Origin of the sequence: Sphingopyxis fribergensis, from assembly GCF_000803645.1 — a bacterium.
Classification (GTDB): domain Bacteria; phylum Pseudomonadota; class Alphaproteobacteria; order Sphingomonadales; family Sphingomonadaceae; genus Sphingopyxis; species Sphingopyxis fribergensis.
On sequence record NZ_CP009122.1, the window covers coordinates 4,172,693 to 4,229,185 of the forward strand.

55 protein-coding genes and 1 pseudogene (1 of these 56 running past the window's edge) are annotated in these 56,493 nt (G+C 65.1%); 40 read left to right on the forward strand and 16 right to left on the reverse strand.

Annotated elements, in window-relative coordinates:
• The 5 genes from SKP52_RS19535 to manD form a co-directional block, all read right to left on the reverse strand.
• Positions 1-159, reverse strand: the 5' portion of a protein-coding gene (locus SKP52_RS19535; protein ID WP_039577774.1) for a hypothetical protein. Its footprint begins 216 nt before the window's first position; only the first 159 of its 375 coding nucleotides appear in the window; the start codon lies at positions 157-159; the stop codon falls past the left edge of the window.
• A 58-nt stretch (positions 160-217) separates the two neighbouring features.
• Complete coding sequence (locus tag SKP52_RS24800) at positions 218-697, reverse strand: response regulator transcription factor (protein ID WP_228383705.1); 480 nt, start codon at positions 695-697, stop codon at positions 218-220.
• Between the two features lie 105 nt (positions 698-802).
• The gene (locus SKP52_RS19545; RefSeq protein WP_039577777.1) at positions 803-1,510 is read right to left on the reverse strand and encodes a FadR/GntR family transcriptional regulator; all 708 of its coding nucleotides are present in this window, start codon (positions 1,508-1,510) and stop codon (positions 803-805) included.
• A gap of 33 nt (positions 1,511-1,543) precedes the next feature.
• Entirely contained in the window at positions 1,544-2,449 is a 906-nt protein-coding gene (locus tag SKP52_RS19550) for a DUF4861 family protein (RefSeq protein ID WP_039577780.1), read from the reverse strand.
• Positions 2,449-3,660, reverse strand: a complete 1,212-nt coding sequence (gene manD / locus SKP52_RS19555; RefSeq protein ID WP_039577782.1) for a D-mannonate dehydratase ManD — start codon at positions 3,658-3,660, stop codon at positions 2,449-2,451. Before manD ends, SKP52_RS19550 begins: the two co-directional genes overlap by 1 nt.
• Before the next feature lie 153 nt (positions 3,661-3,813).
• Between manD and SKP52_RS19560 the strand changes: the two genes are divergently transcribed.
• The 5 genes from SKP52_RS19560 to SKP52_RS19580 all read left to right on the forward strand — a co-directional run bounded on the left by SKP52_RS19560 (position 3,814) and on the right by SKP52_RS19580 (position 12,904).
• Positions 3,814-6,240 carry a glycoside hydrolase family 3 protein gene (locus tag SKP52_RS19560; RefSeq protein WP_228383706.1) on the forward strand — a complete coding sequence of 809 codons (2,427 nt, stop codon included), beginning with the start codon at positions 3,814-3,816 and terminating at the stop codon, positions 6,238-6,240.
• A complete protein-coding gene (locus SKP52_RS19565) occupies positions 6,231-7,382 on the forward strand; it encodes a glycoside hydrolase family 88/105 protein (RefSeq protein ID WP_039577787.1) in 1,152 nt (383 codons plus the stop codon). Before SKP52_RS19560 ends, SKP52_RS19565 begins: the two co-directional genes overlap by 10 nt.
• Positions 7,383-7,552: 170 nt before the next feature.
• Complete coding sequence (locus SKP52_RS19570) at positions 7,553-10,495, forward strand: TonB-dependent receptor (RefSeq protein WP_160292447.1); 2,943 nt, start codon at positions 7,553-7,555, stop codon at positions 10,493-10,495.
• Positions 10,495-11,733 (forward strand): alginate lyase family protein, encoded by a 1,239-nt coding sequence (locus tag SKP52_RS19575; RefSeq protein ID WP_081997448.1) that lies wholly within the window; start codon positions 10,495-10,497, stop codon positions 11,731-11,733. Before SKP52_RS19570 ends, SKP52_RS19575 begins: the two co-directional genes overlap by 1 nt.
• Positions 11,734-11,743: 10 nt before the next feature.
• Positions 11,744-12,904, forward strand: a complete 1,161-nt coding sequence (locus tag SKP52_RS19580) for an alginate lyase family protein (protein WP_039581698.1) — start codon at positions 11,744-11,746, stop codon at positions 12,902-12,904.
• Here the strand turns inward: SKP52_RS19580 and SKP52_RS19585 are convergent.
• The 3 genes from SKP52_RS19585 to SKP52_RS19595 are packed head-to-tail and all read right to left on the reverse strand — an operon-like array spanning position 12,901 to position 16,924.
• Complete coding sequence (locus SKP52_RS19585) at positions 12,901-14,493, reverse strand: acyl-CoA dehydrogenase family protein (protein WP_039577793.1); 1,593 nt, start codon at positions 14,491-14,493, stop codon at positions 12,901-12,903. The genes SKP52_RS19580 and SKP52_RS19585 overlap by 4 nt on opposite strands.
• A gap of 2 nt (positions 14,494-14,495) precedes the next feature.
• Positions 14,496-15,704, reverse strand: a complete 1,209-nt coding sequence (locus SKP52_RS19590) for an acetyl-CoA C-acetyltransferase (protein WP_187337268.1) — start codon at positions 15,702-15,704, stop codon at positions 14,496-14,498.
• Between the two features lie 2 nt (positions 15,705-15,706).
• Complete coding sequence (locus SKP52_RS19595; protein ID WP_039577798.1) at positions 15,707-16,924, reverse strand: CoA transferase; 1,218 nt, start codon at positions 16,922-16,924, stop codon at positions 15,707-15,709.
• Between the two features lie 289 nt (positions 16,925-17,213).
• Here SKP52_RS19595 and SKP52_RS19600 point away from each other — a divergent pair, with 289 nt between their 5' ends.
• Positions 17,214-18,581: a tyrosine-type recombinase/integrase gene (locus SKP52_RS19600; RefSeq protein WP_039577801.1), complete on the forward strand. Its 1,368-nt coding sequence runs from the start codon at positions 17,214-17,216 to the stop codon at positions 18,579-18,581.
• A 91-nt stretch (positions 18,582-18,672) separates the two neighbouring features.
• The gene (locus SKP52_RS19605; protein ID WP_039577805.1) at positions 18,673-18,966 is read left to right on the forward strand and encodes a hypothetical protein; all 294 of its coding nucleotides are present in this window, start codon (positions 18,673-18,675) and stop codon (positions 18,964-18,966) included.
• A gap of 133 nt (positions 18,967-19,099) precedes the next feature.
• Here the strand turns inward: SKP52_RS19605 and SKP52_RS19610 are convergent, their stop codons facing one another.
• Positions 19,100-20,485 (reverse strand): aminotransferase-like domain-containing protein, encoded by a 1,386-nt coding sequence (locus SKP52_RS19610; RefSeq protein WP_039577808.1) that lies wholly within the window; start codon positions 20,483-20,485, stop codon positions 19,100-19,102.
• 107 nt (positions 20,486-20,592) lie between these two features.
• Between SKP52_RS19610 and SKP52_RS19615 the strand changes: the two genes are divergently transcribed.
• Genes SKP52_RS19615 through SKP52_RS19630 form a run of 4 tightly spaced genes read left to right on the forward strand, consistent with a single transcriptional unit; the run spans position 20,593 to position 23,195 of the window.
• Positions 20,593-21,435, forward strand: a complete 843-nt coding sequence (locus SKP52_RS19615; protein ID WP_039577811.1) for a PhzF family phenazine biosynthesis protein — start codon at positions 20,593-20,595, stop codon at positions 21,433-21,435.
• Complete coding sequence (locus SKP52_RS19620; protein WP_081997449.1) at positions 21,435-22,118, forward strand: DJ-1/PfpI family protein; 684 nt, start codon at positions 21,435-21,437, stop codon at positions 22,116-22,118. Before SKP52_RS19615 ends, SKP52_RS19620 begins: the two co-directional genes overlap by 1 nt.
• Positions 22,112-22,537, forward strand: coding sequence for a GFA family protein (locus tag SKP52_RS24805; RefSeq protein ID WP_052208597.1), 426 nt, complete (start codon positions 22,112-22,114; stop codon positions 22,535-22,537). Before SKP52_RS19620 ends, SKP52_RS24805 begins: the two co-directional genes overlap by 7 nt.
• Before the next feature lie 49 nt (positions 22,538-22,586).
• Positions 22,587-23,195: a DUF1993 domain-containing protein gene (locus SKP52_RS19630; protein ID WP_052208599.1), complete on the forward strand. Its 609-nt coding sequence runs from the start codon at positions 22,587-22,589 to the stop codon at positions 23,193-23,195.
• 3 nt (positions 23,196-23,198) lie between these two features.
• On the opposite strand, the gene SKP52_RS19635 is transcribed toward SKP52_RS19630, so the two are convergent.
• The 3 genes from SKP52_RS19635 to SKP52_RS19650 form a co-directional block, all read right to left on the reverse strand.
• Positions 23,199-24,550 (reverse strand): IS3 family transposase gene (locus SKP52_RS19635; protein WP_148309194.1). Its coding sequence is split into 2 segments (ribosomal slippage): positions 23,199-24,212 and positions 24,215-24,550, totalling 1,350 coding nucleotides; the frame shifts between segments, so codons are not numbered across the junction.
• Between the two features lie 16 nt (positions 24,551-24,566).
• Positions 24,567-24,881, reverse strand: coding sequence for a hypothetical protein (locus SKP52_RS27090; RefSeq protein ID WP_039577814.1), 315 nt, complete (start codon positions 24,879-24,881; stop codon positions 24,567-24,569).
• Positions 24,878-25,555, reverse strand: coding sequence for an SOS response-associated peptidase (locus tag SKP52_RS19650; protein ID WP_228383707.1), 678 nt, complete (start codon positions 25,553-25,555; stop codon positions 24,878-24,880). The genes SKP52_RS27090 and SKP52_RS19650 overlap by 4 nt, the downstream gene beginning before the upstream one ends.
• A 232-nt stretch (positions 25,556-25,787) precedes the next feature.
• Here SKP52_RS19650 and SKP52_RS19655 point away from each other — a divergent pair, with 232 nt between their 5' ends.
• The 5 genes from SKP52_RS19655 to SKP52_RS19675 all read left to right on the forward strand — a co-directional run bounded on the left by SKP52_RS19655 (position 25,788) and on the right by SKP52_RS19675 (position 33,048).
• On the forward strand, positions 25,788-26,558 hold the full coding sequence (locus tag SKP52_RS19655) for an ArdC family protein (protein WP_052208601.1): 771 nt from the start codon (positions 25,788-25,790) through the stop codon (positions 26,556-26,558).
• 157 nt (positions 26,559-26,715) lie between these two features.
• Positions 26,716-28,065, forward strand: a complete 1,350-nt coding sequence (locus tag SKP52_RS19660) for a tyrosine-type recombinase/integrase (RefSeq protein WP_039577820.1) — start codon at positions 26,716-26,718, stop codon at positions 28,063-28,065.
• On the forward strand, positions 28,062-29,849 hold the full coding sequence (locus SKP52_RS19665) for a hypothetical protein (RefSeq protein WP_039574907.1): 1,788 nt from the start codon (positions 28,062-28,064) through the stop codon (positions 29,847-29,849). Before SKP52_RS19660 ends, SKP52_RS19665 begins: the two co-directional genes overlap by 4 nt.
• On the forward strand, positions 29,846-32,023 hold the full coding sequence (locus tag SKP52_RS19670; RefSeq protein WP_039574906.1) for a hypothetical protein: 2,178 nt from the start codon (positions 29,846-29,848) through the stop codon (positions 32,021-32,023). The genes SKP52_RS19665 and SKP52_RS19670 overlap by 4 nt, the downstream gene beginning before the upstream one ends.
• A 155-nt stretch (positions 32,024-32,178) precedes the next feature.
• Entirely contained in the window at positions 32,179-33,048 is an 870-nt protein-coding gene (locus tag SKP52_RS19675) for an ArdC family protein (RefSeq protein ID WP_017184391.1), read from the forward strand.
• A gap of 3 nt (positions 33,049-33,051) precedes the next feature.
• Here the strand turns inward: SKP52_RS19675 and SKP52_RS19680 are convergent, their stop codons facing one another.
• Complete coding sequence (locus tag SKP52_RS19680) at positions 33,052-33,468, reverse strand: MerR family transcriptional regulator (protein WP_017184392.1); 417 nt, start codon at positions 33,466-33,468, stop codon at positions 33,052-33,054.
• Positions 33,469-33,542: 74 nt separating this feature from the next.
• On the opposite strand from SKP52_RS19680, the gene SKP52_RS19685 reads away from it, so the two are divergent.
• The 9 genes and pseudogenes from SKP52_RS19685 (at position 33,543) to SKP52_RS19725 (ending at position 39,190) form a co-directional block, all read left to right on the forward strand.
• Positions 33,543-33,902, forward strand: a complete 360-nt coding sequence (locus SKP52_RS19685) for a hypothetical protein (RefSeq protein WP_017184393.1) — start codon at positions 33,543-33,545, stop codon at positions 33,900-33,902.
• Entirely contained in the window at positions 33,895-34,122 is a 228-nt protein-coding gene (locus tag SKP52_RS19690; RefSeq protein WP_025549113.1) for a GDCCVxC domain-containing (seleno)protein, read from the forward strand. Before SKP52_RS19685 ends, SKP52_RS19690 begins: the two co-directional genes overlap by 8 nt.
• Before the next feature lie 9 nt (positions 34,123-34,131).
• Entirely contained in the window at positions 34,132-34,911 is a 780-nt protein-coding gene (gene merB / locus SKP52_RS19695) for a mercuric reductase (RefSeq protein ID WP_025549114.1), read from the forward strand.
• Positions 34,893-36,239 (forward strand): dihydrolipoyl dehydrogenase family protein, encoded by a 1,347-nt coding sequence (locus SKP52_RS19700; RefSeq protein ID WP_039574902.1) that lies wholly within the window; start codon positions 34,893-34,895, stop codon positions 36,237-36,239. The genes merB and SKP52_RS19700 overlap by 19 nt, the downstream gene beginning before the upstream one ends.
• A 386-nt stretch (positions 36,240-36,625) precedes the next feature.
• Positions 36,626-36,847: pseudogene (locus SKP52_RS19705) on the forward strand (zincin-like metallopeptidase domain-containing protein); the annotation flags it as partial.
• 32 nt (positions 36,848-36,879) lie between these two features.
• Positions 36,880-37,209 carry a DUF2958 domain-containing protein gene (locus SKP52_RS19710; RefSeq protein ID WP_245836975.1) on the forward strand — a complete coding sequence of 110 codons (330 nt, stop codon included), beginning with the start codon at positions 36,880-36,882 and terminating at the stop codon, positions 37,207-37,209.
• Between the two features lie 3 nt (positions 37,210-37,212).
• Positions 37,213-38,454, forward strand: coding sequence for a hypothetical protein (locus SKP52_RS19715; protein ID WP_039577828.1), 1,242 nt, complete (start codon positions 37,213-37,215; stop codon positions 38,452-38,454).
• Entirely contained in the window at positions 38,451-38,834 is a 384-nt protein-coding gene (locus SKP52_RS19720) for a hypothetical protein (protein WP_039577830.1), read from the forward strand. The genes SKP52_RS19715 and SKP52_RS19720 overlap by 4 nt, the downstream gene beginning before the upstream one ends.
• A 56-nt stretch (positions 38,835-38,890) precedes the next feature.
• Positions 38,891-39,190 (forward strand): hypothetical protein, encoded by a 300-nt coding sequence (locus SKP52_RS19725; RefSeq protein ID WP_039577833.1) that lies wholly within the window; start codon positions 38,891-38,893, stop codon positions 39,188-39,190.
• Between the two features lie 93 nt (positions 39,191-39,283).
• Here SKP52_RS19725 and SKP52_RS24810 read toward each other — a convergent pair whose 3' ends face one another.
• Positions 39,284-39,964, reverse strand: coding sequence for an SOS response-associated peptidase family protein (locus SKP52_RS24810; protein ID WP_081997450.1), 681 nt, complete (start codon positions 39,962-39,964; stop codon positions 39,284-39,286).
• 141 nt (positions 39,965-40,105) lie between these two features.
• Here SKP52_RS24810 and SKP52_RS19735 point away from each other — a divergent pair, with 141 nt between their 5' ends.
• The 7 genes from SKP52_RS19735 (at position 40,106) to SKP52_RS19765 (ending at position 45,767) form a co-directional block, all read left to right on the forward strand.
• Positions 40,106-42,238: a ParB N-terminal domain-containing protein gene (locus SKP52_RS19735; RefSeq protein WP_039577836.1), complete on the forward strand. Its 2,133-nt coding sequence runs from the start codon at positions 40,106-40,108 to the stop codon at positions 42,236-42,238.
• Positions 42,239-42,353: 115 nt separating this feature from the next.
• Positions 42,354-42,824: a DUF6878 family protein gene (locus tag SKP52_RS19740; protein WP_039577839.1), complete on the forward strand. Its 471-nt coding sequence runs from the start codon at positions 42,354-42,356 to the stop codon at positions 42,822-42,824.
• A 10-nt stretch (positions 42,825-42,834) separates the two neighbouring features.
• Positions 42,835-43,209: a DUF6915 family protein gene (locus tag SKP52_RS19745; RefSeq protein ID WP_039577842.1), complete on the forward strand. Its 375-nt coding sequence runs from the start codon at positions 42,835-42,837 to the stop codon at positions 43,207-43,209.
• A 68-nt stretch (positions 43,210-43,277) separates the two neighbouring features.
• On the forward strand, positions 43,278-44,033 hold the full coding sequence (locus tag SKP52_RS19750) for a hypothetical protein (protein WP_039577844.1): 756 nt from the start codon (positions 43,278-43,280) through the stop codon (positions 44,031-44,033).
• A gap of 86 nt (positions 44,034-44,119) precedes the next feature.
• A complete protein-coding gene (locus SKP52_RS19755) occupies positions 44,120-44,314 on the forward strand; it encodes a hypothetical protein (protein WP_039577847.1) in 195 nt (64 codons plus the stop codon).
• Between the two features lie 131 nt (positions 44,315-44,445).
• Complete coding sequence (locus tag SKP52_RS19760) at positions 44,446-44,964, forward strand: hypothetical protein (RefSeq protein ID WP_052208607.1); 519 nt, start codon at positions 44,446-44,448, stop codon at positions 44,962-44,964.
• A complete protein-coding gene (locus tag SKP52_RS19765; protein WP_039577850.1) occupies positions 44,961-45,767 on the forward strand; it encodes a DUF7007 domain-containing protein in 807 nt (268 codons plus the stop codon). The genes SKP52_RS19760 and SKP52_RS19765 overlap by 4 nt, the downstream gene beginning before the upstream one ends.
• A gap of 74 nt (positions 45,768-45,841) precedes the next feature.
• Here SKP52_RS19765 and SKP52_RS19770 read toward each other — a convergent pair whose 3' ends face one another.
• Both SKP52_RS19770 and SKP52_RS27095 read right to left on the reverse strand, forming a co-directional pair.
• Positions 45,842-46,264, reverse strand: coding sequence for a type II toxin-antitoxin system VapC family toxin (locus SKP52_RS19770; RefSeq protein WP_039577852.1), 423 nt, complete (start codon positions 46,262-46,264; stop codon positions 45,842-45,844).
• Positions 46,264-46,728, reverse strand: a complete 465-nt coding sequence (locus SKP52_RS27095; RefSeq protein ID WP_228383708.1) for a type II toxin-antitoxin system Phd/YefM family antitoxin — start codon at positions 46,726-46,728, stop codon at positions 46,264-46,266. The genes SKP52_RS19770 and SKP52_RS27095 overlap by 1 nt, the downstream gene beginning before the upstream one ends.
• Between SKP52_RS27095 and SKP52_RS19780 the strand changes: the two genes are divergently transcribed.
• The 8 genes from SKP52_RS19780 to SKP52_RS26685 all read left to right on the forward strand — a co-directional run bounded on the left by SKP52_RS19780 (position 46,709) and on the right by SKP52_RS26685 (position 56,435).
• Positions 46,709-51,043, forward strand: coding sequence for a strawberry notch-like NTP hydrolase domain-containing protein (locus SKP52_RS19780; RefSeq protein WP_039577857.1), 4,335 nt, complete (start codon positions 46,709-46,711; stop codon positions 51,041-51,043). The two genes, SKP52_RS27095 and SKP52_RS19780, sit on opposite strands and share 20 nt — an antisense overlap.
• A 14-nt stretch (positions 51,044-51,057) precedes the next feature.
• The gene (locus SKP52_RS19785; RefSeq protein WP_039577859.1) at positions 51,058-52,110 is read left to right on the forward strand and encodes a DUF7146 domain-containing protein; all 1,053 of its coding nucleotides are present in this window, start codon (positions 51,058-51,060) and stop codon (positions 52,108-52,110) included.
• Between the two features lie 359 nt (positions 52,111-52,469).
• Positions 52,470-53,408, forward strand: a complete 939-nt coding sequence (locus SKP52_RS19790) for a DUF2493 domain-containing protein (RefSeq protein WP_039577860.1) — start codon at positions 52,470-52,472, stop codon at positions 53,406-53,408.
• 83 nt (positions 53,409-53,491) lie between these two features.
• Positions 53,492-53,773: a type II toxin-antitoxin system RelE/ParE family toxin gene (locus SKP52_RS19795; protein WP_039577863.1), complete on the forward strand. Its 282-nt coding sequence runs from the start codon at positions 53,492-53,494 to the stop codon at positions 53,771-53,773.
• Positions 53,773-54,075: a HigA family addiction module antitoxin gene (locus SKP52_RS19800; protein ID WP_039577865.1), complete on the forward strand. Its 303-nt coding sequence runs from the start codon at positions 53,773-53,775 to the stop codon at positions 54,073-54,075. The genes SKP52_RS19795 and SKP52_RS19800 overlap by 1 nt, the downstream gene beginning before the upstream one ends.
• Before the next feature lie 6 nt (positions 54,076-54,081).
• The gene (locus SKP52_RS19805) at positions 54,082-54,720 is read left to right on the forward strand and encodes a plasmid pRiA4b ORF-3 family protein (RefSeq protein ID WP_039577866.1); all 639 of its coding nucleotides are present in this window, start codon (positions 54,082-54,084) and stop codon (positions 54,718-54,720) included.
• A gap of 689 nt (positions 54,721-55,409) precedes the next feature.
• Positions 55,410-55,823: a single-stranded DNA-binding protein gene (locus tag SKP52_RS19810; protein ID WP_039581728.1), complete on the forward strand. Its 414-nt coding sequence runs from the start codon at positions 55,410-55,412 to the stop codon at positions 55,821-55,823.
• A 438-nt stretch (positions 55,824-56,261) separates the two neighbouring features.
• Positions 56,262-56,435: a hypothetical protein gene (locus SKP52_RS26685; RefSeq protein WP_167702736.1), complete on the forward strand. Its 174-nt coding sequence runs from the start codon at positions 56,262-56,264 to the stop codon at positions 56,433-56,435.
• Positions 56,436-56,493 lie beyond the last annotated feature (58 nt).

Sequence of the window (56,493 nt, forward strand, 5' to 3'; positions counted from 1 at the left end):
ATCCTGGCCGACGATCGCCGACATGTTGGTTTCGCGGCGCGCGGTGGGCAGCGTCGCGGCGAGCTGGGCGATGCGGATCATCGCTTCGTCGATGGCGTCTTCGGCCATGTGCAGGTCGGAAGCTATCTTCTTCGCCGCAGAAACTCGTTGATTCAGCATTTTCTTTTTCCTTGAAAAAGAATGCTACCGGTTCCCCCCCGCAGCATTCGTTCGAACATCAGGTCAGAACACGACCGAGTCCGACAAGGATCGAATAGAGGGCGGAGAAAGCCAATATTGTCGCAAAAGCGATCAAAATCGGCCAGATAATCCTTTCCATCAACCCATGCCGGTTGGCCGGCTGGGACGCGGTAGGAAATGGCGAACCTATATCGAAAAATCGCCGAAACGAACTGCGCCCCGGCTCGGCATCGGCGGGCGGCGTAACGTCGCCTAGGTCGATCAATTGATATGTCAAAGGCTGATAAGGGGTAACATGATCGAAGACACCGTTAACTGCCAGTATCCGCGCAGCCTCTATCCTGTTAGAAACATTAAGTTTTTTCAACACACGCCGTACACGTTCGTCGACGGTGTGCGGAGAGACGTTCATCAGCCGCGCAATCTGCTTGGAATTTTTATGCTCATAAACATGCCGCAACGTTTCGATCTGCGCGGCAGACAGCAGGCTGATGTAATTGTCGGGATCGCCTTGCACGGCCGTTGGAATAGAGCATCGCGAGTCGAAATCAAGGTCGGTAGATGGCGAATCTCCCCTTTGACCCATTCTCGGCCACCGTCGCGACGTCGATTGGGCGCCCGGTTACCGGCTCTCCTTGAGCGTGCGATAGCGGAGGATTGATTTTTCAATGTGCCGGCGCGCAGCGCGGCGCGCCGCGACAGGATCGCCCGCTTCGATCGCGGCCACGATCGCCTCATGGTCGCGATTGATCGTCCGGGCATAGCGCTGGTGCCGCACCGGATCATCGCCCTGCAGATATAACCGCCGGGACGGAACCAGCCGCACGCCAAGAAACTGCGTAAAGCGCAGAAAATAAGGGTTGCCTGTCGCGCTCGCGATCGCGGCGTGAAAAGCCGCGTCGGCGTCGACCGAAGCGTCGACGTCGCTGCTTTCCTCCATCGCCGCGAGCGTGCGGCGTAGCGCCGCCAGATCGGCGTCGGTGCGGCGCCGCGCCGCAAGGTCCGCCATCTCGGTCTCGAAACCCATGCGCATTTCCAGCAGCTTCAGCACATCATCGATCTCGCCGATCTCTTCGGCGGTGACCTGAAAAGCGCGATATTGAGCGCCATCGGGCACATAAGCCCCCGACCCACGCCGCGATTCAAGCAATCCGCGCGCGGACAACCGCGAATAGGCCTCGCGCACGACGGTGCGGCTCACGCCGAACGTCTCGGTGATCTCTTTTTCGGTCGGGAAACGCGATCCGACGGGCATCTCGCCCGTCTCGATCTGTTCCTCGAAGCGCTGGACCAGATCATCCGCCAGCGATGCCGCCTTGGTTATCGCCATGGACGATGCGTTATCATCGCGTCGCGAGACTGGCTAGGGCCGGAAATCGGGCCGCTGGCCATCGACATAGCTATCCCAAGCCTCGCGCATCGCAAAATCCCCGCCGCGATCCCACGCCGCGCCGCTGTAATAGACAAACGGCCGACCGGGTTGGACACGCACAAGGATCAGATAATTGTCGGAGTCCTCGGTAAAACCGGCAAAACGCGCCGGATCGACGATCACCGCCGCCGCCATCCGTCCCTTGCCGCTATTGCCTTCGCCGTCCGCCGGTCCCCACCAGCTTATCCGTGCGCCCGCTTCGTCTTTCCGAACCTCGCCGAGCTTGCTACCGTCCACCGGCCGTTTCGAGATGCCGATGCCGACGATCATCTCTGCATCGCTGCTCGACGCGATGGTCGAGGTCATTCGCGTGAAGTTGGTTCCCGCGGGCAGCGTGAAACGCCGATTCTCGCGCACCGTGCGGAGCGTATCGACCGGCCAGGGATCATATTCCACCGAGAAATCGGCGACCTCGGGGCCAGAGTGTAGGATTTTCGGCCGCACATAGTTGCGCGAGGTCCACAGTTTGTTGTCGTGCCAGATGCCGAGCCCCCCGGTCCCGCGCCCGGTGCCGACATTGTAGAAATCGATCCCCTCGCCATGGTCGGCATGCTGGTCGCCGGTACGCAATTGCCGGTCCATGAAGGGCCAGCGCACGCGCTTGCCCCACGCATCGATCCCCGACGACGACGGCGGCTCGGCCGCCTCGAGCGCGCGGCCATAGATACGAAACGCGATCCGGTCGTTTTCCCAAAGCAGGTCGTCGAAGCGATAATCGGCGATCACCGCGGCGGCGCGCACCTTTTGCTCGTCGGCCGTCGCGGGGCGCATCGGCTTATGCTCCTGCCCCGTCACGGGGACGGCGAGCAACGCCAGCGCAAGTATGATTTTTCGCATCACCAACTCCACATCGTTCCGTCCTCGAGCCGGTTTACCGGCAGATAGGCACGGGCATAAGGAAAGGTTTCGGCCAGCGCCTCGTCAATATCGACGCCAAGGCCCGGCGCATCGCCCGGATGCAGCATGCCGTCCGCAAAGCGATAGGCGTGCGGGAAGACCGCGTCGGTCTCGACCGTGTGGCGCATATATTCCTGAATGCCGAAATTGGGGATCGCGAGCCCCAGATGCAGCGCGGCGGCCATCGTCACTGGCGACAGGTCCGTCGCGCCATGGCAGCCGGTGCGGACCTGATACAGATCGGCGAGCGAGGCGATCTGCCGCATATGGGTAATGCCGCCGGCATGGAGCACGGTCGCGCGAATATAGTCGATCAGCCGGTTTTCGATCAGCGCCTTGCAATCCCATACCGACGAAAAGATTTCGCCGACCGCGAGCGGGGTCGTCGTGTGCTGACGGATCAGGCGAAATGCCTCCTGATCCTCGGCTGGGGTCGCGTCCTCGATCCAGAAGGGACGATAGGGCTCCAAATCCTTGCCGAGCCGCGCCGCCTCGATGGGGGTCAGGCGGTGGTGGACGTCGTGGAGCAGGTGGACGTCCCAGCCGAGCGCCTCGCGCGCCGCGGCGAACAGCTCGGGCACGACGCGCAGATATTTGCTCGTCGACCAGACATTCTCGGTCGGCAGGTCATTATCAGCGGGCTCGTAGAAATAGCGATCCTGGCTGACGCCATAGGTCGACGCCATTCCCGGCACCCCGCATTGCAGGCGGATCGCCTTGTAACCCTGCTCCTGATAATCGAGCGCGGCCTCGATCGTGTCGGCGATCGTCGCCCCGTTGGCATGGCCATAGACCATGCACCCCTCGCGCGATGCGCCGCCGAGCAGCTGGTACACCGGCAGCCCCGCGATCTTGCCCTTGATATCCCAGAGCGCCATGTCGACCGCGGCGATCGCCGCCATCGTCACCGGGCCGCGGCGCCAGTACGCGCCCTTGTAGAGATATTGCCAGATATCTTCGATGCGGTGCGCGTCACGCCCGATCAGGCAGGGGATGACATGCTCCGACAAATAGGCAGCCACCGCGAGTTCGCGGCCGTTGAGCGTCGCGTCACCGACGCCCGTCGTCCCGTCATCGCATTCGATCTTCAGAGTCGTGAAATTCCGCCCCGGTGATGCCACGATAACGCGCGCTGACACGATCTTCGGCATTCTTTCCCCTTCGCTTCGATTCCAAAGTTGTCTGACAACCTTATTGACAGGCTCGCGTCAAAAGGGAAAGACATATGTGAACGGTCTCAGAGAATGCCGCAAACCAGGGAGCGGAACAGGATGCGAAGCGGGTGGCTTGCCTTGGCGAGCGTTATGGCTCTGACGGCGGGTGCAGCGATCGCGCAGGACGCGGGTGTCGCGCATCCCGACCGCTGGCCCAGCCTTGCCGCAGCGGCACCCGACGCTGCGATCGAAGCCCGCATTGATGCGCTGATCGCCGCGATGTCGCTCGAGCAAAAGGTCGGGCAAATCGTCCAGGGCGATATCGGCAGCACGACCCCCGAAGATGTCGCGACCTATCATCTCGGCTCGATCCTAAACGGCGGCAGTTCGTCGCCCGGCGGTGATGATTTCGGCCCGGCATCGGCGTGGGTTGCGGCGGCCGACGCCTATTATGATGCGTCGATGCGCCCGAACGGAAAGCTGCCGCGTATCCCGGTGATGTGGGGATCGGACGCGGTCCATGGCCATAATAATATCGTCGGCGCGACGCTCTTCCCGCACAATATCGGCCTCGGCGCCGCACGGAATCCGGCGCTGATGGAGAAGATCGGGCGGGTCACCGCGATCGAGATGCGGGTGACCGGGCTCGATTGGACCTTTGCCCCGACGATCGCGGTCGCCCGCGACGATCGCTGGGGCCGGACCTACGAGAGCTTTGGTGAGGATCCGGCGATTGCGACAAGCTATGCCGCCGCGCTCGTGCACGGCCTGCAGGGGCGGCGCAGCGATCCGGACTGGCTCAAGGGCCCGCATATCATTGCCACCGCCAAGCATTTCCTCGCCGACGGTGGCACCGCCGACGGGCGCGACCGCGGCGACGCGAAGATCGCCGAAGCCGAACTGATCCGCTTCCACGCTCCCGCCTATGTCGCGGCGCTGAAGGCCGATGTGCAGAGCGTGATGGCGAGTTTTTCGGGATGGAATGGCGTCAAGATGCACGGCAACGCCAGCCTGCTGACGAGCGTCCTCAAGCAGCGCTGGGGCTTCGACGGGCTCGTCGTCGGCGACTGGGATGGCCATGCCAAGGTGCCGGGCTGTAGCCCGACCGACTGCCCGGCGTCGATCGTGGCGGGTCTCGACATGTTTATGGGTCCGGCGAGCTGGAAGGGGCTCTACGCCTCGACGCTCGCCGCCGCAGAGGCAGGCGCGCTGCCGATGGCGCGGCTCGACGATGCGGTGCGCCGTATCCTCCGCGTCAAGCTGCGCGCCGGGTTGTTCGAGGCGGGCAAGCCGTCGTCACGCGAATATGCGGGCCGCTATGAATTGCTCGGCGCGCCCGACCATCGCACGGTGGCACGGGAGGCGGTGCGCGAATCGCTGGTACTGCTGAAGAACAGCGGCGTTCTGCCGCTCAAGCCCGACGCCCGCATTCTCGTCGCGGGCGACGGCGCCGACAATGTCGCCAAGCAATCGGGCGGCTGGACGTTGAGCTGGCAGGGGACGGGAACGAAGCCCGAGCATTTCCCGGGCGCGACCTCGATCTTTGCCGGCGTGCGCGACGCGGTGAAAGCCGGTGGCGGAACGACAGAGCTTTCGCTCGAAGGCCGCTTCAAAACCAGACCGGACGCGGCGATCGTCGTGTTCGGCGAAGACCCCTATGCCGAATTCCAAGGCGACCGCGCCGATCTTTATTTCGACGACACGCGCGGCAGCCTCGACGCGATGAAGCGCCTCAAAGCAGCAGGTATTCCCGTCGTCGCGGTCTTCCTTTCGGGCCGCCCGCTGTGGGTCAATCGCCATATCAACACCGCCGACGCCTTCATCGCCGCATGGCTGCCGGGATCGGAGGGCGCCGGGGTCGCCGATGTCCTGTTCGGCAAGGTCGACTTCAAGGGCAAACTGCCCTTCTCGTGGCCCGCCGATGCCAAAGGCGCACCGCTCAATATCGGCGATGCCGATTACGAGCCGCTTTATCCTTTAGGCTTCGGCCTGACGCTTGCCGATCGCTCGACCGGCGCGGCGCTATCGGAAGACCCCGGGATCATCGTCGAACAGCCCCTCACCGGACCGATCTTCACGCGCGGCCGCGCCGTCGGAACCCGCCTGCTCCAGATCGACGGCGCGAACGACAGTCCGCAGGCGATCAGCGGCGCCGCGGACAATGGCGCGATCGCGGTCCGCCCTGTCGATCGCGACGCGCAGGAGGATGCGCGCGAAATTGCCTGGTCGGGCAAGTCGCGAGGGACATTGATCGTCGCCAATCCGCGCGCCGCCGATTTGTCGGCCGCGGGGCCGCTTGCGCTGGCGCTCGACCTTCGCGTCGATCAGGCGCCGACCGCGCCCGCGATGCTGGAAATCCGCTGCGGCCCCGGCTGCACCGCGCGGCTCGATATCGCCGATCGCCTTGCCACCATCGCGGGCAAGGGCTGGCAGAGCGCGTCGATTCCGCTGTCGTGCGTGCCCGGCGCCAAGCTCGATAATATCACCGCGCCTTTCGCGCTTTCGTCGAGCGCGCCGCTGCGCCTCACCCTGTCCTCGATCGCCCTCACCCCCGTAAAGGAAACGCCATGCCGCTGAGCCTCTTTGCCCTGATGATGTCCGCCCCCGCCGCGGTCGCCGCCACGGCCGAACCCGTCATGCCGAAACCCGCCGACATTCTCGCACAGACGCGCCGCGTCGCCGACTGGCAGCTGACGCACCGCGAGGCCTGGGACAAGATGCCCGCCGCGCGGCCGAGCGTGCGTGAGCCGCGCGACTGGCAGCAAGCGACCTTTTGGGTCGCGCTCACCGACCTCGCCGAACGTGACGCGCGCTACCGCGATCCGGTCGTTGAACTCGGCCGCGCCCAGAAATGGCAGCTCGGCAAGCTCGCCTATCATGCGGACGACCAGCTGATCGCGCAGGCGTGGGAATGGGCGGCGCGCAACGGCGGCGGTGCCGAGGCGCTTGTCCCCGCACGCGCCTATTTCGATAATGTCTTCACCAACCGCCGCACGAATAGCCTCGAATTCATCCCCACCCAGCCGGGCGGCGGTTATTCCTTGTGCACCGAGCGTTGGTGCTGGTGCGACGCGCTGTTCATGGCCCCCCCGACGATGCTGCGCATCGGCATGGCGACCGGCGACAAGCGCTACGCGGACTTCGTCCACCAGGAATGGAAAGCGACGACCGACTATCTCTTCGACCCGAGCGAAGACCTTTATTTCCGCGATAGCCGTTTCTTCGACCAGCGCGATACCAAGGGACGCAAGCTGTTCTGGAGTCGCGGCAACGGCTGGGTGATGGGCGGCCTCGTCCGCGTGCTGCAGATACTCGACAAGGACGATCCGCAGCGGCCCTATTATGAGGGGCTGTTCAAGAAAATGGCGGCCAAGCTCGTCACTTTGCAAAAGGCCGACGGCTATTGGCCCGCCTCGCTGCTCGATCAGGATCCGGGCACGCCGCCCGAATCGAGCGGCACCGCTTTCTTCACCTATGCCTTTGCGTGGGGCGTCGACAATGGCCTGCTCGACCGTAAATCCTACGAGCCCGCGGCGATTCGCGGCTGGGCGGCGTTGCAGCGCGCGGTGCAGAAGGACGGGATGCTCGGCTGGGTCCAGCAGGTCGGCGACCGCCCCGACAGCGTCGCCGCCGAGGAGACGCAATTTTACGGCTCGGGCGCCTATCTGCTCGCCGGCACGGCGATGTACGATTTGGCGCAGAAGCGCCAAAAGCGCTGAAAACCGGCGGCAAGGCGGCCAATCGGCGGGAATCCGCTGTACGATTGACTTCACGCCATAAGTTGTATTACATCTAGTGGTGACACCGGTATCAATTTCTTTATCGAAAAATGACACCGGTAGCAATTTCTATCGTCGGCATCGAGATCGGCGAAACAGGGAGAGGGATTATGAAATTACGTCCGGTCATGATGACCCGCGCCGCACTGCTGGCGTCGGCCGCGCTGATTGCCGCCACCCCCGCCTGGAGTCAGGAGGCACCCGCCGAAATCGCAAGCGACCAGCCCGCGGCCGCCGATGGCGGCGACGAAATCCTCGTCACCGGCACGCGCGCGACGCAGCGCAGCTCGATCGAATTCAAGCGCGCCGCCGATGTCATCGTCGATGGCCTCGTCAGTGACGAGATCGGCGCGACGCCGGACAATTCGGTCGGCGACACGCTTGAACGCATCGTCGGCGTCTCGGCCGACCGCTTCAAGGGCAACGCCAACGAGCTGTCGGTGCGCGGCCTTGGTCCGACATTGAGCTTTTCGACCTTCAACGGCCGCGAGGTGTCGACCGCGGGCCCAGACCGTTCGGTCGCCTTTCAGCAATTCCCGTCCGAACTCGTCAACGGCGTCCTCGTCTACAAGACCCAGCGTGCTGACTTCCTCGAGGGCGGCGTCGGCGGGGTGATCGAGCTGCGGTCGATGAAGCCGCTCGATTATGGCAAGCGGCGTATCCAGTTCGAGGTGCGCGGCGATTTCCAGCCGCAGGACAATGACGTCTACCAGCATGACGGGCTCGGTTATCGCGCCAATTTCTCCTACACCGACCAGTTCGAAACCGGGCTCGGCGATATCGGCGTCTCGATCGGCTACCAGCGGCAGGACACGACCGCGCCCGAGGATTATTATAACGGCAATTCCACCTTCCAGCTCTGCAACACATCGGCGAACAACCCGTCGCTGGTGACGGGATCGGCGGCAACGCTCGTTGCAGCGGGCGCAGGCGCCAATTGCACCTTCGCAACCGGCCCGCGCTCGGTTCCGCCGAGCACCGGCGCGACCCCCGTGCTCGTCGGCGAGACCCGCGGCGACACCTATTTCGCCAATTCGTCGCGCAGCTTTCGCTCACAATATACGTCCGAAGTTCGTGACGGCCTGATCGGCGCGATCCAGTGGCGTCCGTCGTCCGATTTCGAAATTTCGATCGACGGCCAATATTCGAAGCGCAACAGCCTCGAGGATCGCAACGTGCTTGGCATCACCGAAGGATTGCGCGGGGTCCAGCCGCTAATCATCGGCGACGGCGACAACGGCTATTCGCCCGGCGCGCTGATCAGCTATCGCGGCAATTCGAACCTCGAAAACCAGCTTGAAACGCGGCGGCGCGTCGAAGAATATACCGGCGGCGGCCTCAGCCTCATCTGGTCGCCCGACCGCTGGAACATCGCGTTCGACGCGTCCTATTCGAACAGCCACCGCACCGAAACGCAGAAGCAGACGCGGATGCGGTCGAACCGCCGTGTCGCCTATACACTCACCTATATGGACGACGATGTCGTGCCGGTGGTCGAATTCGACAATTTCGACATCACCGACCCAAGCCTGTTCCTCACCACGGCCGCCAACTCGGTCTATGCGCGGCGGCGCTTCGCGACCGACCGGCAGGACCGGATCTGGGCGGCGCGGCTCGACCTCGAGCGCGACCTCGACGGCTTCGTCACCTCGGTGAAGTTTGGCGGGCGTGTGTCGGACCATCACCGGACCAACGACAATGCGCGCAACAACGATCTCAATACGCTCGTCGCGATAAATGGGCAGACCCCCGCGCAACTGATCGCGCAGGCGAACCAGCAATGCCGCGTCCCGTTCACGACGACATCCTATATGCAGGGCATGGGAACGAACGTCACCAAATGGGCGAGCTTTGACAACGACTGCCTGTTCCGCACCTTCACCGGCAGCGACGATGCCTTGCCGACCCCGGCCGACGGCCGCGACCCGAGCGACATCGACGTCACCGAGCGCATCTATGCCGCCTATGCGATGGCCAATTTCGAATCCGACATGGGACAAGTGCCGTTCAGCGGCAATGTCGGCCTGCGCTGGATCAAGACCGACATCACGTCGATCGGTTTCCGCCAGCCTTATCGCATCATCATCGACACGGCCGGCGACAGCTATTCGATCGGCGTCGATCCGAACGGCACGCTGCAAACGAACCGCGCGAAGGGCAGCTATAATTATTTCCTGCCTTCGGCAAACATCGCCTTCGAGCTGTCGCAGCAGGTCAAGTTGCGCCTTGCCGCCTATCGCGCGATCGCGCGGTCGGGGATTGAAAGCTTCGGTGCGGGGGTCAACCTCAACCCGACGACGTCGGCTTCGGGGGTCGACAATATCATCTTCAACGCGACGACGGGCAACCCGAGCCTCAAGCCGCTGCGCGCATGGAACCTCGACGCCAGCGTCGAACTATACGCATCGCAGGATACGCTGATCTCGGTCGCGGGATATTATAAATGGGCGAAGGGGACGGTTATCAGCGCCGAGGAGCCGATCCCGACCGATATCACCGTCACGACGATCCGCGACGGTGGCGCACCAGTGACCGAAACCGTGACCATCGCCCCCGTCGCGCCATCGAACGACACCGAAACGCGCCACCTCTATGGAGTCGAGGCCACCGCGAGCCACGCCTTCACCTGGCTGCCCGACCCGCTCGACGGCTTCGGTATTCAGGGATCGGTCAACCGCGCCTTCGCCAATTTCGAATATCCCGACACCTCGCCGATCGCCGACTATGTCGATCCCGCAAACCTGATAGGGCTTTCGAAATGGACCGCGAGCGGATCGGTATGGTTCGAGAAATGGGGCCTCTCGCTGCGCGCGAACCTCCGTTACCGCTCGGGCTATTACAAGCCGAACGGCGGTACGAACCGCGAGATCCGCGGCGGCACCTACCTCAACCTGTCGGCGCAATATAACCTCACCGAGAATGTCCAGCTCAAGCTGCAGGCACTCAACGTCACGAACACGCAGGACATTATGTACAAGGGCGGATACGACAGCATCGCCGAAGTGTCGCGCAGCGGCCCGCAATATTTCTTCGGCTTCCGGGTCCGCCTCTGATGCGTAAAAATCCGGCCCGACTGTCTTGGGCCTTATTGGCGACCGCCGCATGTTTTCCGTCCGCGGCGGCCGCCTCCCGGTCGGCAGCAGCGCCCGTCTGCGATGCGAGCGAAGGCTATTCGGCATCGTTCGGCGGGCGCCGCACCTTCGCACTGCGCCCCGCCGATCTCGAAGCGATCAAGGCGGCGCTCCCGAACGATGTGGCGATCGCCGCCGCCTATCGCGATCTGATTGCCCGCGCAGACAAGGCGCTCGCCACCAAGCCCGCATCGGTGATGGACAAGCGCAGTATCCCCGTGTCGGGCGATCGCCACGACTATGTCAGCCTCGCGCGCTACTGGTGGCCGAACCCGGCCGGCGCGAACGCCCCCTATGTCCGCCGCGACGGCGACACCAACCCCGACATCGAAAGCAATCGCTTCGACCGCAGCGCGCTCAGCCGCATGGCGCGCGAAGCCGACACCCTCGCGCTCGCCTTTTATTACAGCGGCGAGCGCAAATATGCCGAGGGGACGGCGCGCGTTATCCGCACGTGGTTCCTCGACCCGGCGACCGCGATGAACCCGAACATGGATTTTGCGCAGGCGGTGCCGGGCGTGTCTAACGGCCGCCCCGAAGGCGTACTCGACGGCGCGAGCTTCATCGGCGTGATCGACGCCGCCGGCCTGATCGCCGCGTCGGGCGCGCTGACGCCCCCAGAAAGTGCCGCGCTCGAAAGCTGGTTTGGCCGCTATGTCGACTGGATGCTGAAAAGCTCGAACGGCAAGGACGAGGGCAAGGCGTCGAACAATCATGGTCTGTGGTACGACGCACAGGTCGCGCGCTTCGCATTGTTCGCACGGAGGCCCGAGATCGCGCGCAAGATCGTCCTCGCCTTCCCCAAGGCGCGGATCGCGCCGCAGGTCGACGCTGCGGGCGCGCTCCCCGCCGAACTCGGCCGCACGCGCAGCTTCCACTATTCGCTCTATGCGCTGAGCGCCGCCTACACCGTTGCCGACAGCGCGGCGTGCCTCGGCATCGATCTCTATCGCGCCGAGGAAAAAGGCCGCTCGCTGCGCAAGGCGACCGACTATGTCGCCGCCTATCGCGGCCGCGCCGCCGATTGGCCGTATAAGGAAATGGGCTGGCCCGCCGCGACGCTCGACGCGCTCCTCGTCCGCGCCGATACCGCCTGGGGTCCCGGTGCCTATCCGCGCAGCGTCGGCGGCGACCTGTTGCTGCGCCATGCGATCCACTAGGATGCGCGGGATGATCGCGCGCCGTTCCCTGCTGATCGCCGCCTTGCTCGCCGCCCCGGCGTCATGGGCCAAGCCGCCGACATCATTCGACCCCCGCGCGATCGAGCGCCGCCGGCTATTGCCGCAAGCTACGGCGCTTCTGGCCGCGACCCCGCGCACCATCTCGGCGATCCCCGCACCGCGCAGCCCGGCGGGTCCGCAAGATTATTATTCGGAGGGCGATTATTGGTGGCCCGATCCGGCAAATCCCGGCGGCGCCTATATCCGCCGCGACGGACGCTCGAACCCCGAAAAGTTCGACGGCCACCGCGACGCATTGATCGCTTTCGGTCGCACCGTGCCCGCGCTCGCGGCGCTGTGGGACCTCACCGGCGAAGCGCGCTTTGCCGAAGCGGCGATGCGCCACCTCGCCGCCTGGTTCGTCGATCCGGCGACGCAGATGAACCCGAACCTCAACCATACGCAGGCGATCATCGGGGTGAACAGCGGCCGCGCGATCGGGGTCATCGACACGCTGCAGATCGTCGAGGTCGCGCGCGCTTCGGCGCTTTTCGCCCGGAAGCACGCCCCCGGCTATGCGGCGATCCGGGCGGGCGTCGAGCGCTGGTTCGCCGCCTATCTCGATTGGCTCACCACCTCGCCCTTCGGCATCGAGGAACGCGACGAGAAGAACAACCATGGCACCTGCTGGCTCTTGCAAGCCGCATCTTTCGCCGCATTACTCGGCCGCACCGACATCCTCGCCGATGCGCGCGGCCGGCTGCAGACGATCATCATCCCGACCCAGATCGAGCCCGGCGGCCGCCAGCCGCTCGAACTCGCGCGCACCAAACCCTATGCCTATTCGCTGTTCAATCTCGACGTCCTCGCGGCCTCGGCGTGGCTGCTCGGCGACAGCGAACTGATCGGCTGGCAGACGCCTGACGGCCGCTCGATCGGCGGCGCAATCGCTTGGATGGCGCCCTATGTCGCCGACAAGGCGAAGTGGCCGCTGCCGCCCGATATCGAATATTGGAACGGCTTCCCCGTACGCCAGCCGAGCCTGCTCTTCGGCGGTCTTGCGCAGGATCGCCCCGACTGGCTGGACCTCTGGCAGCGCCTCAATCCCGATCCCACGATCGGCGAGGTCGTGCGCAACTTCCCCGTCCGCCAGCCCCTGCTCTGGCTCTAGTTACGCCCGCCGACCAGCCCGCGCGCGATCACCTGCGCCTGAATCTCCGCCGCGCCTTCGAAGATGTTGAGGATGCGCGCGTCGCACAGGATCCGGCTGATTTCATATTCGAGCGCATAGCCGTTGCCGCCGTGGATCTGCAGGCTCGCATCGGCATTCGACCAGGCCGCGCGCGCCGCAAGCAGCTTCGCCATGCCCGCCTCGATATCGCAGCGCTTGCCGCCATCCTTCGTGCGCGCCGCGGCGTAGCTGAGCTCGCGCGCGGCGACGAAATCGACAAGGCTCATCGCGAGCTTGTCGGCGACGCGCGGGAAGTGGACGATCGCCTGCCCGAACTGTTTGCGCGCCAGTGCATAGTCGAGCCCGAGCTCCAGCGCGCGCCGCGCGACCCCGACCGCACGCGCCGCGGTCTGGATTCGCGCACCTTCGAAAGTGCGCATCAATTGCTTGAAGCCCTGCCCCTCTTCGCCGCCGAGCAGCGCGTCGGCGGGCGCCGTCATCGCATCGAACTGCAACGCATATTCGCGCATCCCGCGATAACCGAGCACCTCGATCTCGCTCCCGCTCATGCCCTCGGCAGGGAAGGCGTCACCCTGAGTGCCGCGCGGCTTGGGTACCAGCAGCATCGATAGTCCGGCATAGCCTTTTGCGTCAGGAAGCGTGCGTGCGAGCAATGTCATCAGGTCCGAGCGCGCGGCATGGGTGATCCAGGTCTTCGCGCCGTCAATGACCCAATGATCGCCGTCGCGCCGCGCCCGCGTCTGCAACGACCCAAGATCCGATCCGACATCGGGCTCGGTGAACACCGCGGTCGGCAGGATTTCGCCGCTCGCGATGTGCGGCAGCCACTCGGCCTTCTGCGCATCGGTGCCCCCCGTCGCGATGAGCTCGCCCGCAATCTCCGACCGCGTGCCGAGCGACCCCGCGCCGATCCACCCACGCGACAGTTCCTCGGTGACGATACACATCACCAGCTTCGACAGGCCGAGCCCACCGTACGACTCGGGAATGCACACGCCGAAAGTGCCAAGATCGGCCATTGCCTGCACCGTCGTATCGGGGATCAGGTCGTTGGCGAGGTGCCAGCGATGTGCATGCGGGATGATCTCGGCATCGGTGAAGCGGCGATACTGGTCGCGGATCGAATCGAGGTCCGCGTCGTGCAGCGTCTCGCTCGGCCAATGCCCGTCAGCGAGCGCGGCGGCGACCTCGGCGCGCCGCGCTGCATGATCCGCGTCGAGCAGGTCGGCGCAAGCCTCGGCCAACGCGCGCGCCGCCGCCCCCAGCCCGAGGTCGGCGGGCCGAAAAATCTCATTCTGCCCCATCGGCAATCCGCCGACGAGCTGGCCGACACCCTCGGCAAAGGCGAGCACGGCGATCTTCGCATCGAGCGGGTTCGAGTCCTGGCCGGACTCGCACCATGCGAGCACCGCCTCCAAAGCCGCGACCGTTGTCGCGACCCAGGCAAAGCCGTGCGCCGCGCGCTGCTCGCGGTCGATCGGCGCCTGCGCCAGCCGGGCGGCGAGCGCCGCCTCGGCCGCGGTACGATAGGCCTGCACCGCTGACAGCGCCTCGCGCAAATCGGTCATGCTCAGGCAGCGCGCTCGAAAATCGCGGCGATGCCCTGCCCGCCGCCGATACACATCGTTTCCAGCCCGTAACGCCCGTCGCGGCGCACCAGTTCGCGCGTCAGGTTGGCGAGGATGCGCCCGCCGGTCGCGCCAATCGGGTGGCCAAGCGAGATGCCCGAGCCATTGACGTTCAAAACCTCGTTCCGGCTGTCGTCGTCGGACCAGCCCCAACCCTTAAGCACCGCGAGCACCTGCGGCGCGAAGGCTTCGTTGAGTTCGACAAGGTCGATGTCGCCCCAGCCAAGGCCATTGCGCGCGAACAAGCGCTCGACAGCGGGCACCGGTCCGATGCCCATCCGGCTCGGGTCGCACCCCGCCGCCGCGGAGCTGTGATACCAGGCGATGGGTTCGAGCCCGAGTTCGTCGAGCTTGTCTTCGGCGACGACAAGGCATGCCGCCGCGGCATCATTCTGCTGGCTCGCATTGCCCGCGGTGACGACGCCGCGCTCGAGCGGGCGCAGCTTGCCGAGCGTTTCGAGCGTCGCGTCGGCGCGATAGCCTTCGTCGTGCGCGAAGACCACCGGATCGCCCTTTTTCTGCGGCACCGACACTGGCACCAGCTCATCATCGAACAGCCCGTTCGCCCATGCCGCCGCCGCGCGCTGGTGGCTGCGCACCGCATAGGCGTCGCACGCCTCGCGGCTGATATCATAATCCTTCGCCAGATTTTCGGCGGTCTCGATCATGCCGGTGATGACGCCGAAACGCTCGACGGGCTGCGACATCACCCGCCCGCGCGTCAACCGGTCGTGCAGCGTGAGATTGCCGGCTCGCACACCCTTGCGAATGTCGGTGCTGTAATGTTCGACATTCGACATCGATTCGACCCCGCCCGCGACGACGACGTCGGACATCCCCGTCTGCACCATCATCGCGGCATTGATCACCGCCTGCAGCCCCGACCCGCAGCGGCGGTCGAGCTGATACCCCGGCACTTCGAGCGGCAGCCCCGCGGCGAGCCACGACCAGTGGCCGATGCTCGGTGCCTCGCCGTTGCCATAGCCTTGCGAGAAAACGACGTCGTCGACGCGCGTCGGGTCGATCTTCGTGCGCTCGACCAGCGCCTTCAGGATCACCGCACCCAATTCGCCCGCAGTCAGCGAGGACAGGCTGCCGCCGAACTTGCCGACGGGCGTGCGGATCGGGGCGACGATGGCGGCGCGGCGCATGGTCATTTCTTCATTTCTCCGGTGTTGGCGATGCCGACGATACCGGCATCGATCAGCCGCGCAATCTCGCCCGACGAAAGCGACAGCCGCTCGCTCAATATTTCTTCGCTATGCGCGCCATTGCGCGGTGCGGCGCGCGGCGGCTGGCGCTCCGCGTGCGGCAATGTCGCAAAGGCGCCCGCAGCGGGATAGGCGAACCCGCTGGGATTGTCGGTTTGGCCAAAAATCGGATTGCCCGCGACGAGTGCGGGATCCTGCACCGCATCGTGCATCGTGCGATAGGGCGAATGAACGATGCCCCCAGCGTCGAAGGCAGCGGCCAGATCGGGATGATCGCGGGCGCCGATCGCGCGTTCGAACAGTGGATAAAGCGCGTCGCGATGCGTGAAGCGCAGCCCGTCATCGGCCGCGAAGGACACGCCGCGTTCCGCCTCGATCGCCGCGACGGCATCGCCCAGATTCAGCGCCGCGACCAGATTGGCCCATTGGCGCGGGGTGACGACGACGATCATCGTCCGCCAGCCATCGGCGGTGACGAAGTCGCGCCCGAACAGACCATAGACCGCGTTGCCGAGCCGCGGACGGTTCGCGCCCGTATAAAGCATTTCGGCGACGCCACCGAGGTTTGCGACGGTGCCGATCGCGACGTCGGACAGCGGCAGACGAACCTCGCCGCCTTCGCCCGTCGCCGTGCGGCGCTGCATCGCCGCGAGCAGCGCAAAGGCGGCGTAGGCGCCCGTCAGCAAATCCCACGCGGGCAGCACATGGTTAACCGGCTCGGGTCCGGCGCCGGTCAGCATTGGATAACCGACGCTGTTGTTGACCGTATAGTCGAGCGCGGGCGACCCGTCGGCCCAGCCCATAACGCGTATGGTGATGAGGTCGCGACGCCCCTCGGCCAGCACCTCGTGCGACAGGAAGCCGCCGACCGGAAAATTGGTGATAAACTGCCCCGTCGCGCGGACCAGCGCTTGCAGCAACTCGCGCCCCTCGGGCCGCGCCAGATCGAGCGCGACCGACTTCTTCGCGCGGTTCAGATTTTCCCAATAGAGCGAGTCATTCGCATCGGTCACCGGCCAGCGCCGGAAATCGGGCCCGCCGCCGACCTGGTCTACGCGGATCACTTCGGCGCCCATTTGCGCGCAATAAAGCCCGGCGGTCGGAGAGGCGACGAAGGACGACGCTTCGATCACCGACAGGCCGGCCAGCAGGTCGTACATCCGGCGCCTGTCTCCCGCGAAGTCACCGGCTCGAGTCGCCGGTTCAGCTATCTGGCGCACCCGAAGGGATTCGAACCCCTGGCCTCTGCCTTCGGAGAATTAGAACGGAGGCCACGCCACGGTTTTCTATTCTACGATAATCTGCGCTAATGCTCTATATTCATTAGCTTTTTCCTTAAATAGAATACGCCGATGGCACGCTGTTCTAGCCGGGAGTTCGCTCCCACCTGCTCCCACCTGCTTCCGTGGTGCTTCCGTGGAAACAGGCCTGTCGTCGGAGGTGTATCGTATGGCCAAGATCAACAAGCGGAACGTAGATGCCGCCGTTTCGCGCGAGAAGGACTATTTTCTGTGGGACGACGAGCTGCCGGGTTTCGGGCTGCGTGTCTTCGCGTCAGGCAGGCGCAGCTACCTGATCCAATATCGCGCGCTCGGGCGGACTCGGCGGTTCACGATCGGCCTGCATGGCGTGTGGACGCCAGAGATGGCCCGGAAGGAAGCCAAGGTGCTCCTGGGCCGAGTCGCGCAAGGCGACAATCCCGCCGAGGAAAAGCAGATCGACAACAAGGCGATCACGGTCAAGGAACTCTGTGACCTCTATCTCAAGGATTTGGATGACGGTCTCATCCTCGGCAAAGGTGGCAGGCCGAAGCGGCCGGGAACGATTGTGTCCGACAAGGGGCGCATCAATCGCCATATCGTGCCGCTGCTCGGGACGCGCCGGGTCAAGGATCTGACCAAGGCGGACATCACCAAGCTTCTGAAAGACGTGATGGCCGGCAAGACCCGGCGGAACGTAAAGACAAAAAGCCTGCGGGGCCGCTCGATCGTCAAAGGCGGCGCCGGCACGGCGTCCCGCACGGTGGGGCTGCTTGGCGGCATCCTGACCTATGCGATGGACGCGGGGATCATCGACCTCAACCCTGCCGCTGGTGTGAAGAAGCCGAAGGACAAGGTTCGCACCCGCCGCCTGACCGAAGCCGAATACCGCGTCTTCGGCGAGATACTCGACGAAGCTGGCCGAAATCCGAACTACGCCATGGCGGTGGAGATCGCTCGCAACATAGCCCTGACGGGCGCGCGGCGCAGCGAGATCATCGGTCTGGAATGGAGCGAGTTCGATGCTGATAGTAGCTGCCTGCGGCTCAACGACAGCAAGGAGGGCGCGTCAGTTCGCCCGATCGGCCTGCGCGTCGTGGAAAGGCTTGAGAACCTGCGCCCGGTTGAAGAGCAGACCTTCGTGTTCCCAGGGATTCGAAAGCACGATCAGGCGTTCGGCGGTTTCCCGCGCCAGTGGAAGGCGATCTTCAAGGGCACCGAACTGGAATGGATGACACCCCATGTCCTGCGCCACAGCTTCGCCAGCCTTGGCAATGATCTCGGTTTCACCGAGGCGACTATCTCCGCGATCGTCGGACACTCGCGCAACAGCGTGACGAGCAAATACATCCACACGCTGGACACCGCGCTCATCATGGCGGCCGATACGATCTCAGGCTACATTCAGGGCCTTATGCACGGCATTTCGTTCCAGCACACGTCTTACGCGCTCGATCGCCAGTCTCGCCAAGCCGCCCTGTCGCGCTTCCTCGGCCTAGACGATGGGGAAAACGCGATTGGTGCGAATGATACGGTAGCGGCTCAGATGGCAGCCTGACCCTTAATCTTTGTACGTTCGAGGAAAGTAGCGAGACTTGGCCTGTCGGTTCCTATGCAATTCGAATTGATCGACCACGCCATGGACAGCTATGGCGGTGATGGGGGAAGTTTTGGATAACACGCAACGCTTTGGATACGGGCTGAAGTTTGAAAATGCCTTCTTGCGGGAGCTGTTCGCCCGTATCATGGCCCATGCCCACCCCGGCGATTTCCAGCCCGTGCGCCCCTACGGTCCGCGCGGCGATTTGAAATGTGACGGGTATCGCGCCAGCGATGGAACGGTTTTCCAATGCTACGCGCCGGACACCATGAAAGTCGATCCACTCCTCGCGAAGATCAACGGAATGCCTCGCAGTGGGCATGGTCCAATGGCATCGCCATAGTTATGCTGAATCTGCGCAAGCGCGAGTGAACACACCTGCACTGAACGTACGACGCGGTCGCTCAGCAGCGTCTTACCGTAGCCTGTCATATGGAAGTGACTGTAGTGTGCGGCCGAAATCTCGCAAATCCCCACTATAGCACCTTACGTAAATAACCGAACAGGCGATCATCATCGCTCATCGCCACGTTGAAGCGCATATGATCGCGCCAGCCGCCACTGGCGCTGAACACCGCACCCGGTGCAAGGACGATCTGCTTGGCCAACGCAGAGCGGGCGAGAGCGACCGCATCGACGCCATCCGGTAATCGTGCCCACAGGAAAATGCCCGCACCCGGTTCAGCCCAAGGCTCAATACCGAGGTCGCGCAGCCGCTTCGCTACGCGCGGCATGGCGCGGGCAAGGCGGGCGCGGACGGATTCAACGTGCCTGCGATAACTTCCATCCGTCAGGACCGTGTGGAGCAAGCCCGCCGACAAGGGGCTACCAGCCATGGAGGTCGCGATGCGCAGATCGGCCAGTGCCTCGATCCAGTCGCCGCGCGCGGCAATGTTGCCGCATCTCACGGCTGCGGACAGGGACTTGGAAAAGCTGCCGATCCGGATCACTCTCTCCAGCCCGTCGAAGGCGGCGAGGCGCGGAGCCGGGACATGCTCGAAATCGGCGAAAATATCGTCCTCGACGATGACCATGTCATGGGCCTCGGCGATGCGGAGCAGCCGATGCGCGGCAGGTGCGGAAAGCATCGCACCCGTCGGATTATGGACGGCCGAATTGGTCAGATACAGGCGCGGCCTGTGCGTGACGGCCGCCTCCGCGAACGCGGCGAGATCGGGGCCGCTGGGCGTCATCGGCACACCGATTACCTTGGCCCGATGCGCTCGCAGCAAGGCAAGGAAATTGAAGTAGCATGGATCATCGACCAGCACCGCGTCGCCGGGCTGGAGAAGGAAGCGGCAGACCAGATCAAGCGCCTGAGTGCCGCTGTCGGTGAGAAGGATCTGATCGGTCGCAGCCGCGACCCCCTGTTCGGCGAGGCGGCGGGCGAGCAGCGAGCGCAGCGCGGGTGAACCGAACGGCGAGGCATAGCTCGCGAGAGCGCCCGCATCCTCTGTACGCGCCATTGCGCGCATGGCCTTGCGCAGCGCCTCGCCTGCGAGCCAGTCATCCGGCAACCAGCCGCATCCCGGCATCAATCCCGCGCGCCGTTCGCCCAACGACTGGCGGAGCATCCATAACGGATCGACCTCCCGCTCGGCGGTCTGCGTCAACCGTTCAAGCGCCAGCGGAGCCAGCGGAGCCGCGACATAAAAGCCCGATCCGGGCCGCGAGCGGATCATACCCTCGCTTGCAAGACGCTCATAGGCTTCGACCACGGTCGAGCGCGCGACGCTCATCGTGTCCGCCATCGCGCGGATGGATGGCAACCGCGCGCCGGGCGTGAGCGTGCGCGCTTCGATCCGGTCGCGAATATGGCGGACGATACGTCCTGTCCGCGTTTCATTGGGGTTTGCCGCCACCGTCCTGCTTTCATGATCAGTACAGTTTGGCGATATCGTATCGATCCGTGCCTGTCGATGCCGGTGCCGCCAGTTAGAAAAGCCGTCTGCGCAACAGGAGTTACAGCGTGAACAATCCCTTCCACCTCGTCGACGTGTTCGGCGCCGACCCTTTTACCGGTAATCCAGTCGCAGTGGTGTCCGATGCGGATGCTCTCTCGACCGAGGAGATGCAGGCCATCACCCGCTGGCTGAACCTGTCGGAGACTACCTTCCTTCTGCCGCCGACCGACCCTGGAGCGGACTACCGGGTGCGCATCTTCACGCTTGCGCATGAACTGACCTTCGCCGGACATCCGACGCTGGGCAGCGCTCATGCTTGGATGGAGGCGGGCGGACAACCGAGGGATCGGAACATGATCGTGCAGGACTGCGGCGCAGGTCTGGTGAAGATCCGGAACGACGGCGAGCGCCTAGCCTTCGCTGCGCCGCCCCTGCTGCGCGGCGGCACTCCCACGGAAGCAGACATTGCCCGGGTGGCGGAGGTTTTGCGTATCGAGCGTGGCGCAATCATGGATGCGACGTGGGCGGATAATGGTCCCGGTTGGATCGCGGTGATGCTGGAATCGGCCGATGCCGTGCTGGCGGTGGAACCGGAAAGGCATCAGAGCCAGCGGATCGATATCGGCATTCTCGGCCCCTATGCGGCAGGCGGTGACGCAGCATTCGAGGTCCGCGCCTTTTTCAGCGACGCCCATGGCGCGCTGATCGAGGACCCGGTGACGGGCAGCCTCAACGCCGCGCTCGGCCAATGGCTGTTCGCGAGCGGCCGCGTGAACGATGCCTACATTGCAGCACAAGGCACGCGGCTGGGAAGGAGCGGTCGCATCCACGTCGAACAGGATGATGCCGGACAGATATGGGTTGCCGGTGCCACCCGTACGCTCTTTAGCGGCCGGAGTGCCAGTTGATGCAAATCGCGGTCCTGACCTTCGACGGCTTCAATGAACTCGATTCCTTCATTGGCGCTGCCATCCTCAACCGTCTCCGGCCGCGAGGCTGGCAGGCCCATATCACTGCCCCGTCAAAACAGGTCACGTCCATGAATGGCGTGACCGTGCAGCGCCAGCGCCCGCTGGAATTTGCCTGTGAGGCGGATGCAGTGCTGATCGGCAGCGGTATTCGGACGCGCGAGATTGCCGAGGACACCGCCTTGCTGGCTCGCCTGCAGCTCGATCCCACCCGTCAGCTGATCGCCGCGCAATGTTCCGGCACGTTGCTGTTGGCCAGGCTCGGTCTGATCGGCGACCTGCCGGCCTGCACCGACCTGACGACGAAGCCGTGGGTCGTGGAGGCGGGCGTCAACGTTATCGACGCGCCGTTCGCCGCTCATGGCAATGTCGCGACAGCGGGCGGCTGCCTTGCCGCGCCTTATCTCGCCGCGTGGATTATCGCGCGCGCCGCGTCGATCGACATCACGCACGAAGCGTTGCATTATGTCGCTCCGGTGGGCGAGAAGAGCTTCTATGTCGATCATGCGCTGCGGGTGATCGAACCGGCCATACTGGCGGCAGCGCAGCACGAGACGGCCGGCGTCGGTTCAGGCGCTAGGATGCTCGACCCATTCGGCGCGGAAGAAGCGAGCCGATGGTAAGCCGTCATCCCGGTTCCTGCCACTGCGGCGGGGTTCGCTTCACCCTGGACAGCGATCCGATCGAATTGACGACATGCGATTGCTCATTATGCGTGAAGCGCAACGCATTGATGGTGAAAATGCCCGAAGCAGCGCTGCATATCGAACAGGGAGAGCAACTGCTCTCGCTCTACGTATGGAACAGCGGCCGCGCGAAACATTATTTCTGCCGGCGTTGCGGCATCTACGTCTTCCACCGCAAGCGCGCGGCGCCCGATCACTTCGGGGTCAACATCTTCTGCCTCGACGGATTCGACGCGACCGCACTTCCCGTCCGGGCCACCGAGGGCGCGGGGATGAACCTTGTCTGTGACGATCCGCGACCTGAATGGCCTGGCCCGCGAGTTCCGGCCACGCGATCAGAAAAGTCGTCGGTATAACCCGTCAGTATAAGACCTCATCTTCCCAACTTCATCTGCAGGAGTTTCCATGTCCCCGACCGATCTTCTCGTGCCGACATATACGCATATGCTGCAAACGCTCGCGGGATTGCTGGAAAAGGCGCGCCAGCAATGCTCGGATTCAGAAGCCGAAGCGCTCCTTGCCCAACGTCTCGCGCCCGACATGCTCCCCCTGTCAGCGCAGCTGCGGTTCGCCTGTCTGCAGGCGCAGGAAGCCGTATTCCGTCTGAGTGGTCAGATGTTACCGGAAGACTTGGAGCAACTCGGACAGGAAGGGCATAATGCCGGTGAACGGTCGGGATCGATGATCGAAGCGCAAACCCGCATCGGTGACGCCCTATCGTTTCTCGGCAGCCTTGAGCCAGGCGCTTTTGACGGAACCGAGGATAGGCGAGTGATCCTTGAACTGCCGGGCGGTCCAACGTTCGATATGACCGGCCAGGACTATGTCAGGGACTGGGCGCTGCCCCAATTCTACTTCCACGTCGTAACCGCTTACGCGATCCTCAGAAGCCGGGGGATCGAGATTGGCAAGGCCGACTATGTGCCGCATATGTTCAACCATCTGTCCGTCGTCAGAACATTTGGCACAACTCGCGGCGTAGATCAGCGGAGTGTGGGCCTCGTCTTGGTTTGATGTTTAGGCGGCGAGCTTGCGGTGTTGCAAGCGCCGATGTTCGAGTGTCTTTCGCTTGATCCTTTCTCTTCGTTCGATGATGGCGGCAGCCCTGCCGAAGTAGGCATCGGCGGGCGTGACGTTGTCGAGGCTCTCGTGGTAGCGCTGGTGGTTGTAATGCTCGACGAAGGCCTCGATCTGCTGTTGGAGATCACCGGGCAGAAAGTAGTTTTCCAGCAGTACGCGGTTCTTCAAGGTCTGGTGCCAGCGCTCGATCTTGCCTTGGGTCTGTGGGTGGAAGGGTGCGCCGCGCACGTGGCTCATCTTGTTGGCCTCGATGTATTCGGCCAGTTCCCCAGCGATGTAGCTGGGGCCATTGTCGCTGAGCAGGCGGGGCCTGTGCAGCACGTTGACGTGGTCGCAGCCTGAGGCTGCCAGCGCCATATCGAGCGTGTCAGTGACGTCCTCGGCTCGCATGGTGCTGCAGAGCTTCCAGGCGATGATGTAGCGTGAGTAATCGTCGAGCACGGTCGATAGATAGACCCAGCCCCATCCGATAATCTTGAAGTAGGTAAAGTCGGTCTGCCACATCTCGTTGGGGCGGGTGGTCTGCGTGTGGAACGCCTCGGCGGCCTTGATCACTGTGTAGGCCGGGCTGGTGATCAGATCGTGGGCCTTCAGGAGGCGATAGACCGTGGCTTCGGACACGAAGTAGCGCTTCTCGTCCGTGAAGCGCACTGCCAGCTCGCGCGGGGATAGATCGGTCTGCTCCAGCGCCATCTCGACGATCTGGTCCTGGATATCGTTTCCGATGCGGTTCCACACCCTGCTCGGCGCTGAAGGGCGGTCCTGAAGCGCCTCCGGCCCACCTTCGAGGTAGCGGTCATACCAGCGGTAGAAGGTTCGCCGTGCCACACCGAGTTGGTCCAGCGTGCGTTTGGCGGGCAGGTGCGACTGCTCGACGATCCGGATGATCTCGAGCTTCTCGGATGCGGGATATCTCATTCTTCGTCTCCCCCATCCGCGATCATGCTTTTTTTGAGCAGCCGGTTCTCCAAAGTGAGATCGGCCACGCACTCCTTCAGATCGCGCGCTTCACGGCGCAGACCCTTCACCTCGTCCGTGGTCGCAGCACGCGCAGTGTCACCAGCCAGACGGCGCTTGCCGGCTTCCATGAACTCCTTGGACCAGGTGTAATACAGGCTCTGCGCAATCCCTTCGCGGCGGCACAGCTCGGCAATGGAGTCATCGCCGCGCAGGCCATCAAGGACGATCCTGATCTTGTCCTCGGCAGAGAAGTGCCGCCGAGTCTTGCGGCGGATATCCTTTACGACCTGCTCGGCAGGCAATTTGGACCTTGAGGATTTGGGCTTCATCTTCGTTCCTTCGTCACTACGACGAAGCCCAAATCCTCCTTAAATCACAACCTCTAATCTGTGCCATAGGTGCTGACGGGAGACAGTGCCGAAAGCACAGCCCGGCTGCCAGTCCAAACACCGCGCTGCACGCCGCGATATCATCCTTGGCCGCCAGATCGAACGACCGCCGGATCTTGGGGCCGTCACGCCTCAGTTGGTTCTGGATCATGTCCTTGGTGGTGAAAACGAACCGCTCGTTATCGGTGTCGATGTGGAGCGTCGCCAGCTTATCGGGACGCGGGAATTTCGATCTTGCGCCTTGGGTGTCGCGCTTGGATCGCTTGCTCATAGAAGCTCACCGCCTCCGTCTGACTTGTCGCCCTTCCCTGTGATAGTCAGCGCGTGATCGGGCAAGGGGCGCTGGAGCGCAGCAACTTCATCCCAGGGCGCATTGAGCCAGCTATCCCACTCGTCCTTTTCGGTCAGGATCACCGGCATGGCCTTGGGGTGATAGCGCCCCACTTCGGCATTCGCCTCTGTCGTCAGAAAACCGAACAGGTCGCAGCTTATCTCGCCTTCGGCCTTTTTTCGTACACAGGTCCAATGGGTCCAGATCCCCGCGAAGAATGCGAGCGGCCGATCCTCGTTCAGCGCGAACCAGACTGGCTTGCGGTCGCCGCCGGGTGACTGGTCCGGCTCGCTGAAAGAGGTGAACGGCACCAGACAGCGTGATTGGGGTCCGAGCCAGCGGCGCCAGTGCGGACTCTTCGTGTTACGGATGTTCGTCACGCCCTTGTCGACCGATTTGCCTTCGAGCGCGAAGGCCGGAGATGGCATACCCCAACGCGCCATTGCCATTTCCCGGCCACCTTCCTGGTTGCGGACAATGGGCGCCGGGTAATCAGGATAGATCCCGGCCATCTCCGGCAGGTTGCCCGTGTGGTCGGCCATGACCTCGGCGAGTTCGCGAATCGCCGCCTGACCTTTGACCAGAGAATAGAGGTTGCACATCTCCGGCATCATGCCGCCGTTTCCGTACAGGGCAATCGATACTCCTGGCGTGGTTTGGCCGGGAAGGATTGCGGGGAAAGGCTTCCCCTGACCGCAAGCCCGACAGGCGGTCTTGCGCTACCCCTTCGAGCGGGGGCCAGCCGCCCCCGCAACGCCCCCGCAAGAGTGAGAGGAAAGCCGGGTTTTCGTGACGGGTTGAGCGTCGCGAGAGAGGCTCGGGACCGACCCGTCGCGGAGACATGCGATGGCACGCAAGTTCAAATCCCGGCCGGCAGGTCATGACCGGCCCACCCTCTATCAGGACATCACCGAGAAGATCATTGCCGAGCTGGAAGCCGGTCGCGTTCCCTGGGTCCAGCCTTGGGCATCGGCCAAGGCCCCGCTCCAGATGCCGCACAACGCGTCGAGCAACCGCTGCTATTCCGGGATCAATATTCTCATTCTGTGGCACGCGGTGGTCTCGCGGGGCTTTTCGAGCAACGCTTTCCTGACCTTCCGCCAGGCGCTCGAACTCGGTGGCAATGTCTGCAAGGGCGCGACCGGCACCACCGTCGTTTACGCCCATCGCTTCACCCCCGGCAACGAACGGCGCCAGGCTGCCGAGGAAGGCCGCACTCCAGGCACGATACCGTTCCTGAAACGCTTCACGGTGTTCAACCTGGACCAGTGCGAAGGCCTGCCTGACGCCTATACCGCCGAGATCCCGCGACCCGATCCCGATCAGATCCTTCCCGAAGCGGAAGCTCTGATCACAGCGACGGGTGCGGATTTCCGTATTGGCGGAGATCAGGCTTATTATGACGTGGCGAACGACCGGGTCTGCGTCCCACCTCCCTCGCGCTACTTCGATCCAATCAATTGGAATCGAACGGCTTTTCACGAACTCGGTCACTGGACGGGCAGCCGGGGTCGCCTCGACCGGGATCAGAGCGGCCGCTTCGGTTCGGAGACATATGGACGCGAGGAACTGGTCGCGTTATCTGGACAGTCTGCGCCGCCCGCAACATTGCAGTAAGGTCGGCGATGGACGCCCACGGTAGGCAGTTATCAGGCTGGCCGTAGCGCTGACCCAAGAGCTGGCGGAGGCCAGCCTGATAACTGCCGGGCCATAGGGCGCATCGGTGTGAGGTCAGCTTCCGGGTGGGGGGTCCGGGGGGGAGGGTTTCGTGCCGGTGTCGATCATTACCGTTTGCGAGCGCCGCGACGCCAGGGGGCTCGACGCGCATGTGCCGCTGATCCTGCGGGGAGACGCTCTCTATGATCCCGATCTCGACCGCTTCTTTGTCGACCTGCCGCTAGCGGGGATCCGCTCGCGCCATTCGCTGCGCGCCTACGCCTATGACGTTGCGGTGTGGCTTCGCTTCCTCGATGCCTGCGGCACGACGATATGGGACGCGGCCCGCGACGATGTGACCGCCTATCACCGCGCGCGGCGGCGCGGCGACGCCGCCCAGCGGATCAGCGCGGCAAGCTGGAACCGGGCAGTCGCCAGCCTCGATCGCCTCTACCGCTGGGGTAAGAGCCAAGGGCTGATTGCCGAAGCGCCGTTCAGTCGGCGCGCTATATGGCGACCGGCGCATGGGGGGCGTCGGGGCATGATCGCCGCGCGCAACGACGCCTATGAACGCACTGCCAAGCGATCGGATGTGCGGTTCGTCACGATGGACGACTACCGCATTTTCCGCGACGTCGGTCTGCGCGGCCTCGCCCTTGACGGTACGGAACGCCCCGGCGCTCGCGATCGCAACGGGCTGCGCAACGCGCTGTTCGCCGATCTTCTCGTCACAACCGGCCTGCGTCTCGAAGAGGCGTCGGGCCTGCTCGCCGATGAGCTTGCGGCCATCGATCACGACCACGATCAGGCTCAGCAGCTTTGGCTGCGCCTGCCGCCGCCGCTCACCAAGGGCGACCGCGGACGCAGCGTCCTGGTCCCGCGCCGGCTCCTTCGTCAGATCACCGCCTATGTCGCCGTCGAGCGCGCCGCGGGCGTGACCAAGTTCGCCGCGCGCGACGGTGCGGCCAGGTTCGAGCGACCGATCCACGTCACCCGCGCCGGTCTCGACCGCATGCGCGATGTCTGCACCCCGGAGGAACGATGCCGCCTGATCCTGTGCGACGAGGATGGAACGCCCCGCGAGCCGGTGGCGCTATGGCTGACCGAGGTCGGGCAGCCTGTCCGCCCCAACTCGTGGGAGGTGATCTTCACCCGGGCCTGCAAGCGGTGCGAGGAGAACGGCTTCCCGCTGTCGATCAGCCCGCACCAGCTTCGCCACACCTTCGCAGTCCATATGCTCGCTCTGCTGATCCAGCAGCGACTGCGCGAGGCCGCACTGCCGGTGGGGCCGGTGGAGACCTATCGGCTGATCCTGGGCGACCCGCTGCAACAGGTGCAACGCCTGCTCGGCCACGCGAGCCTCGCCACCACCTATGTCTATCTCGACCATATCGCGACCCGCGCCGATACGGTGGATGCGGCCGTCGAGGAGCTGCTGGCGCTGTTGCCGGGACCGCAGGGCGCATGAGCGAGCGTCCCCGCAAGGGCCGGCCTGTCGCCTTCGCGCCCATCACGCCGGAGCGACCGCAGCCCGATCCGGTGTTCGGCCTCAAGTTCACCATCGAGGCGCGGCATGGCGGGACGGTCCTGGTCGATATGACCGCGCTCGATCCTCGCCCGCTCGCCATCGCCTTTGCCGGTGCGCTGCGTCGGTCGGCCGCGCTCGGGGGACCGATCGGTGCGGCCAGCGTCATCAAGCAGTATGTCCAGGTCTATCGTCACTTCTTCGCCTGGCTTGCCGACGAAGGACTGAAGGTGGTTGGCGTCAGCGACCTGCGCGCGGTCCATATCGATGGTTTCGCATCCGCGCTCGAACGGCGTGGGATGGGCCCGATCCACCGTCACATGACGGTCAGCAAGATCATCAACACACTGCGCGCGATCGAAGCAGACCGGCCCGATCGGATCGCACCCGAGCTGCATGAGCGGCTGCGCTACACGCTGGCCACTTCGGCGGGCCGCTCGACCCCGCGCGATGCCTACAGCCCCTTCGTCGCCCGCGCGCTGCGCGACGCGGCGCGAGCCGATGTCGAAGCGATGTTCCGCCGTCTCGGCGCCGACGATCGGACCGACGAGGGTGATCCGGCCATCACCGCCGCCCGCGCCGATGTCGAAGCGATCATCGCGCGGCAGGGCTTTATCGTCGCAGACCAGCCCGAGCTGAAGAGCCTTTATTTCATGCGCATGCGCCGCAACCTGCCAACCGCGACGCTCATCGACGACCTGCATGGCCGGCATCATCTGCTCGCGCGCGACCTGCCGGCGCTGCTCGTGCTGCTCACGCTTGAGACGGGCCTTGAGCCCGAGTGCCTGAAGACGCTGACCGTGGACTGTCTCGCCAATGCCCATGCCGGCACGGTGGAGCTGCGCTATCTGAAGCGCCGGGCTCGCGGCGCCGAGCACAAGAGCATGCGCATCCGCGACGGCGGTGGCGGCACGCCGGGCGGGCTGATCCGCCGCCTGATCGACGCCACGGCGGCTGCCCGCGAGCACCTGCCCGGCGATTGCCTGTGGGCCTATCACAACGTCGGCGGCCTTCGCGCCGGCATAGTCGACCTCAAGTATCCGCTCCCCGCCTGGGCTCGCCGCTGTGGCATTGTCGACGATAACGGCAAGCCGCTGCATCTGCTGCTTTCCCGGCTGCGCAAGACCCACAAGGCGCTGTGGTACACCAAGACCGAGGGGCACATGGCCCGCTTCGCGGTCGGTCACACGCGCGAGGTCGCGGCGCGCCATTATGCCGACCTGCCGTCGCTCCGGCCCCTGCACGAGGCGGCCGTCGCCGATGCCTTTCGCGAGGCGGTCGCCGCCGCGATGCCGACCGTCCTCGCGCCCACGGCCGAGCAGGCGCTGCGCGAAGCGCCCGAGCAGGCGGCGCCGTTGATGTCGGCCGATACGGTGGGGCCGTTGCTCGACGGCGAACAGGATGTCTGGCTCGCCGCCTGCTCGGGCTTCCATAGCAGCCCCTTCTCCGAGGCCGGCTCACCCTGCGCGCAGCCCTTCTGGGGCTGCCTCGATTGCCCCAACGCCGTCATCACCGCGCGCAAGCTTCCCGCGATCCTCGCCTTCCTCGCGTTCGTCGAAGAGCAGCGACCGAGCCTCCCGGCGAGCGACTGGGCGGCCAAGTTCGGCCGCGTCCATTCCCGCATCACGACCCAGGTCCTGCCGGTCTTCTCCGATGCCGTTATCGCCGATGCGCGCTGGCAGATGGAGAGCGAGCGGCTCTATCTGCCGCCGGAAGCACGCGCATGATCACGCCCGCCCATGCCCGCGCACCCGCGTTCGACGATCGGCCCGTGCTGGCCACTGCGCCGCTCAAGGCGGGCCACGCCCGCGAAGAGCTGTCGCGGGTCGGCGACTCAAGCTGGGATCTCGGTCCCGCCGTGTTCCGCGAGAACGCGCGGCGCTGCCATGTCACCGTGCATTTCGACGTGCTCGAACATGCCGATGTGCAGGCGGCGATGCGTGCCTATCTCTACGCCCGCCTCAACGTCGATCTTCCCGGCTACCGCCCGAAGCTGCCGCCGGCGAGCATCCGCCAGGCATTCAACCGCGCACGCCGGTTCTTCGCCTTCGCGCGCCTGACGCTTGGAGGGCTCGACCTTGGCCGCATCGATCAGGCGCTGGCCGATGCCTATGCCAGGCATCTTCGCCACGATTCTGCCCGGCGACCCGTCATAGTCGGCCACCTCCTCGAAGTGGTCTCCGATCTCTATCACTATCGTGACCGCCTCGCTGGCGGAGGCCTCGCGTTTGAGCCCTGGGCCGGACAGGCACCCGCCCGCGTCGCAGGCTATCGGCACGTCGTTGAGAACCGTACCCCGCGGTTTCCGGAAGATGTCATCGCCGCACTGCTCGCCTGGTCATTGCGCTACGTCACCGTCTTCGCGCACGATATTCTATCGGCTCGGGCCGCGCTGGATCGGCTCGAGGCGCGCCGCGCCCGGCTGCTTGCCGCCGAGCGCGGACTGCCTGGCGCAGAGCGCCGCCTGCGGCAGCGCGCGCGCCTCGAGCGCCATATCGCGCGTCGAGCCCGGCAAGGCCGCGGCGTGCCGATCTGGACGACCGCGCATAACGGCGTCACGCGCACCGATCCCCGCACCGGAGAAGCGACGCCGCCGATCAACGTCCATCTTCTCCATCTTCATGCCGGTGTCGATGCTGAGGCGGAACCGGCCATGCATTTCGGACTCGCCAAGGGCGTCTCCGCCCTGATCGAAGCCGCTGCCGCCGACCTGGGCGTCGAAGTGGGCGGCATGGACACGCCGATCTCGATTGATCCCGATAGCGGTCGGCCATGGCGCGCACGCTTCGATGCGAAGACGCTCGCACAAGAGGAACGGATGCTTCAGGCGGCCGCCTATATAGTGTGCGCTTACCTCACCGGCATGCGCGACTGCGAGGTGCAGGCGATGCGGCGGGGGTGCCTCTCGATCGCGCGCAGCGAGGATGGCCTGGTCGAGCGGCATCGCATTCGATCGACCATCTACAAGCGTCGGTCGACCATGGGCGAGGCGGCGAGCTGGGTGACGATCGAGCCGGTCGCAGACGCGATAGCGGTGCTTGAACGCCTGTCGGCAAGACCGACGCGCGCCAGCGGCAGCGATACGCTCTGGCCGGTGCTACGCCCCGGCGCCGCCACCAAGACGCATCTGTCGAGCGAGGTGGTCCGCCAACTCAACGCCTTCCGCGACCACCTCAACGCTGCCTTCGGCAGCCCTGATGTGCCGGTCATCCCGTCCGGACCCGGTGGCAAGCCGTGGCGCATAACGACGCGGCAGTTCCGCCGCACCATCGCATGGCACATCGCCAACCGTCCGTTCGGCACCATCGCCGGCATGATCCAGTATAAGCACGCCTCGGTCGCCGCTTTCGAGGGCTATGCCGGAACCAGCGCATCGGGGTTTCGCGCCGAGGTCGAGGCGCAGCGCCGGCTCGGTCAGCAGGGCGACCTGCTGGACTATTTCGACCGGCGGCAGGGCGGTGCCTCACTCGCGGGGCCGGCGGGACCACGCATCGCGCGGACGCTCGACGATGCGGCCGTGCAGCTCGGGCCCTTGCCCGCCATGATCGCCGACCGCTCCCGGCTACGTGTCATGCTCGCCAGCGTCGCGCGAACCCTCCATGTCGGCCTCCTCGCGGATTGCTTCTTCGATCCCGCCACCGCGCTCTGCCTCAAGCGCGTGACCACCCCCGATCCCAAGCAGCCGCTCACGGCGCTGTGCGAGCCGACCCGCTGTCCCAACGCCTGCATCACCGCCCGTCACAGGCCAGCTTGGGAACGCGCGGCCGATGATGCCAGGGCATTGCTGCGCGAACGACGTCTGTCGGATCTTCAACGCCATGCACTCGCCACCGAGATCAACCGGCTCACTACCGTGATCGACGCCATCGGCCCCGCGCCGCCGGAGGCCAACCCCGGCTGACGGCGGAAGCTCTGCGCCGGTCGGCGCGCTGGCGCAACGGCGTTGCCGTCCTCCGCTTCGCTGCGGCCCTACGGGTGCGCAACCGCGCTTGTGCCCGGCGCTAGTCGAGCTCCGCCGCCGGGGATGGCCCCCGACGGGCAAGCGGAGTTCAGATCATGCCAACTCAGGTACGAGCCGACGTCTATACTCGGGTCACCGAGGCGATCCTTGCAGCGATCGAAGCCGGTACGGGCAACTGGCGCATGCCATGGCATCACAGCGGCGCCGATGTCACCCGGCCGACCAACATCGCCAGCGGCAAGCCCTATCGCGGCATCAACACGGTGTCGCTCTGGGCGGCGGCCTATGGCGGCGGCTATGCGAGCGGGGTCTGGGGCACTTATCGTCAGTGGCAGGACCGCGGCGCCCAGGTCCGCAAGGGCGAGCAGGCCAGCCTCGGCGTCCTCTGGAAGGAGATCAGCCGGCGCGACGACGAGCAGGATGACGAAGATGGCGGCAAGGGACGGCGGCTCTTCGCCCGGGCGTTCAGCCTGTTCAACGCCGATCAGGTCGACGGCTACGCGCCCGAGCCCGGGCCGGTCCTGCCCGAGAGCGAGCGCCTTGCGGCCGCCGAGGCCTTCATCGCCGCGCTCGGTATCGACACGGTCTACGGGTCGAGCAGCGCCTATTACCATCTCGGCGAAGACCGCATCTACATGCCGCACTTCGCAACCTTCCGTAGCGCGCATGGATTCTACGGCACCCATATCCACGAGTGTGCCCATGCCAGCGGCGCGGCGCATCGGCTCGACCGGGATTTCAGCGCCAGGTGGACCAAGGACGCGCTCGCGATGGAGGAAGCGACCGCCGAGCTGACCGCCTCGTTCCTGCTTGCCGACCTCGGCATCGCGCACGATCCGCGTCCCGATCATGCCGCCTATATCGCCTCCTGGCTTCAGGTGCTGAAGAACGACAGCCGCGCGATCTTCACTGCGGCCAGCAAGGCGCAGGCGGCGGCCGATTGGATGCACGCCCAGCAGCCGTGACGCTCACGCGGCCCGCACCTCGGCGCCGAGCGCATCAAGCAGCGGACAGCCCGGATCCTGACCGGCATCGCAGGCTCGCACCGAGTCTGCCAGAACCCGTTCCATCCGCCTGAGGTCCGCGATCCGCGCGCGCACATCCTGCAGATGCGACGCCGCGAGCTCGCGGACTTCGGTGCAGGAGGCCTGGCCGCCGGCCGCGAGTCCGAGCAAGGCGCGCACCTCGTCAAGGGTGAAGCCCAGCTCCCTCGCACGGCGCACGAAGCCCAGGCGAGCCACGTCCTCCCGACCGTAGCTGCGGTAACGGCCCCGCCGCGGCGGAACGGGCAGCAGCCCGATCCGCTCGTAATAGCGGATCGTCTCGATGTTGCAGCTGGTACGGCGCGAGAGTTCGCCGATCTGGATCGCGGCGGTTGCGGCCATCTTCAAAATACCTCTTGAGTCTGTAGTCGCTACAGATGGTAGGATAGCTGCATGCCCGCCACAAGGAGTCGCCCGTGACCCAGACACCAAGCCCGCCCAAGGGGATAAGTACCGCCGCGCTTACCCTGGCGGGGATCGCCGCCGCGTTCGGCGTCGCTGCCTGCTGCGCACTGCCGATCCTCTTGGCATCCGCCGGCATCGGCGCGGCCTGGCTCAGCGGCGTGGCCGTCGTCTCCGCGCCCTATCGCACGCCGCTCCTCGTGATCGGCGCATTATGCCTCGTCGCCGGCGCCGCGCTGCTATTGCGCCAGCAACTCGCCGCCATGCGCTGCGGCCCGGACGGCGTGTGCACGCCGCGCTGGACGCGCATCCTCACTCTCGCCGGCCTATTGGTCGGCGCGGCACTGCTCTGGGCGGGTTATAGCTATGTCTGACGTCGTTCCGGAGCTGCACTCGACCCTGACCTGTCCGCACTGCGGACATCAGGCGACCGAGACGATGCCGACCAACGCATGCCAGTTTTTCTATGACTGCCGGGGCTGCGGCGCGGTCCTCAAGCCCAAGCAGGGCGATTGCTGCGTCTTTTGTTCCTATGGCGACGTTCCGTGTCCGCCGATCCAGATCGAGGGCAAGGGCGCGTCCTGCTGCGGCTGAAGACAAGCCGTGACGCTTGCCACCCCCGCTGACGCTGCCCCTGAACCGACGGTTGCATTCCCCGACGGCACCGTCGTCCCGGACTGGACTGCGGTCACCGCGCCAAGCGCCCATTCGGCCCTGACAGCGCTGTTCGCGGCATTTATCGGCCGCAGGTGGCATGGCATCGACAGCACCGAGGACGAGGTGCGGCGTGCCATCCTCCGGGCCTATGTCACCCAGGGCCACGCGCCGGCGCCGGTGGAGATCGCTGCCGCGGTTGCGCTCCCGCCCGGCGACGTGGCCGCAGCGCTCCACCGGCTCGCCGGACGTGATCTCGTGGTCCTCGACGGCGACGGCCGAGTGAGCGGCGCCTATCCTTTCACCGATGCTCCCAGTGAGCATCAGGTGGAGGCCGCGGGTATCACGATGGGAGCCATGTGCGCCCTCGACGCGCTGGGGATCTGCACGATCGCACCGCACGCCAGCCTCATCCGCTCGTCATGCCGCCAATGCCGGCGCTCGCTTGCGATCCATGTCCACGACCGGGGCTGCACCTTGGGCGACGTCGTGCCCGAGGGGATTCTCGTCTGGTCCGGTCATCGCTACACCGGCGGCTGTGCAGCGTCTTCGCTCTGCACTCAGCAGGCTTTCTTCTGCCATGCCGATCATCTTGAAGCCTGGCGTATGGACGGTTCCGTGACCGCCCGCGACGGCATTCGCCTGACCCTGCGCGAGGCCCTCCAGGTCGGCCGCGCGATCTTTGCACCGATGCTCGGAGGGATATTGCCATGGCCCATTACGACCTGATCGTCATCGGCAGCGGAACAGCCGCCCAGGTCGCGATCGGCCAGGTCCGCGCCGCCGGATGGTCCGTCGCCGTCATCGACCACCGCCCGTTCGGCGGCACCTGTGCGCTACGGGGCTGCGATCCCAAGAAGATGCTGGTCAGCGGCGAAGAGGCGATCGATGCCGCCGCTCGCATGGCCGGACATGGTGTCGGCGGCGACCTGGCGATCGATTGGCCGAGCCTGATGGCGTTCAAGCGCAGCTTTACCGATCCGGTCCCCGCCAAGCAGGAACGCCGCTACGCCAAGCTGGGCGTCGACGCCTTCCACGGGCTAGCGCGCTTCGCAAGCCCGGACGCGGTCGCGGTCGACGGTCGGACGTTGCAGGCCCAGCATATCCTGATCGCAACCGGCGCGGGGCCGATCCCGCTCGGCATTCCAGGCGAGGAGCTGGTCAGCACGAGCGACGCTTTCCTCGAGCTGGAGACGCTGCCGCGCCGGATCGTGCTGATCGGCGGCGGCTATGTCGCCGCGGAGTTCTCGCATCTGGCCGCACGTGCCGGCGCCGAAGTCACGATCCTGCAGCGCGCTAGCCGGCTGCTGCCGCATTTCGATCCCGACCTGGTGGGCTGGCTCACACCGCGGTTCACGGCGCTCGGCATTCGCATCGAGACCGGCACCGCGGTCACACGGGTCGAGCGGAACGGGGACGGCCTGCAGGTGCGTGCCTCTCGCCAGGGAGCGCCGGACCTGGAGGTCGCCTGCGATCTCGTCATTCATGCTGCCGGGCGTCGTCCCGATCTCGGCAGCCTCGACCTGTCCACCGGGCAGGTCGCGGTGCAAGACGGACGACTGCAGCTCGATGCGCATCTGCGCAGCATTTCCAACCCGCGGGTCTATGCCGCCGGTGACGCCGCCGGCGTCGGGCCGCCCCTGACCCCGGTGTCGAGCCACGACGCGAAGATCGTCGCCGCGAACCTCCTGCAAGGTCCATCGCGCGAGCCCGACTATCGCGGTGTTCCGAGCGTCGCCTTCACCGTGCCGCCGATCGCCGCCGTCGGGCTTTCGGAAGAGGCGGCGCGCCGCAGCGGCCTCAAGTTCCGGGTTAACGCGGCCTCGACGCCGGACTGGTTCACCGCCCGCCGGCTCGCCGAGCCGGTCTATGGCCACAAAGTTCTGATCGACGAGCGGACGGACCTCGTCCTCGGCGCGCATCTCGTCGGGCCGAACGCCGACGAGGTGATCAACCTTTTCGGCCTGGCCATCCGCCACGGCCTCACCGCGGCCGATCTACGCTCCACCATGTTTGCCTATCCGACCGGCGCCTCGGATATCGGCTACATGCTCTAGGCGACGCCGCGCACGATCCGTCACCAGTGCTCGCCCGCGGGCGGGCGGCAGCCTGTCGCGAAAGACGATAGCGGGCTGTCGCCCGCCTGATCTGCGGACGCCGCTGACGCGGCGGCGCTACTTTTTGGGCCTCCCTTCCGACGCGGAGGTGGTCGGCGCTCCCTGCTAGGCCCGCCACGGCGGGCTGCAAGCCCCGGCTTCGCCGGGCTGCTCCATTTCATTTCGCCCCTGCGGGTGCAGCCCGCCGCTCGAACGGGCCTCTTCGGTCGCTCTCGCCGCCCACCCCCGCCTCGGGGGAGGCCGATGCGGTTTTTGGGCAGTGCTGGAGGCAGCCGATGGTTTTCTTCCTCGAACCCCGGATTGGGGCTGGACTGTCAGGATATTGCGCCGAGATGGCTGGCGCCTTCGTCTGCGCTGCCCTCGGCATCGAACCCACTGTCCGCCATTCCGACTATATCGGCGCTTGGCTCGACATCATGCGGGCGGATGATCGCGCGATCGTTCGCGCCGCCAGCGCTGCGTCGAGGGCGGCCGACTATCTGCTCGCCTTCCGCGATGCCGCAGGAGCGGAGGCCCGCGGCGCTCTGATCGAACGGAGGGCGGCATAATCCTCCTGACCCCGGAGCTGCGCGCGCAGCTCATCGCCAATGCGGCCGACCCAAGCGCTGACCATCTGCCGGTCGCGAAATTCTTCAACCCCGTGGGCGCGGGCGTGTGGCTTGCGACCTTGCTCGAACCCGATGGCGATACCCTGCACGGCATCGCCGATCTCGACATGGATTGCGTCGACTATGGCACCTTCAGCCTTTCCGAATTGCAAGGTCTCGACGTCGGGCTCCAGCTTGGCGTCGAGCGCGACATCCTGTTCGAGACGACGGCGCCGATCTCGGTGTGGATCGATATCGCCGACATAGCCCGCGGCATCCGGGCGGCTGAGCGCATCATCGCTCGGCTAGAGCGGGAGGGCTGAGCGATGCGCTTTCGCAAATGGCCCAAGCCAACCGCCTATGAAGAAACGTCGCGCAAACGCGCGGCGTTTCTCACCAAACAGCGCCGCGAGCGCGAGGCGCTGCCGCTGTTCGCCGACATGGTCGCGGCTGGGCAACACAGCGTCGATGAGGAAATGGCCCGCCGCGCCGAATGGTGGCCGCGCCAGCAGCAGGACCGCCGGGATGAGCGCGCCGCCGTATGGCGCAAGGCGCGCGCTCGCCTGTTCGCCATTCCGGACGAACGCCGCCGCACGATCCGTGCGCTCTGGCGGGAATGTCCCTATCCGGCCGATCCCTATAGTTTCGCGGACTTCCTGCACCAGATCGAGGTGGGCAAGCTCGACATCACCCGGCCGGGCTGGCGTTTCCATGCCCGTGTCCAGCCCCGGGCCACGATAACCCCCAACACCTTCGAGGAAGCGTTCCGCCAGATCGGACGCCGCAAGGTCAATGCGGGCGGCGTGCCCAGCGACGCCGACACGCTGCTCTTTTGCGGCAATCTCGGCAAGGGCATCCTGTTCGTCGACCGGATTGTCGATCCGGGTGGGAAGCCAGGTATCACCTTCGATGTGCGCGGGGTCTGCTCCAGCGACGATCTCGCGCTGATCGAGCGGCTTGCTCGGGTCGCTGAGGAAACTGCGGTCACGGTGCGCCTGGTCGAGCGCGGGATCGCCCCGACCGAGGGTCGCGGTTGGCGCGCACCCCACCGGCTGCTGATCCTGTCCTGCTCGGCGACCAAGCGCCGGGACACAGGCTGGATCGATGCGATCGACCGCTACGATGGCCCGCTGTGGCAGACCGTGCGCGCGGTCAATCCCGACCGGATGCGGGTCAAGGTCGCGGTGCTCTCGGCCCGCTACGGCTTTCTCGATTCCCGCTCGCCTATCGAGGATTATGACGCCCGGCTGACCCCCGATCTCGCCCAGCGCATGATCGCGGGCGGAATGAATCGGCGCTGGCCGCGTCCGCCATCGGCGCGCATGCCCGATACCTATGGCGACTCGCCCGGTTGTCAGATCGCCTCGCTTTCCAACCACGGCACGCGGCCATTCACCGACGTCGCGCTCGCGGGCGGGCATCTCTACATCGCGGTGATGCGGGCCTTCCTCGACGGCTTCCGCGATCTGCGCTGCATCGCTCCGGACGCCCGTATCACCGAGATCAATGGCCCGATCGGCATCATGCGCCAGCAGATCCGGGGCTGGCTCGAGGAGAGCTGGCCGTGAACGGGCGGCCGCCCGGCGCGGGACATAATAACGGGCCGCCGCTCGACGACGATCCCCCTGCGACCATTCGGACGTGCCGCTGGTGCCGCCACTGGTCGCCGCCTTCGGAGCGGGAGGAGCGTGACTATGAATATTTCAGGCTCGGCCTCTCGCGCCGCCGCGTGAAGCGGCCGAGCGGCGCCTGCGACCGGGTGCTCACGGCGCCGGGCAAGCCGCTCGCCTTCTCGTCCACGGTCGCGGAGTTTTCCTGCCTCAACTTCGCGGCGAAGCCGTTGCCGCCCGTAGAGATACCCAGGCGCGGCGGCTTCGTCCGCATTTACGAGGGCGACGAGGTGGTCTGGCAGGGGGCCGAGGAAGACCTACCCGAAGACTATCGCTGAGGCCGCGCCGCGCTGGCGTCGCCCTTTCCCGATATCCCCATCGACAGGAGTTCGACATGGACATCACGCTTTGCCGGGGCATGGTCATCAATGCCCCCGAGTTTTTTGCCGACCCCGCCTTTCGGGCCTGGCTCGCCAACCGCCGGCCCAAGTTCACCTGGCACACCGGCGGCGAGGTTGACGAATATTCCGACGTTGTCGTGCTGGTCGATCCCGGCCTTAGTGGTGAGGGCAGCGATTCCGACATGCCCGATGCGATCTGGGACCGGATCGTCGCTGCGTGTCGCACGCATCTCGGTTCCGATCGCCACAACGGCAATCACTATGTGGTGCGGCTGACCAACCTCGACGCGTGAAATCCGCCGCCGAGATGCGCGAAAAGTTCATCGCCGCCGTCCGATCCCGCAAGGCCGGTCAGGTGACACGAACGCCTTTGTTCGCCGATGACATCACGGTCCTTCGCTGCCGCTGCCCTTCCACGGCTCTCCCAGCGTTTCCTCATACATTCGTGTTTCCGAATAGGGCCGGTTGGCGAGCGGCGATGCCCTGTCGAACCGGCCTCCAAGCCACAGATTATAGTCATCGCGGTCAAGGATGACGGGCATGGAACGTCCCTGTACGACGTCGTTTGCTTCCGCGAGCAGGCCGCAGAAGCGCTTTTCGTCGTCCACCTCGGCCCACACGCCGGCCCAGGCGAAAATCGGCCTGTCCTCGACACCGAACCACATGCGCTTGCGTGCGCCCGACTGGCCCGCCGGATAGGCGAACGAGTCCATGACGATCAGGCAGCGCCACGGGTTCTGAAATCTCGCCGTTTCCTCGACTTTCCTGCGATTGAACCACATCGCCGTCGAAACGGCGCGTCGGTTGCGCACCCCATCGAGAATTGTCCGCGGTATGCCCCATCGCATTGGCTCTGCGAAACGCTCCCTGTTTTTCCGATACACCACCAGGCCGGTGCGCTCTGGCCAGACTTCGGCCGACCAGGCGGCCCGAGCCGGAACGCGGGCATCGAAATGGTCTCGCACTTCGCTCAGCGCGGTCCGGCAGCGATAGAGCGTCGTCAAATCCTCTGCGTCCCCACGCCTCGTGGCTCCGTAAATCCGTCGATACGGATCGCAGGAGATCATGAAGTCCTCATGACCTCGGCGAAGGACCAAGCGCTCCTCCCACACATCGCCTGATCCATAGAGTGAGAGGGAGGCTCTGGTTTTCGTGACGGGTTGGAGGCTGGGAGAGAGTCTTCCGGCCGCCCGTCATGGAGACGTGTCATGGCGAAAGCCCCATCGAAGATCACCCTCAACCAGTCCCGGAACATTCCGTTCGACAGGCTGGTCCTGTCGCAATCGAACGTCCGCCGCGTGAAGCATGGCGTGACCATCGAGCATCTGGCCAATGATATCGAACGCCGCGGCCTGCTGACCGGCCTCAATGTCCGCCCTGTGCTCGACGAGGCTGGTGAAGACACCGGCATGTTCGAAATCCCCGCCGGCGGCCGCCGCTACAGCGCGCTGGCGATCCTCGTGAAGCGCAAGCGGCTCGCCAAGGACGCCCCGGTTCCGTGCGTGGTCAAGGCCGCGAATGATCCGGTCCTGGCTGAAGAGGATTCGCTCGCCGAAAACAGCGAACGCGAACCGCTCCACCCGCTCGACGAGTTCCGGGCGATGAAGACCCTGTTCGACAAGGGCGAGCAGGAGGAAGCGATCGCCGCCCATTTCCGCGTCACCCCCGCCGTCGTGCGCCAGCGCCTCAAGCTCGCATCGGTCTCGCCCACGCTGCATGAATGCTATGCCGAAGGCGACATGACCCTCGACCAGCTCATGGCGTTCACGGTCAGCGACGATCACCAGCGCCAGGAGGATTTGTGGGGGCAACTCGCGCACAGCAGCAACAAGTCGCCCTGGTTCATCAAGTCCAGGCTGCTGGAGGACAAGGTCGAGGTGACGGAGAAGCGCGTCCGCTTCATCGGGCTGGACGCCTATATCGCTGCGGGCGGCGCCGGTCCGATCCGCGACCTGTTCGAACCCGACGATGGCGGCTGGCTCTCCGATCCCGCGCTGCTCGATCGTTTGGTCGATGAGAAGCTGCGCGCGGAAGGCGACGCTGTCATGGCCGAAGGCTGGAAGTGGGTCGAGACGCTGGTCGATCTTCCCTATGGCTATGACGAGGACTGCCGCGCCATCGCCAGCCAGGTGCAGCCGCTGACCGAGGTGCAGGAAGCGCGGATCGTCGCCCTGCGGGCCGAGGCCGATGCGCTTGAGGCCGAGTGGGACGGCAAGCCCGATGTTCCGGAGGACGTGGAACTGCGTATCTCCGCCATCGACGCCGAGCTTGGCGTTCTCGCCCAGAGCAACCGGGTGTTCGATCCTGCCGAGATCGCCAATGCCGGCGTGTTCATTGGTCTGGAGGAAGACGGCACGCTCTATATCGACCGTGGCTATGTCCGCGCCGAGGATGAGCTGGAGGCTGACGATGCCGGCGAAGGTGGCGATGAAGCGTCCCATGCCGGATCGGATGATGCGTCCGATGAGATCGGCGGCGAAACGGCCGATCGCGAGTCCAGCAGGGCCCCGTCCAGGCCCGCTCCGAACGATGACGATGATGACGGTGAGGTCATCAAGCCGCTCCCGGACCGTCTCGTCGCCGAGCTGACCGCCGCCCGCACGCTGGCGCTTCAGGATGCCTTCGCGCAGTCGCCTTCGGTCGCGTTCGCCGCCGTGCTGCACGCCATGGTGCTGTCGGTCTTCTACATGGGCCGCACCGAAAGCTGCATGGAGCTGGCTGTCCACCGCGTCTCCATGCCGTTCCAGGGCGCGGACCTGCGTAACAGTCCATCGGCGGCATCCATCCAGGAACGGCACACCCGCTGGAAGGAGCGTCTCCCCCAATCCGACAAGGATGTGTGGGATGCGCTCCAGCAGCTCGACGGCGGCGAACAGGCCAGTCTGTTCGCCCATTGCGCAGCCTATTGTGTGAACGCGCAGTGGGAGCCGGTTCCCAAGCATGGCGGTGGCCGTGTCTCGGCGCACGGCGTCGCGCGCCGCATCGACCATGCCAATGTACTGGCCCGCGCCGTGGGTCTCGACATGATCGGCGCAGGCTGGCGCCCGACCTTCGACAACTACCTCAACCGGGTCGCGAAGCCGCGCATCCTTGAGGCGGTCGCCGAGGCGACGGGGCCGCAGACCGCCGGGCTGATCGACCATCTGAAGAAGGGCGACATGGCGCGCGAGGCCGAACGCTTGCTCGCCGATGCGAATTGGCTGCCCGAACCGCTTCGGACGCCTGTGATCGAGGAACCGCTGCCGCTGACGGATGAGGCTGACGCGCTGCCGGCGTTCCTCGATGAGGATGACAGCTACGCCGACCAGGAGGGCGACGACGAATACGCTATCGCCGCCTGAATGCTGGTGCGGGACGGGTCGACCAGTCGCTGCCCCGTCCCGCACCGACGTCTCACCTCAATCCCATTCTCAGCCCGGCCACGCGCCGGGCTTTTTTCATTTTCGGAGATAGACAATGAGCAATACGCCTTTTGTTCCCACGTTCGACATGACCGCCTTCCTGGCGCACCAGGCGGAATATGAGAAACGAGCGAGCGAGATTTTTCCCGCCAATAAGGCTGCTGTCCTGTCTGTTCTGGCAGGATCTGGCATCACCCTTGTCACCGTGCGGTTCGATGGCAGTGGGGACAGCGGCCAGATCGAGGAGATTGACGCGCGTTCTGGTGAAAGCAGTGCCGACCTGCCCGACACATCTGTCGAGATCGCCCGCTGTGAATTTCACGACGAGGAGGTCCGCCATGTAACGGTCCCGCTCCCGGATGCGATCGAGGCCATGTGTTACGACCTCCTCGAAAGCAAGCACGGCGGCTGGGAGAACAATGAAGGCGGCTATGGCGAGTTCACCTTTGACGTCGCCGCCGGGACTGTCCGTTTCGATTTCAATTATCGGATCGAACGGTCTGAAAACCATTATTACGAGCTGTAGGGAGGCGACGATGGGCCATTGCTATCATCACGCGCTCTCGTCCGTGCGGAAATGGGGCGGCTCGGCCGAGGATTATCTGCCGCTGCACCAGTGGTTCGACGAGTCCAAGGCGATCACCGCTGACTTCCGCCATCGTGCACTGCGCCACCATGCCGAGGGCATTTTCATGCTCGAACGCTTTTTCGGCGCGACCATCACGGTCTCAAGCGGGCGGGTCGTTCCCGTCCGGTTGATCGGCGAACAACATATCCTCGAAGACCTCGGCTTCATTCCGAGCTTCGCGGACTGGGTTCGCTGCATCCGGCCGCAACCCTGGATGGGCCGCGCGCAGCCGATCCACAAGCTGGTGGACCCTTTCGCGATCGAAAGTCCGCCAGCGTCCTGATTTGTACCCCATCACCTTTATCGAGAGCCCGGCCGCGCGCCGGGCTTTCGCGTTCTTGGAGACCCGATATGGCTGATTATTTCTGTTCCACGGTGGTTCAGCCCACCATTCCGCTGAGCGCGATGACGCCGCTCGAACGATTGATCCTCTCTGGCATCTTCAGCAGTGAAGTTGATGGAGGCGGCCTCTATTTCTACGCCGAACAGGGCGCCAATGACATGCCCGCCTATCCCGTCGACGAGGTCCGCGCCGCGCTCGCCTTGTCCGGAGACGTTGAAAGCGCGGCGGCCAACGCGGTCCGCGCGGAGCTTGCCGAACTCGGCGAAGACGACGCCTATCTTCAACTCGACCTCTCCGTGTCCGGTTGGGAGGTGTTTTTCCAGAGCATCGTCCGACGGACGCCCGCGCTCCCCTATGTATCGATCGTTTCGGCCTGGACCTGCACGAAAATGCGGCCAGACGGTTTCGGCGGCATGGCCGTGCTGATCACGGCCGACGACATCATGGCGCGCAGTACCGAGTCCATGCTCGATGAAATGCTTGGCATCGCAGAATATGGGCCGCTCGGCGTTGAGCCGGGTCTCGGCTCGCATGTCCTGCTCCGCCTCTGCGAGGAGCATGTCCGCGCGACCGTGGAAGTGGTCTTCGAGACGGAAGCGCCGGATGGTCTCCAGATCGCCGATGTGAGCAATGCCGATATCCGTCAGGCATCCCTCGATGTGAAGGCGGCCAGCGATCTCTCCCATGAAGAGGGAGAAGCCGCCTCCAAGGCCGCAACGCGAGCGATCTCGCTCGCCGCCAAGCGCAACCTCGCTGCCCGCTGAACGGTGCAGTCCGGCGGGTTGCTGCCGGCGAACATCGCCTGGGCGCTCTGCGCTCGGGTTTCCCCTCATAGAATGGAGATTGACCCGTGAAGATTTCCGACATCGAAAACGCCAGTCCGGAGGCGCTTGCGCCCTTGTTGCTCGCTACTCTTCAGCGCCTCGGCCAATTGGGCCGTAACGGCGCCGTCGCGCTTGCGCGTCTTGCCGAAAAGGATGACGCAGACGTGGAAGAAGCCGTGGAATGGCTGGCTGATATAGCCGCCGGGTCGCTGCGGGAGTGATCGGTCTGCCGTCGGCTCCGTCTCCGGGCCGGCGGCCAGAGTGAGAGGGTGGCGGGGAAGCGGGTGAGCCGGCCGGCTTGAGAGAGAGCGGTCGGCGGCTCGCTCCCTCGCTGCTCTCCCGGAGACCTCACATGACCGAAAGAACTGGCAACGCCTCTGTCGCGGGCGCGACGACCATCATTCTCGATGGCGACGCGGTTCACGCCATGGCGCCACTCGGGGCCGTCCTGCGCTACTTCGATGGTGCCCCGCAGCCGCCGGCCCGCCACACGCGCAAGCTGCGGGACTGGCAGACGCGCAACAGCACCGGGCGTCTCGTGGAGAAATCACCGTCGGCGGCTATTGGCGACAGGACCTGCTCGGCAAGCTTCGTGCTCCATGAGGGCACCTTCATGTCCGGAATCACGCCGGTCCTTGTCGTGCGTCGTCACTATATGGTCACGACGGACCTTCGCTTCGAAGTCGTCGAATTGCCGCAGCCGGGCATGGTGCGGGTTCTCACCCGTTGGAACGGCAAGGACGAGCTACGGCATCTTGCCGCCAATATGGCGGACGCCGAAAGCTGGGCGTCCCGGAACCGCTATTCCAATCTCGTCCTTCAGCTTGTCGAGGACGAACCCGTCGTCTCGACCATCAGGAGGGCGGCATGAGCCCGGCGCCTTCGGTCCCGGCCACCTATGGATGCACCGCCGACGGCGATCTCGCCGCGCTTGTCGACGACACCGCCTATGCCGCCATTCCCGGCCCCCGCGGACTCCGGATTGCGAACGCCTGGCGGCTCAGCAAGCCTATGAGCCAATGGCGGCGCGATGATTTCTATGGCGCAATCGCCGTTGTCGCGGATGCAGTAGGGTTTCATGACCATATCGCCGAACTGGTCCAGCACCGGGAGGAATTGCTGCGGTTCGAACGCAAGCGTGGCGATGGCAAGCTGTCGACGCCGTGGGGCCAATCTCAATCGAGTGAGATCTATGCCGATGGGGTGGTCTTCCATTCCACGGCGAGCCATGGCGGCTTCAAGCTCGATCGCGCGCGCAACGCGAGAATGCCCGCGGCCTTGCGGGTTGCCGGGGGCTGGTACGAGGAAGATGCAGAATGGGCGAAGGTCGCGACTGGCTTTCCCGATCTCTTCACGGCCTATGAACGGCGTCACGCTGAGAAGACCCTGCGCGACTATTACCCAAATTGTTGGGAGGCGATCCACGACCGTTTCCTGGCGCCCGGTGAATCCGTCGAGAATGATCGGCGGCTCTTTGGCGAGAAGCACCGGCACGATTGGGTGGTCGTATCGGCGATCCGTTCCAGGGAAAAACCTGGCATGACGGATTGCGTCGCCCGGCTCGGCGGGCGACGCAATCGGGGTCATGAACGGCGCTTCCTGGTTCCATCCGACGAGTATGTCGCCGGACGCTTCGGGTTCGTAATCGACGAGGCCCGGCACCTGGAAGTCTGATTTATCTGGGCGGCCCGTCATGGGGTCGCCCATTTTTTTGTCTGCCGTCCAGAGTTGGACCATATGGCAGGTTCCTACAGAAGCGACGTCACCGCGCCGAGCGCGGTCCCTCCTTCGGCCAAACGGCGATCCAGCGTGCAAAGCCTTGCACCTCGCTCCGCCGCGATCGCCAGATGCAGCGCGTCACCGGCACGCAGATTCAGCGAAAACTGATCGGAGAACAAAGCTGCGGTCCGGAAATTGGCGGAAGCCACCGGCACGATCGTCAGGCTTTCGCTGCAAAGCCGTTGAAACTGGCTCAGCACCTCGGCGCGTTGAGCCGCATCGAGCTGGCCTGTCCGCACCTTGATCGACAAGGCGGACGACATCTCCGTCACGACCCAATCGCTGATGATCAGTTCCTCCGGGTCTTGCCCGGCCAGCCATTCCTGAATCTCCGCCGTGCGGGCCTCGTTCGTCAGCGCCGCGATCAGCAAAGACGTATCGAGATACAGCATCAGTAACGATCACCATCGCGCATGGCGCGCGTGAACCTGTCGGCGCTTTCGCTTTGGACCGGCAGGGAATCGGTCAGTTGGCGCAGCCGGGTGGCATCGATCGCCTTGCGCGGCCGTTTGGCGGCCTCAAGGCGGGCCACAGGCTTCCCACGGCGCAGGATATCGATCGTGTCGCCAGCAGCAGCGCGATCGACCAGTTCGCTCAAATGGGCTTTGGCGTCCGCCAGATTGATTCCATCCATGACTCGCTCCTGACCATGTAGTTGGTCACTTATAGGTTTTTTCGGCGAGAACGGCAACGCCGCAGTCTGGGGGCTGGTGGATGCGGCAAGCATCCACACCGGGCCATCGGAGAGGAAGAGGAAGGCCGGGACGGGGTGAGCCTGGCGGTTTGAGAGAGAGGGTCCGCCGGCTTCGACCCTGACCTCTCCCGGAGATTCCCCCATGACCTTCAATCGCTCCACGGCGCTCGCCGCCGTGCCGACTGGCGCCGCGCGACATTTCGCCGACACCGCCGAGAAGCTGCTTGCCGCCGCGCAGCTCATCCTTCCCCACCTCGAAAGCGGCCGTCCCGTCGATGCGCCCGCGCTGCGCGGCGCGATGGAAACAGCGTTCGGCGGGTCCGACGCCGAAGGGATGTGGGACTGGAAATCGGCCTATGACGCCTGCGAGACCTCGCAGATCCTGTTTCTGCGTAAATACGCCAATACGATCTTCCGCAAACACGCCGATCCGCAGGCCCGGCTCGCGCTGATCGAGAAGATCGCGGGGCTGATGCCGACCCATACGCGCCGGTCAGAAACCTCCCAGGCGCTCCAGCAATTCTCGACACCCGCCGGCCTCGCCTATGTCGCCGGCGTCGCCGCTGGTTTCCAGCCGGGCGAGCGGATGCTCGAACCCTCGGCGGGCACCGGCCTGCTCGCGATCCAGGCCGAGATCGCAGGCGCGCGCCTGATGCTGAACGAGCTGGCCGAAACCCGCGCCGCACTGCTCGACCTGCTGTTTCCCGGCGCCGGCGTCACGACACATGACGCCGCGACCATCCATGACCGGCTCGATCCGGCGATGGCGCCCGATGTGGTGGTGATGAACCCACCATTCTCGGCAATCGCCCATATAGACAAGCGCATGAAGGATGCGGCGATGCGCCATATCGGATCGGCGCTCGATCGGCTCCGCCCCGGCGGTCGTCTCGTGGTCATTACCGGCGCTTCCTGCGCGCCTGACAATCCCGCCTTCACCGATGCGTTTGTCGCGCTCCAGGAGCGCGGGCGCGTGCTGTTCACGGCCGCGATCGACGGCGGCGTTTATCGCAAGCACGGCACCACCATCGACACACGCCTGACCGTGATCGATCGCGTGCCCGCCGAAGATCCGCGCCGCTTTCCCGATGCGCCGGGCGTTGCGCCCAATACGGTAACCCTGCTTGGCTGGGTGCTCGACCAGGTGCCGCCTCGCACGCCTACGCCCGATGCTCCGCCGCCGGTCACGCCGATCGCCATGCCCGCGATGACCGTCCGGCCAGCCCGCGCGACCGTCAAATCCCGGCCCGCTGTCATTGCCGCGCCGATCGAAGCGGTGGAGCTGGCATATGAGCCGAGCAGCCAAGCCGTGCCCGACGCCGGGCGGCTGACCGACGCGATCTATGAGCCCTATGCGCTCCAGTCGATCACCATTCCCGGCGCGCAGCCGCATCCGACCCCGCTGGTGCAGTCGGCGTCGATGGCCTCGGTGCCGCCGCCCGTCCCGAGCTACCGTCCGTTGCTTCCGTCCCATCTCGTGCGCGATGGCATCCTCTCCGACGCCCAGCTTGAATCCATCATTCTCGCCGGCGAAGCGCATTGCGAGCATCTCGCGGGTGCCTGGACGGTCGACAAGACATGGGACGTCATTTCCGCCGCACCGGACGATGCGGGGAATGCCGTGCGTTTCCGGCGCGGCTGGATGCTCGGCGACGGCACTGGCGCGGGCAAGGGCCGCCAGGTCGCGGGGATCATTCTCGACAACTGGCTGAAGGGCCGCCGCCGCGCGGTCTGGGTGAGTCGCTCCGAGACGCTCCACCAGGATGCGATGCGCGACTGGGAGGCGCTCAGCCAGGAACGCCTGCTGGTGACGCCGCTCTCGCGCTTCCGCCAGGGCTCCCCGATCACGCTCGACGAAGGCGTGTTGTTCACCACCTATGCGACGCTGCGCTCGCAGGATCGCGGCGAGAAGGTGAGCCGCGTCAGGCAGATCGTCGACTGGCTCGGCGCCGACTTCGATGGCGTCATCATATTCGACGAGTCTCATGCGATGGCTAATGCCGCAGGGGGGAAGAGCGATCGCGGCGATCAGGCGCCCTCGCAGCAGGGCCGCGCGGGTCTCCGGCTCCAGCACGCGCTGCCGAATGCGCGCATCGTCTATGTCTCGGCGACCGGCGCGACCACCGTGCAGAACCTCGCTTATGCCCAGCGGCTCGGGCTGTGGGGCGGCGAGGATTTCCCGTTCGCCACGCGCGGCGAGTTCATCGGCGCGGTCGAGAATGGCGGGGTCGCTGCAATGGAGGTGCTGGCGCGCGACCTAAAGGCGCTCGGCCTCTATTCGGCGCGGTCGCTCAGCTTCGACGGCGTCGAGTATGAGATGCTCGAGCACGCGCTGACACCGGCCCAGATCGCGATCTACGACGCCTATGCCGGGGCATTCCAGATCATCCATAACAATCTCGACGCCGCGATGCGGGCGGCGGGTAGCAACCTCAACAGCCAGGCGAAGTCGGCCGCGCGGAGCGCCTTTGAGTCAGCAAAACAGCGCTTCTTCAACCACCTCATTACCGCGATGCAGACCCCGGCGATGATTGCCAGCATCGAGCGCGACCTCGAAGCTGGCCATGCCGCCATCATCCAGATCGTCTCGACCGGCGAAGCCCTGCAGGAACGCCGTCTCGCTGACATCCCGACCGAGGAATGGGATGACGTCCGGGTGGACGTAACGCCTCGGGAATATGTTCTCTCGTACCTCGAACACAGCTTCCCGGTGCAGCTTTACGAGCCCTTCAGTGACAGCGAGGGCAATCTCTCGTCCCGGCCCGTCACCGACAAGGACGGCAATCCGGTCGAATCGCGCGAGGCCATCGAACGGCGCGACCGGATGATCGAGCGGCTCGCCTCTCTGGCGCCGGTCCCGGCCGCGCTCGACCAGGTGCTCCATCACTTCGGCACTGACATGGTCGCCGAGGTGACCGGCCGCTCGCGGCGCATCGTCAAGCGGCGCGGATCGGACGGGATCGACCGTTTCGTCGTCGAAAGCCGGCCGGGCTCCGCCAATATATCCGAGACCGACGCCTTCCAGAGCGACGCCAAGCGCATCCTGATCTTCAGTGACGCGGGTGGCACCGGGCGCAGCTATCATGCCGATCTCGGCGCGAAGAACCAGCGCCTGCGCGTCCATTATCTGCTCGAAGCGGGCTGGAAGGCCGACAATGCGATCCAGGGTTTCGGCCGGTCGAACCGCACGAACCAGAAGCAGCCGCCGCTGTTCCGCCCGGTGACGACCAATGTGAAGGCGCAGAAGCGGTTCATCTCGACCATCGCGCGGCGGCTCGATTCCCTCGGCGCCATCACGCGCGGCCAGCGCCAGACCGGCGGCCAGGGCCTGTTCCGGCCCGAGGATAATCTGGAATCCTGGTATGCGCGCGATGCGCTGCGCCAGCTCTACGGCCTGATCTTCAGCGGCAAGGTCGAGGGCTGCTCGCTCGCGGAGTTCGAAGCCGCGACCGGCCTGACGCTCGGTGATGAGGGCGGTCTTCGGGACGAACTGCCCCCGATCACCACCTTCCTCAACCGGATGCTGGCGCTCACCATCGACCTCCAGAACATCCTGTTCACCCGCTTCGAGGATCTGCTGAGCGGCCGCATCGAGGGCGCAATCGCGTCGGGCACATATGAGCTGGGACTGGAGACGCTCCAGGCCGAGAGCTTCAGGATCGTCGATCGCGCCACCATCTACACCCATCCGGGCACGAGAGCGGAGACGCGATTGCTGACCATCGAACGCAAGGACCGCAACCGGCCGGTGACGCTGGACGAAGCGTTCGACCATCTGCGCGATCGCCGCGCCAGGCTGCTGGTCAACGCGCAGTCGGGCCGCGCCGCCGTGCAGATTCCGACGCGCGGGCTGCAATTGGACGACGGGAGCGTGGAAGCGCGCATCCGGCTCGTCCGGCCGATGGAATCGACGCCGATGCCGCTTGCCGCCATGGCGGAAACCCAGTGGCGCGAGGCGAACCGAGGCGAGTTCGAGCGGGCGTGGCAGGCGGAGCTTGCCGATGTGCCGGAGTTTGCGACCAGCACCATGCACATCGTCGCCGGGCTTCTGCTGCCGATCTGGAAGCGACTGCCGCAGGAGTCCACCCGCGTCTATCGGCTCCAGACCGATGATGGCGAGCGGATCGTCGGGCGCCGCGTGTCGCCTGCCTGGGCGGCGACCGCCACCGCGAACGACAATGGCCCGGTGCTCGCAGCCGACGCCGCGTTCACGGCGCTGATGGATGGTCAGGCCATCCTCGAGCTGACGGAAGGGCTTCAGCTTCGCCGAGCGCGCGTGATGGGCGTGAACCGCATAGAACTGGACGGTTTTACCGACACGATGCGGGACCGGCTGAAGGCGATGGGGCTGATCTCGGAGATCATCTCCTGGAAGTTGCGGCTGTTCGTCCCGACCGGAAGCGATGGCCCGACCGTGCTCGCCCGGCTGCTGGAACGGTATCCGCTTCAGCGGGTCGGCGAGCGCCATGCGGCGTGACGGAGGAATGGGAGATGAAGAACTCCGCCACCGACATCGCGCAGCGTCTCGCCGACAATGCCGAGAGCGTCTGTCGCCGTTATCTGTCGAAAGGACATCGCGAAGGCCGCTACTGGCTGGTGGGCGATGCCCGCAACACGCCCGGTCGCAGTCTCTATGTCCGCCTGGTCGCCTCTCCTGACGGAGGGGCGGCCGGGAAATGGACCGATGCGGCGACCGGCGACCATGGTGATCTGCTCGACATCATCACCATCGCGGGAGGCCATGCGCGGCTGCGCGACACGCTGGAAGAGGCCCGGCGCTTCCTCAGCCTGCCGCAGCCATCGCCTCGGCATGAGGGCGCCGGATCGCGGCGGGAACCCAAAGCGCCGTCCGGCACGCCGGAGGCGGCGCAGCGTCTGGCCGCAGCGTCGCTCCCCGTTCACAGCACCCTCGTCACGGACTATCTCGCAGGGCGAAGCATCGCACCGCTGCAAGCCGGCGATCCGCTCCGCTTCCATCCGCGCTGCTACTATCGGCCATCCCGGAAAGATCGTCCCGGCACGCGCCGGGCCTGGCCGGCGATGATCGCGCTGGTCACCGATCTGGCCGGTGCAATCACGGGCGTGCATCGCACCTGGCTCGATCCCACGACGATCGATAAAGCGCCGGTCGCCTATCCACGCCGCGCCATGGGTCATCTCCTGGGCCATGGGGTTCGCTTCGGTGCGGCCGGTCGGGTGATGATCGCCGGCGAAGGCATCGAGACGATCCTGTCGCTTCGCACGATCATGCCGACCTTGCCGGCAATCGCCGGATTGTCGGGCGCCCACCTTGCAGCCATCCGGTTCCCGCCGGATCTTCGGCGCCTCTATATCGCCCGCGACGAGGATTCCACCGGAGCCGCCGCCGAAAGCCTGCTGACCCGCAGGGCTGTCGAGGCCGGGATCGAGGTTATCCCGCTGGCGCCGATGCTGGACGATTTCAACTCGGACCTGCACGGCCTGGGGGCGGATCGGCTGCGGGCGCATCTGGCCCCTCAACTGCGGGACGAAGATGCCGAGCATCACCTTCTCCTGTCCGGCTGAAGGCCGGGAAGCGGGAGTTCGGCATTGTCGTCACCGGCGAAGCTGTGTCGCACCATAGGCGCCATTTTCGCTGAAGAGGCCGCCCCCACGCCTTCATAGAGGGCGACAGGAGCAGCAGGCGTCCAGCGAGCACAACGGACGACGGGGCTATTTTCCGCCGCGGCCGCGAGCGGCCGCTTTGCATCGCGAAGCAAAATAGCCCCGTCTGTCCGTCCTCCGCTTTGCTTCGGCCGCCATCGCGCGCCCGAAAGGGGCGCGCGCACGCTTGGCGCTTGGCGGTGTGCGCGCTGCCCGGCCCGCTGCCTTCCGTCGCCATGAAGGCCGCGAAGGTCGCGGCTCCCAGACGAAGGCGACACCCCATGAACGACAGCAACGACATTCCCGCTGACGAACCCGAACACGCCGAATCCCAGACGGCCTATCTGCTCCAGGAGATGCAGCTCTATGGCTACCGCCCCTTCGAGGATGAGCCGGATCAGCGGCCGCTACCCGAAACCCGCCTCGTCGACGGCGCAGTGGCCGATATGTTCGATGGCATCGTTTCGGCCCTGATTGACACGCGCATCGAACCCGACCTCGAGGATATCCTCTGGGGACTGGTCAACGTCTTTCACAACGGCATCCAGCGGGTCGAACGCGAACTGGACGACAATGAGGTCGCGCAGAAGCGGATGCAGCGCGAACAGGACGGCTCGGAGGTCAAGTCGGTCGAGCTGGAGCGGACGATCGCCGAAGGCGTGACGATGATCGAGCGCCGTGACACCTTCGAATATCTGCGCGACGCCGCCGCCGACCAGTACCGCACCTTCACCAAGAAGCCCTGGCTTCCCCGGTCCGGCTCGAAGGTCAATCGCAAGGCGCTGACCTCGGCGGTCATTGCCAGCAAGGACTTCATCAACGACCGCAAATGGTCCGACAAGCAGGTGCTTATGCCGAAAGGCGTCCGTATCGCGGTCTCATCCGGTCCGGCGTTCAACGATACGCGGCTGATCTGGTCGACGCTCGACAAGATCCGGGCCAGGTTCCCCGACATGGTTCTGATCCATGGCGCTACCGAAAGCGGCGGCGAGCATATCTCGGTCCTCTGGGCCGACCAACGCGGCGTGCCGAGCGTCCCCATCAAGCCCGACTGGAAACTCGGCAAGGCCGCGCCGTTCAAGCGTAATGACGAGATGCTGGCCGCCATGCCCAAGGGGCTGGTGGTGTTTCCGGGCACCGGCATCCAGTCGAACATCCGTGACAAGGCCAAAACGCTCGGCATCAAGGTCTGGGATTTCCGTCATCTGGGCGGCGCGTAAGCGCCGCCCATCGGCCACGTTCGACAGCAATCCGTGTCAACCAATCATTGACACGGACTTTCGTGTCGCCTATCTGTTGACACGTGGAAATTGATAGCATCAGGCACAAGGCGCTGCGACGACTGGTCGAAAAAGGCAGCGCCAGGGGCGTGATCGAGGCGGAACGCGTCATTGATATGATCGCCTTCCTGGTTTCGTCATCCAGCCTGGATGAACTCTCTGTTCCACCAAACTTCGGTTTCCATCCCCTGACAGGGGACCGCAAAGGCAGCTACGCCATGACGGTGACGAAGAATTGGCGGCTGACATTTACGATGGTGGACGACTCCACGATCGCGGATCTTGATTTGGAGGATTATCACTGATGGCTATCAAAGTTCATCCTTCGATCCATGTTCATCCCGGCCCCTGGCTCAAGCGCCAGATGGTCGAGCCGCATGGTATCAATGTGAAGGAGCTGGCGCAGCACTTCGGTGTCTCGCGGCAGAATCTGAGTAATGTCCTGAACGGGCACACCGGCCTGACTGCCGATATGGCGATCCGCTTCGAGAAGGCATTTGGCCTGAAAGCCGATACGCTCATGCGGATGCAGGGCGCCTATGATCTCGCCCAGGCACGGGGCCATGAGGACGAGATCAAGGTGTCAGCATTATCGAAGGCGGCTTGAAACGCGATGTTCGAAGCTCCCAATGCCGCGCGGCTCAAGATATCCATCAACGGGATTGAACCCGAAATCTGGCGCCGCATCATCGTGCCGGGCGCGTGGAACCTCGAACAGCTTCACCTGGCGATCCAGGCCGCGTTCAATTGGTGGAACTATCATCTCCACGAGTTTGAGATAGGCGGACTGCGCTATGGCGATGCCGCTCTTGCCGAGGATGGCTCGGTCGAGGGGGATGCGCGAGTCTTCGACGAACGCGCGGTGCGGATAAGGGATTTCCAGGGCGCCGGGATTGTCTTCAGCTATCTGTACGACTTCGGCGACAATTGGCGGCATCAGGTCGAAATCGAGGAAATGGTCTTTCTCGATACGCCCCCAACCCACGCAACCTGCATCGATGGCGCACGCGCTCGGCCGCCCGAGGATGTCGGCGGCATTTCAGGATATGAGCAATTTCTAGAGGTGCTGGCAGACCCGAAAGACCCCGAATACAGAGAAACCAAGCGGTGGTGCGGCGGATATTTCGACCCTGAGTGGTTCGATATTGCGATTGCCGACAAAGATGTTCGCGGCGCTTTGAAGCCGAATGTGAAGCGGCGTCTTCACCAGCCCAAGCCCAAGGCAACGCGACCTTCATCCACAGGTCGCTGACCGATCCCTTGAGCGCGGCCAAATTGCCAGACAAGGCCGATCGCGCCGCTTGGGCCGCCTCTGTTCCATTCAGAAATGGATATGGTCTGTCATAGCTTCTCGGCCATTCCCGTTCGCTCCAGGGCAGCTTACCCCGTTCGATCGATGCGCTCGGCGCCTTATCGCAGGCGGCGCGCGCGCCGGCTGGCTCGTTAGTCCCACCTTGCTCCGGAAGCTGCCGGAAGCGTCGGCTTTCCCGTGGCGCGCCGGAACGACTACCAGCCATTGAACGGATTTGATCGCAAGTCGGTGGTTTGACGGTGAACCAGGTCAGCGCGAAGTCGCTCGCCGGATATCCGGGGCCTTTGGCCAGTGCCGAAAGCAGGTGTGTTTGTTTCCTGTAGGGCTGCAAGCCGGTTCGCTCCCGTTCGCGAGCCAGCCTTGTCGCTGTTCTATTCGCATCGATCTCCGTCCTGCCTCGACCGAGGGGGCGGTCCCTTCCGACTGGCGAATCCCTAAGTCCGTTCCGTTTCCGCCAGCAACCCCGGCGGCGCCGGACCGAGTTGCCGCTGCGCGGCTGCCCGCACCACTCCCGCGCCTATGGGGTCAGGCCGCCGCCTGAAGGCGGCGATGCGGACGGCACCGGACGGCCTTTGATCGGGCTTCGTCGGAGGGACGGTCCCTCGGACTTGAAGCAACGGAGCAATATCATGCAGAACATCGTCATTCTCGCCGGCAATCTCGGCGCAGACCCGGAAAGCCGCACCACCCAGGGCGGCACCAACATCACCACCATTCGCCTCGCCACCTCGCGTCCCCGCTACAAAGACGGAAAGATCGTCCGCGATGAACAGGGTCGCCGGGTCCAGGACACCGAGTGGCATCGCATCACCTGCTTCAACGGCCTCGGCAAGACGGTACAGGAGCATTGCACGTCGGGGATGAAGCTTCTGGTCCGGGGCCGCATCCATTACACCCAGTGGACCGACCAGCAGGGCAACGACCGCTATGGCTGCGAGATCATCGCCGAAACGGTTGACTTCCTGAGCCGCGGCAAGCCCGCGCAGAAGGATGAAGGTTACACCGGGAACTACAACGACCTCGATGACGACATTCCGTTCTGATCGGGACGGAGCGGCCCGGCGGAGCAATCCGCCGGGCCTCTTTATTTGCCGACGCCCGGAACCAGCCGCCCCGGATCGCCCCCGCGGAAAACCGACCTTGCGTGTCGGTCTGCGTCCAGATGCATGACACGTCCGCCATACCCTGACCATCGCTGCCTGGACCGAAGCGAGACCGGGAAGGATGAGGCAGTGTCCACCCAGCCGGACCCGGTTTGAACGAACCTCCGGCGGTTCCGATTCCTCGCAGGCGCCACCGCCGCTCTCATTGGCTCTGATCCTTGGTCAGACCCATGGCTTCGCCATCAACCCATAAAGGGTCCGCTACGCGCAGCGTGCGGCCTTCGGGCTGCGCCCGTGCGGTGATTGCAGCCATGCGCCCGACACTTCGGGAGCCTGTCGAGCGGGGATGGTCCCCGCGACGAAAGACAGGAGCCCGCAATGTCCAAGTCGCTCAACACCGTATCCGCCTATGCCTGGAGCCTCGCGCGCAGCCTCATGGTCAATATCATCGTATTCCGAACCGAAGGCGGCCTGTTCAGCGCGATGCCGGCCAGCGAATGGGACGGCGATTCGGCAAGCATCGTTCTTGAGTTCGATCCCTTTGCCCGGTGAGACGGACGCGGGGCCGCTCGTCGGCCCCGCGTTCCTTGAATGCGTAGTGGCGGATTTC

Coding starts and splice junctions, on each gene's coding strand:
- SKP52_RS19545 (WP_039577777.1), bottom strand. CDS start 1,510: ATGGCGATAACCAAGGCGGCATCGCTGGCGGATGATCTGGTCCAGCGC.
- SKP52_RS19680 (WP_017184392.1), bottom strand. CDS start 33,468: ATGGCCGCAACCGCCGCGATCCAGATCGGCGAACTCTCGCGCCGTACC.
- SKP52_RS19690 (WP_025549113.1), top strand. CDS start 33,895: ATGTCTGACGTCGTTCCGGAGCTGCACTCGACCCTGACCTGTCCGCAC.
- SKP52_RS24805 (WP_052208597.1), top strand. CDS start 22,112: ATGGTAAGCCGTCATCCCGGTTCCTGCCACTGCGGCGGGGTTCGCTTC.
- SKP52_RS19650 (WP_228383707.1), bottom strand. CDS start 25,555: ATGATGCCGGAGATGTGCAACCTCTATTCTCTGGTCAAAGGTCAGGCG.
- SKP52_RS19725 (WP_039577833.1), top strand. CDS start 38,891: ATGGACATCACGCTTTGCCGGGGCATGGTCATCAATGCCCCCGAGTTT.
- SKP52_RS24810 (WP_081997450.1), bottom strand. CDS start 39,964: ATGATCTCCTGCGATCCGTATCGACGGATTTACGGAGCCACGAGGCGT.
- SKP52_RS27090 (WP_039577814.1), bottom strand. CDS start 24,881: ATGAGCAAGCGATCCAAGCGCGACACCCAAGGCGCAAGATCGAAATTC.
- SKP52_RS19700 (WP_039574902.1), top strand. CDS start 34,893: ATGGCCCATTACGACCTGATCGTCATCGGCAGCGGAACAGCCGCCCAG.
- SKP52_RS19585 (WP_039577793.1), bottom strand. CDS start 14,493: ATGACCGATTTGCGCGAGGCGCTGTCAGCGGTGCAGGCCTATCGTACC.
- SKP52_RS26685 (WP_167702736.1), top strand. CDS start 56,262: ATGTCCAAGTCGCTCAACACCGTATCCGCCTATGCCTGGAGCCTCGCG.
- SKP52_RS19760 (WP_052208607.1), top strand. CDS start 44,446: ATGACCGAAAGAACTGGCAACGCCTCTGTCGCGGGCGCGACGACCATC.
- SKP52_RS19735 (WP_039577836.1), top strand. CDS start 40,106: ATGGCGAAAGCCCCATCGAAGATCACCCTCAACCAGTCCCGGAACATT.
- SKP52_RS19800 (WP_039577865.1), top strand. CDS start 53,773: ATGGCTATCAAAGTTCATCCTTCGATCCATGTTCATCCCGGCCCCTGG.
- SKP52_RS19595 (WP_039577798.1), bottom strand. CDS start 16,924: ATGTACGACCTGCTGGCCGGCCTGTCGGTGATCGAAGCGTCGTCCTTC.
- SKP52_RS19550 (WP_039577780.1), bottom strand. CDS start 2,449: ATGCGAAAAATCATACTTGCGCTGGCGTTGCTCGCCGTCCCCGTGACG.
- manD (WP_039577782.1), bottom strand. CDS start 3,660: ATGCCGAAGATCGTGTCAGCGCGCGTTATCGTGGCATCACCGGGGCGG.
- SKP52_RS19805 (WP_039577866.1), top strand. CDS start 54,082: ATGTTCGAAGCTCCCAATGCCGCGCGGCTCAAGATATCCATCAACGGG.
- SKP52_RS19810 (WP_039581728.1), top strand. CDS start 55,410: ATGCAGAACATCGTCATTCTCGCCGGCAATCTCGGCGCAGACCCGGAA.
- SKP52_RS19590 (WP_187337268.1), bottom strand. CDS start 15,704: ATGCGCCGCGCCGCCATCGTCGCCCCGATCCGCACGCCCGTCGGCAAG.
- SKP52_RS19620 (WP_081997449.1), top strand. CDS start 21,435: ATGCAAATCGCGGTCCTGACCTTCGACGGCTTCAATGAACTCGATTCC.
- SKP52_RS19750 (WP_039577844.1), top strand. CDS start 43,278: ATGGCTGATTATTTCTGTTCCACGGTGGTTCAGCCCACCATTCCGCTG.
- SKP52_RS19575 (WP_081997448.1), top strand. CDS start 10,495: ATGCGTAAAAATCCGGCCCGACTGTCTTGGGCCTTATTGGCGACCGCC.
- SKP52_RS19780 (WP_039577857.1), top strand. CDS start 46,709: ATGACCTTCAATCGCTCCACGGCGCTCGCCGCCGTGCCGACTGGCGCC.
- SKP52_RS19675 (WP_017184391.1), top strand. CDS start 32,179: ATGCCAACTCAGGTACGAGCCGACGTCTATACTCGGGTCACCGAGGCG.
- SKP52_RS19560 (WP_228383706.1), top strand. CDS start 3,814: ATGGCTCTGACGGCGGGTGCAGCGATCGCGCAGGACGCGGGTGTCGCG.
- SKP52_RS19785 (WP_039577859.1), top strand. CDS start 51,058: ATGAAGAACTCCGCCACCGACATCGCGCAGCGTCTCGCCGACAATGCC.
- SKP52_RS19765 (WP_039577850.1), top strand. CDS start 44,961: ATGAGCCCGGCGCCTTCGGTCCCGGCCACCTATGGATGCACCGCCGAC.
- SKP52_RS19605 (WP_039577805.1), top strand. CDS start 18,673: ATGGCGGTGATGGGGGAAGTTTTGGATAACACGCAACGCTTTGGATAC.
- SKP52_RS19655 (WP_052208601.1), top strand. CDS start 25,788: ATGGCACGCAAGTTCAAATCCCGGCCGGCAGGTCATGACCGGCCCACC.
- SKP52_RS19580 (WP_039581698.1), top strand. CDS start 11,744: ATGATCGCGCGCCGTTCCCTGCTGATCGCCGCCTTGCTCGCCGCCCCG.
- SKP52_RS19670 (WP_039574906.1), top strand. CDS start 29,846: ATGATCACGCCCGCCCATGCCCGCGCACCCGCGTTCGACGATCGGCCC.
- SKP52_RS19600 (WP_039577801.1), top strand. CDS start 17,214: ATGGCCAAGATCAACAAGCGGAACGTAGATGCCGCCGTTTCGCGCGAG.
- SKP52_RS19570 (WP_160292447.1), top strand. CDS start 7,553: ATGAAATTACGTCCGGTCATGATGACCCGCGCCGCACTGCTGGCGTCG.
- SKP52_RS19665 (WP_039574907.1), top strand. CDS start 28,062: ATGAGCGAGCGTCCCCGCAAGGGCCGGCCTGTCGCCTTCGCGCCCATC.
- SKP52_RS19770 (WP_039577852.1), bottom strand. CDS start 46,264: ATGCTGTATCTCGATACGTCTTTGCTGATCGCGGCGCTGACGAACGAG.
- SKP52_RS19745 (WP_039577842.1), top strand. CDS start 42,835: ATGGGCCATTGCTATCATCACGCGCTCTCGTCCGTGCGGAAATGGGGC.
- SKP52_RS19715 (WP_039577828.1), top strand. CDS start 37,213: ATGCGCTTTCGCAAATGGCCCAAGCCAACCGCCTATGAAGAAACGTCG.
- SKP52_RS19565 (WP_039577787.1), top strand. CDS start 6,231: ATGCCGCTGAGCCTCTTTGCCCTGATGATGTCCGCCCCCGCCGCGGTC.
- SKP52_RS19790 (WP_039577860.1), top strand. CDS start 52,470: ATGAACGACAGCAACGACATTCCCGCTGACGAACCCGAACACGCCGAA.
- SKP52_RS19740 (WP_039577839.1), top strand. CDS start 42,354: ATGAGCAATACGCCTTTTGTTCCCACGTTCGACATGACCGCCTTCCTG.
- SKP52_RS19630 (WP_052208599.1), top strand. CDS start 22,587: ATGTCCCCGACCGATCTTCTCGTGCCGACATATACGCATATGCTGCAA.